At 63.4% G+C, this 57,034-nt stretch carries 51 protein-coding genes and 1 pseudogene (2 of these 52 only partly in view); 22 read left to right on the plus strand and 30 right to left on the minus strand.

The annotated features are described in order from the left end of the window. From BM374_RS20400 to BM374_RS20415, 4 genes are all read left to right on the plus strand, one after another. Positions 1-2,668 carry the 3' portion of a CheR family methyltransferase gene (locus BM374_RS20400; RefSeq protein ID WP_092295501.1) on the plus strand. It extends 500 nt beyond the left edge of the window, so only the last 2,668 of its 3,168 coding nucleotides appear in the window; its start codon lies beyond the left edge, outside the window; it ends in the stop codon at positions 2,666-2,668. Then, a complete protein-coding gene (locus BM374_RS20405; protein ID WP_092295504.1) occupies positions 2,668-3,474 on the plus strand; it encodes a Crp/Fnr family transcriptional regulator in 807 nt (268 codons plus the stop codon). Before BM374_RS20400 ends, BM374_RS20405 begins: the two co-directional genes overlap by 1 nt. Before the next feature lie 245 nt (positions 3,475-3,719). Beyond that, positions 3,720-3,875, plus strand: coding sequence for a hypothetical protein (locus BM374_RS20410; RefSeq protein WP_502689451.1), 156 nt, complete (start codon positions 3,720-3,722; stop codon positions 3,873-3,875). Beyond that, positions 3,875-4,087, plus strand: a complete 213-nt coding sequence (locus BM374_RS20415) for a hypothetical protein (protein ID WP_092295511.1) — start codon at positions 3,875-3,877, stop codon at positions 4,085-4,087. Before BM374_RS20410 ends, BM374_RS20415 begins: the two co-directional genes overlap by 1 nt. A gap of 210 nt (positions 4,088-4,297) precedes the next feature. Here the strand turns inward: BM374_RS20415 and BM374_RS20420 are convergent, their stop codons facing one another. The 7 genes from BM374_RS20420 to BM374_RS20450 all read right to left on the minus strand — a co-directional run bounded on the left by BM374_RS20420 (position 4,298) and on the right by BM374_RS20450 (position 12,827). Then, positions 4,298-4,978: an SDR family NAD(P)-dependent oxidoreductase gene (locus BM374_RS20420; RefSeq protein ID WP_092295514.1), complete on the minus strand. Its 681-nt coding sequence runs from the start codon at positions 4,976-4,978 to the stop codon at positions 4,298-4,300. A 3-nt stretch (positions 4,979-4,981) separates the two neighbouring features. After that, positions 4,982-6,187, minus strand: a complete 1,206-nt coding sequence (locus tag BM374_RS20425) for a sialidase family protein (RefSeq protein ID WP_092295517.1) — start codon at positions 6,185-6,187, stop codon at positions 4,982-4,984. Continuing rightward, the gene (locus BM374_RS20430; protein WP_092295520.1) at positions 6,184-7,611 is read right to left on the minus strand and encodes a sodium:solute symporter family protein; all 1,428 of its coding nucleotides are present in this window, start codon (positions 7,609-7,611) and stop codon (positions 6,184-6,186) included. Before BM374_RS20430 ends, BM374_RS20425 begins: the two co-directional genes overlap by 4 nt. Before the next feature lie 231 nt (positions 7,612-7,842). Next, a complete protein-coding gene (locus BM374_RS20435) occupies positions 7,843-8,991 on the minus strand; it encodes an amidohydrolase (RefSeq protein ID WP_177248426.1) in 1,149 nt (382 codons plus the stop codon). Between the two features lie 121 nt (positions 8,992-9,112). Further along, a complete protein-coding gene (locus BM374_RS20440; protein ID WP_092295525.1) occupies positions 9,113-10,201 on the minus strand; it encodes a mandelate racemase/muconate lactonizing enzyme family protein in 1,089 nt (362 codons plus the stop codon). Between the two features lie 88 nt (positions 10,202-10,289). Then, a complete protein-coding gene (locus BM374_RS20445) occupies positions 10,290-11,498 on the minus strand; it encodes a M20/M25/M40 family metallo-hydrolase (RefSeq protein ID WP_092295528.1) in 1,209 nt (402 codons plus the stop codon). An 87-nt stretch (positions 11,499-11,585) separates the two neighbouring features. Continuing rightward, the gene (locus BM374_RS20450; RefSeq protein ID WP_092295531.1) at positions 11,586-12,827 is read right to left on the minus strand and encodes an MFS transporter; all 1,242 of its coding nucleotides are present in this window, start codon (positions 12,825-12,827) and stop codon (positions 11,586-11,588) included. Positions 12,828-13,104: 277 nt separating this feature from the next. On the opposite strand from BM374_RS20450, the gene BM374_RS20460 reads away from it, so the two are divergent. Continuing rightward, positions 13,105-14,535 carry a TAXI family TRAP transporter solute-binding subunit gene (locus BM374_RS20460; protein ID WP_092295537.1) on the plus strand — a complete coding sequence of 477 codons (1,431 nt, stop codon included), beginning with the start codon at positions 13,105-13,107 and terminating at the stop codon, positions 14,533-14,535. A 136-nt stretch (positions 14,536-14,671) separates the two neighbouring features. Here the strand turns inward: BM374_RS20460 and BM374_RS20465 are convergent, their stop codons facing one another. Continuing rightward, complete coding sequence (locus BM374_RS20465; RefSeq protein ID WP_092295540.1) at positions 14,672-16,177, minus strand: CYTH and CHAD domain-containing protein; 1,506 nt, start codon at positions 16,175-16,177, stop codon at positions 14,672-14,674. A gap of 336 nt (positions 16,178-16,513) precedes the next feature. Here BM374_RS20465 and BM374_RS20470 point away from each other — a divergent pair, with 336 nt between their 5' ends. Further along, positions 16,514-17,107, plus strand: a complete 594-nt coding sequence (locus BM374_RS20470) for a GNAT family N-acetyltransferase (protein WP_092295543.1) — start codon at positions 16,514-16,516, stop codon at positions 17,105-17,107. Here the strand turns inward: BM374_RS20470 and BM374_RS39455 are convergent. Together BM374_RS39455 and BM374_RS20485 are read right to left on the minus strand one after the other, a co-directional pair. Further along, positions 17,089-17,193: pseudogene (locus BM374_RS39455) on the minus strand (HAD family hydrolase); the annotation flags it as partial. The gene BM374_RS20470 and the pseudogene BM374_RS39455 overlap by 19 nt on opposite strands. An 806-nt stretch (positions 17,194-17,999) precedes the next feature. Continuing rightward, positions 18,000-18,299, minus strand: coding sequence for a hypothetical protein (locus tag BM374_RS20485; RefSeq protein WP_092295552.1), 300 nt, complete (start codon positions 18,297-18,299; stop codon positions 18,000-18,002). Between the two features lie 569 nt (positions 18,300-18,868). Between BM374_RS20485 and BM374_RS20490 the strand changes: the two genes are divergently transcribed. Next, a complete protein-coding gene (locus BM374_RS20490; protein WP_092295555.1) occupies positions 18,869-19,054 on the plus strand; it encodes a hypothetical protein in 186 nt (61 codons plus the stop codon). Positions 19,055-19,107: 53 nt separating this feature from the next. Here the strand turns inward: BM374_RS20490 and BM374_RS20495 are convergent, their stop codons facing one another. Then, the gene (locus BM374_RS20495; RefSeq protein ID WP_092295558.1) at positions 19,108-19,323 is read right to left on the minus strand and encodes a hypothetical protein; all 216 of its coding nucleotides are present in this window, start codon (positions 19,321-19,323) and stop codon (positions 19,108-19,110) included. A gap of 1,353 nt (positions 19,324-20,676) precedes the next feature. Beyond that, complete coding sequence (locus tag BM374_RS20500; protein ID WP_092295561.1) at positions 20,677-21,345, minus strand: HAD family hydrolase; 669 nt, start codon at positions 21,343-21,345, stop codon at positions 20,677-20,679. A 354-nt stretch (positions 21,346-21,699) separates the two neighbouring features. Between BM374_RS20500 and BM374_RS20505 the strand changes: the two genes are divergently transcribed. Beyond that, a complete protein-coding gene (locus BM374_RS20505) occupies positions 21,700-22,437 on the plus strand; it encodes a metallophosphoesterase family protein (RefSeq protein WP_092295564.1) in 738 nt (245 codons plus the stop codon). A gap of 31 nt (positions 22,438-22,468) precedes the next feature. On the opposite strand, the gene BM374_RS20510 is transcribed toward BM374_RS20505, so the two are convergent. From BM374_RS20510 to BM374_RS20535, 6 genes are all read right to left on the minus strand, one after another. Next, positions 22,469-22,825 carry a response regulator gene (locus tag BM374_RS20510; protein ID WP_092295567.1) on the minus strand — a complete coding sequence of 119 codons (357 nt, stop codon included), beginning with the start codon at positions 22,823-22,825 and terminating at the stop codon, positions 22,469-22,471. Between the two features lie 8 nt (positions 22,826-22,833). Beyond that, the gene (locus BM374_RS39460) at positions 22,834-23,196 is read right to left on the minus strand and encodes an HGGxSTG domain-containing protein (protein ID WP_244552651.1); all 363 of its coding nucleotides are present in this window, start codon (positions 23,194-23,196) and stop codon (positions 22,834-22,836) included. Beyond that, positions 23,193-23,789: a hypothetical protein gene (locus BM374_RS20520; RefSeq protein ID WP_502689452.1), complete on the minus strand. Its 597-nt coding sequence runs from the start codon at positions 23,787-23,789 to the stop codon at positions 23,193-23,195. Before BM374_RS20520 ends, BM374_RS39460 begins: the two co-directional genes overlap by 4 nt. Positions 23,790-24,151: 362 nt before the next feature. Then, positions 24,152-25,105 carry a lytic transglycosylase domain-containing protein gene (locus tag BM374_RS20525; protein WP_092295569.1) on the minus strand — a complete coding sequence of 318 codons (954 nt, stop codon included), beginning with the start codon at positions 25,103-25,105 and terminating at the stop codon, positions 24,152-24,154. Positions 25,106-25,255: 150 nt separating this feature from the next. Continuing rightward, positions 25,256-26,113 (minus strand): VOC family protein, encoded by an 858-nt coding sequence (locus BM374_RS20530; RefSeq protein ID WP_092295572.1) that lies wholly within the window; start codon positions 26,111-26,113, stop codon positions 25,256-25,258. Positions 26,114-26,250: 137 nt separating this feature from the next. After that, entirely contained in the window at positions 26,251-27,444 is a 1,194-nt protein-coding gene (locus BM374_RS20535) for a urate hydroxylase PuuD (RefSeq protein ID WP_092295575.1), read from the minus strand. 180 nt (positions 27,445-27,624) lie between these two features. Here BM374_RS20535 and BM374_RS20540 point away from each other — a divergent pair, with 180 nt between their 5' ends. Next, a complete protein-coding gene (locus BM374_RS20540; protein ID WP_092295578.1) occupies positions 27,625-28,956 on the plus strand; it encodes a PQQ-dependent sugar dehydrogenase in 1,332 nt (443 codons plus the stop codon). Between the two features lie 43 nt (positions 28,957-28,999). Here the strand turns inward: BM374_RS20540 and BM374_RS20545 are convergent, their stop codons facing one another. Further along, positions 29,000-29,800 (minus strand): SDR family NAD(P)-dependent oxidoreductase, encoded by an 801-nt coding sequence (locus BM374_RS20545; RefSeq protein WP_092295581.1) that lies wholly within the window; start codon positions 29,798-29,800, stop codon positions 29,000-29,002. Positions 29,801-30,058: 258 nt separating this feature from the next. On the opposite strand from BM374_RS20545, the gene BM374_RS20550 reads away from it, so the two are divergent. The 6 genes from BM374_RS20550 to BM374_RS20575 all read left to right on the plus strand — a co-directional run bounded on the left by BM374_RS20550 (position 30,059) and on the right by BM374_RS20575 (position 35,259). After that, positions 30,059-30,892 (plus strand): cytochrome ubiquinol oxidase subunit II family protein, encoded by an 834-nt coding sequence (locus tag BM374_RS20550; protein ID WP_092295584.1) that lies wholly within the window; start codon positions 30,059-30,061, stop codon positions 30,890-30,892. Beyond that, complete coding sequence (gene cyoB / locus BM374_RS20555; RefSeq protein WP_092295587.1) at positions 30,882-32,885, plus strand: cytochrome o ubiquinol oxidase subunit I; 2,004 nt, start codon at positions 30,882-30,884, stop codon at positions 32,883-32,885. The genes BM374_RS20550 and cyoB overlap by 11 nt, the downstream gene beginning before the upstream one ends. Then, positions 32,885-33,526, plus strand: a complete 642-nt coding sequence (locus BM374_RS20560; RefSeq protein ID WP_092295590.1) for a cytochrome (ubi)quinol oxidase subunit III — start codon at positions 32,885-32,887, stop codon at positions 33,524-33,526. The genes cyoB and BM374_RS20560 overlap by 1 nt, the downstream gene beginning before the upstream one ends. Next, positions 33,523-33,912 carry a cytochrome o ubiquinol oxidase subunit IV gene (gene cyoD / locus BM374_RS20565; protein ID WP_092295593.1) on the plus strand — a complete coding sequence of 130 codons (390 nt, stop codon included), beginning with the start codon at positions 33,523-33,525 and terminating at the stop codon, positions 33,910-33,912. The genes BM374_RS20560 and cyoD overlap by 4 nt, the downstream gene beginning before the upstream one ends. Positions 33,913-34,060: 148 nt before the next feature. Further along, positions 34,061-34,651 carry a class I SAM-dependent methyltransferase gene (locus BM374_RS20570; protein ID WP_092295596.1) on the plus strand — a complete coding sequence of 197 codons (591 nt, stop codon included), beginning with the start codon at positions 34,061-34,063 and terminating at the stop codon, positions 34,649-34,651. Beyond that, positions 34,648-35,259, plus strand: a complete 612-nt coding sequence (locus BM374_RS20575; protein WP_092295599.1) for a DedA family protein — start codon at positions 34,648-34,650, stop codon at positions 35,257-35,259. Before BM374_RS20570 ends, BM374_RS20575 begins: the two co-directional genes overlap by 4 nt. A gap of 253 nt (positions 35,260-35,512) precedes the next feature. On the opposite strand, the gene BM374_RS20580 is transcribed toward BM374_RS20575, so the two are convergent. After that, positions 35,513-36,301, minus strand: a complete 789-nt coding sequence (locus BM374_RS20580) for a thermonuclease family protein (protein ID WP_092295602.1) — start codon at positions 36,299-36,301, stop codon at positions 35,513-35,515. A 200-nt stretch (positions 36,302-36,501) separates the two neighbouring features. Between BM374_RS20580 and BM374_RS20585 the strand changes: the two genes are divergently transcribed. The 4 genes from BM374_RS20585 (at position 36,502) to BM374_RS20600 (ending at position 41,457) form a co-directional block, all read left to right on the plus strand. Next, positions 36,502-38,100, plus strand: coding sequence for a GMC family oxidoreductase (locus BM374_RS20585; protein WP_092296910.1), 1,599 nt, complete (start codon positions 36,502-36,504; stop codon positions 38,098-38,100). A gap of 7 nt (positions 38,101-38,107) precedes the next feature. Then, positions 38,108-38,557: a hypothetical protein gene (locus BM374_RS20590; RefSeq protein ID WP_092295605.1), complete on the plus strand. Its 450-nt coding sequence runs from the start codon at positions 38,108-38,110 to the stop codon at positions 38,555-38,557. A gap of 91 nt (positions 38,558-38,648) precedes the next feature. Further along, positions 38,649-39,668: a S1C family serine protease gene (locus BM374_RS20595; RefSeq protein ID WP_092295608.1), complete on the plus strand. Its 1,020-nt coding sequence runs from the start codon at positions 38,649-38,651 to the stop codon at positions 39,666-39,668. 58 nt (positions 39,669-39,726) lie between these two features. Beyond that, on the plus strand, positions 39,727-41,457 hold the full coding sequence (locus BM374_RS20600; protein WP_092295611.1) for an FAD-dependent oxidoreductase: 1,731 nt from the start codon (positions 39,727-39,729) through the stop codon (positions 41,455-41,457). A 149-nt stretch (positions 41,458-41,606) separates the two neighbouring features. On the opposite strand, the gene BM374_RS20605 is transcribed toward BM374_RS20600, so the two are convergent. Then, complete coding sequence (locus BM374_RS20605) at positions 41,607-45,083, minus strand: indolepyruvate ferredoxin oxidoreductase family protein (RefSeq protein ID WP_092295613.1); 3,477 nt, start codon at positions 45,081-45,083, stop codon at positions 41,607-41,609. Between the two features lie 233 nt (positions 45,084-45,316). On the opposite strand from BM374_RS20605, the gene BM374_RS20610 reads away from it, so the two are divergent. From BM374_RS20610 to BM374_RS20620, 3 genes are all read left to right on the plus strand, one after another. Next, positions 45,317-46,192, plus strand: coding sequence for a hypothetical protein (locus BM374_RS20610; protein WP_244552652.1), 876 nt, complete (start codon positions 45,317-45,319; stop codon positions 46,190-46,192). A 324-nt stretch (positions 46,193-46,516) separates the two neighbouring features. Further along, on the plus strand, positions 46,517-47,215 hold the full coding sequence (locus BM374_RS20615; RefSeq protein WP_092295616.1) for a cysteine hydrolase family protein: 699 nt from the start codon (positions 46,517-46,519) through the stop codon (positions 47,213-47,215). 10 nt (positions 47,216-47,225) lie between these two features. Continuing rightward, on the plus strand, positions 47,226-48,893 hold the full coding sequence (locus BM374_RS20620; protein ID WP_092295619.1) for a regulator: 1,668 nt from the start codon (positions 47,226-47,228) through the stop codon (positions 48,891-48,893). Between the two features lie 61 nt (positions 48,894-48,954). On the opposite strand, the gene BM374_RS20625 is transcribed toward BM374_RS20620, so the two are convergent. From BM374_RS20625 to BM374_RS20665, 9 genes are all read right to left on the minus strand, one after another. Beyond that, the gene (locus BM374_RS20625; RefSeq protein ID WP_177248427.1) at positions 48,955-49,779 is read right to left on the minus strand and encodes a carbohydrate ABC transporter permease; all 825 of its coding nucleotides are present in this window, start codon (positions 49,777-49,779) and stop codon (positions 48,955-48,957) included. Further along, positions 49,776-50,714: a carbohydrate ABC transporter permease gene (locus BM374_RS20630; protein ID WP_092295625.1), complete on the minus strand. Its 939-nt coding sequence runs from the start codon at positions 50,712-50,714 to the stop codon at positions 49,776-49,778. The genes BM374_RS20625 and BM374_RS20630 overlap by 4 nt, the downstream gene beginning before the upstream one ends. Continuing rightward, positions 50,711-52,036: an ABC transporter substrate-binding protein gene (locus tag BM374_RS20635; protein WP_092295628.1), complete on the minus strand. Its 1,326-nt coding sequence runs from the start codon at positions 52,034-52,036 to the stop codon at positions 50,711-50,713. Before BM374_RS20635 ends, BM374_RS20630 begins: the two co-directional genes overlap by 4 nt. Before the next feature lie 75 nt (positions 52,037-52,111). Continuing rightward, complete coding sequence (gene soxA, locus BM374_RS20640) at positions 52,112-52,891, minus strand: sulfur oxidation c-type cytochrome SoxA (protein WP_177248428.1); 780 nt, start codon at positions 52,889-52,891, stop codon at positions 52,112-52,114. Continuing rightward, on the minus strand, positions 52,888-53,205 hold the full coding sequence (soxZ, locus tag BM374_RS20645) for a thiosulfate oxidation carrier complex protein SoxZ (RefSeq protein WP_092295634.1): 318 nt from the start codon (positions 53,203-53,205) through the stop codon (positions 52,888-52,890). Before soxZ ends, soxA begins: the two co-directional genes overlap by 4 nt. Then, on the minus strand, positions 53,205-53,663 hold the full coding sequence (locus tag BM374_RS20650) for a SoxY-related AACIE arm protein (RefSeq protein WP_092295637.1): 459 nt from the start codon (positions 53,661-53,663) through the stop codon (positions 53,205-53,207). The genes soxZ and BM374_RS20650 overlap by 1 nt, the downstream gene beginning before the upstream one ends. An 8-nt stretch (positions 53,664-53,671) precedes the next feature. Then, positions 53,672-54,088: a sulfur oxidation c-type cytochrome SoxX gene (gene soxX, locus BM374_RS20655; RefSeq protein WP_502689454.1), complete on the minus strand. Its 417-nt coding sequence runs from the start codon at positions 54,086-54,088 to the stop codon at positions 53,672-53,674. 25 nt (positions 54,089-54,113) lie between these two features. Next, positions 54,114-55,397, minus strand: a complete 1,284-nt coding sequence (locus BM374_RS20660; RefSeq protein WP_177248429.1) for an NAD(P)/FAD-dependent oxidoreductase — start codon at positions 55,395-55,397, stop codon at positions 54,114-54,116. A gap of 45 nt (positions 55,398-55,442) precedes the next feature. Beyond that, positions 55,443-57,034, minus strand: partial view of a xanthine dehydrogenase family protein molybdopterin-binding subunit gene (locus tag BM374_RS20665; RefSeq protein WP_092295643.1) — the 3' portion only. The gene runs 595 nt beyond the window's last position; the window shows 1,592 of its 2,187 coding nt (coding positions 596-2,187); the start codon falls outside the window, past its right edge; it ends in the stop codon at positions 55,443-55,445.

Raw genomic sequence — 57,034 nt, forward strand, 5'->3', positions numbered from 1 at the left:
CGAAGAGGATGCCGAGCATCTGATCGACAGCAGCAAGCCGGCCGCCATCGCCGACTACGTGCTGGCGCCCGAGGACATTCCCGAACATATCCAGGTCTATGCACGCCATCTGCGGCGTCTGGAGGAGAAACAGGGTTTTGACGAGGTGCTGGCGGCCGCCGCGACCTCGCTGTCGCGGATTGCCGACATCCTGCGCAACAAGACCGGCAACGATTTCCACGGCTACAAGCAGAATACTTTCCTGCGCCGCGTGCAGCGACGCATGCAGGTGGTGCAGATCGAGGAGATCACCTCCTATGTCGACTTCCTCAGGAACGACAAGGACGAGGCCCAGCATCTCTTCAACGATCTCCTGATCGGCGTCACCGAGTTCTTTCGCGACAAGCGCGAATTCGAGGTGCTCGAGAGCCAGATCATTCCGAAGATCTTCGAGAACAAGGCAATGGGGCAGCAGGTTCGAGTCTGGGTGCTCGGCTGCGCGACCGGCGAGGAAGCCTATTCGATCGGCATTCTGCTGCGGGAGCATATGGCGAGGATGGATTCCGCCCCGCAGGTTCAGATCTTCGCGACCGACATCGATGGAAGGGCGCTCGCGGCCGCGCGCGTCGGTCGCTACCGCACCAATATCGAGCAGGACATGACTGCCGAGCGCCTGGCGCGCTGGTTCGTCCGTGAAGGCGATACCTATTGCGTGGTCAAGGAGCTCAGGGAGATGTGTATTTTCTCCCAGCACAACGTGATCAAGGACGCGCCGTTCTCGAAACTCGATCTGGTCTCCTGCCGCAATCTGCTCATCTATCTGAACGCCGAGCTTCAGAACCGCGTCATCCCGCTGTTTCATTTTGCCCTGCTGCCGGAGCGCTATCTGTTCCTCGGCAATTCCGAGAACGTGACGCGGCATCCCAAGCTGTTCGCGCCGGTCGACCGCCGTGCGCGCATTTTCAAGAAGCTGGATACGGGCACGCGGCTGCCGCCGGAATTCCCGATCTCGACCTCGGCGGGCCGTGTTCCGGTCGAGCTGCCGCCGGTTCGTTCGTTCGGGCCCGACGTCGGGTTGGAGCGCCGCGCGCAGCGGATCGCCGAGCGTTATGCGCCGGCCTATGTGATCACGGACGACAATTTCCAGATCCTCCATTTCTCCGGCCGCACCGGACGCTATATCGAGCCGACGGCGGGGGCCGCTTCGCTCGACCTGCTTCAGCTCGTGCACCGCGACCTCCGTCTGGAATTACGTACGGCGCTCAGCCGCGCGGCCGAAACCAGCGAGCCCGCCCACGCCGACCAGATCCAGCTCGGCGTCAATGGTCATCGGGTGCTCGTCGACATCACCGTGGAGCCGATCCAGGAGGGTGCGAACGCCCATCGCAATTTTGTCGTCCTGTTCAAGGACAGTCCGGCGCGCGGGCCGGAAGCAAGCGACAGCAATCCAGGCAGCCTGGTGCGAACCGAGCATGTCGAGCGGCTCGAAAGCGATTTGCGCGCGACGCGCGAGCGGCTGCAGGCCACGATCGAGGAGCTCGAAAGCACCAACGAGGAGCTGAAATCCTCGAACGAGGAGTACCAGTCCCTCAACGAAGAGTTGCAATCGGCCAATGAAGAGCTGGAAACCTCGCGCGAGGAATTGCAGTCGGTCAACGAGGAGCTGACCACCGTGAACGGCGAGCTGGCGCATCGCGTCCAGGAGCTGACGCGCGCCACCAGCGACCTGAAGAATTTCCTCGAGAGCACGCAGATTGCAACCGTGTTCCTGGACAACGACCTGCGCGTGATGAACTTCACGCCGGCGATCACCCAGATCCTGCATCTGGTCGAGACCGATACCGGGCGCCCCATTGCGCACATCAAGGCGCGGATCCCGATCGAGGAGCTCTATGACGAAATCCGGCGCGTGCTGCGCACCCTCGCCAGCGCCGAGCGCGAGCTGACCGCGCCTGACAGCGGCACGCGCTACATCGTGCGCATCCTGCCGTATCGCAGCATCGACAATTTCATCGCCGGCGTGGTCATCACCTTCATCGACGTCACCGCGATCACGCGTGCGGAGGAACGGCAACGGCTGCTGCTTGCAGAGCTTCAGCACCGCGTGCGCAACACGCTCGGCGTCGTCAGGTCGATCGCCCGCCGTTCGGCCGAGACGAGCTCTACCGTCGAGGAATATTCGGCGCATCTGGACGGCCGCCTGAACGCCTTTGCGCGAACCCAGGCGCTGGTGACGCGCGATCCGGAAGGCGGCGTCGATCTCGAATACCTCGTCGTGGAGGAACTGCTCGCCTACAACGCCCGCGAGGGCGAGCAGATGCGCGTGTCCGGCCCCGTGGTGCGCTTCCAGCCCAAGGCGGCCGAGACCTTTGCGCTCGCGATCCATGAGCTGGCGACGAATTCGCTCAAATACGGCGCGCTCGGGCATCCCTCGGGCCGCCTCGAAATCTCCTGGCGCATCGATGAATCCGCCGATCCGCCGCAACTGCTGTTCGACTGGCGCGAGCGGGGCGGGCCGCCTGTCGCGGAGCCGACGCGGAAGGGCTTTGGCTCGGAGCTTCTGGAGCGGACTTTGGCGTTTGACCTCAAGGGTCACACGACGTTGTCCTTCAACCTCTCAGGGTTTCACTGCGAGATTGCAATTCCCTTGACCAAGCGAACCTTTCACACGCCTTCGATGGACGGCTGATGCGCGCCCAGAGCAAAGAGGGAGGTCTGGCACAGGCGGTCGTACGCCGCTTCAACCTGTTGCGGCCTTTGTCCGAGGAAGCCGTTGCGGCCCTCGAGCAAGCCATTCTCGAAGGCCTGTTCCGGGCCGGTCCCGGGGAAGATCTGGTTGTGGAAGGCGATTCGGTCGACGGCGTCCGAATCGTGCTCTCGGGTTGGCTGTTCCGTCACAAGACGCTCGAGGATGGCCGGCGACAGATCGTCAACTTCATCCTCCCCGGCGAGACCTGTGACGCATACGCTTATCTCCTGCCCACCATCGACCATTCGATCACGACGGCAACGCCGGTTGCCTACGCCGAGATCAAGCGCCCCCGCTTCGAAAAGCTCATGGCAAGCGATCGCACGCTCGCCGAAGCGTTCCTGTGCGAAACGGTGCTCAACAGTGCGATTCAGCGCGAATGGGCCATCAACCTGGGACGGCGCGCCGCCCTGGAGAAGGTCGCTCACCTGTTCTGCGAGATTTACGAGCGGCTTCGCCCGGTCGGTCTGGTCGATGGCGCCTCATGCAACTTTCCGGTGACCCAGATGGACCTGGCCGACGCGACCGGGCTTTCCGTCGTCCACCTCAACCGCACGATCCAGGAGCTGAGGGCAGCCGGGTTGATCACGCTGCGGGAACGGATGCTCACGATCCCCGATCTGGATGCACTCAAGAGTGCGGCGCTGTTCTCGCCGGGATATCTGCAACTCTACGGGGGGGGGGTGATCAAGAGTGCGCGCGCATCGAGTCGCGGCTTTGCTGCCGATGATCCTTGCCGGGGGTAGGGGAAGACAGCACGGAATCGCGATCATTTGATCATTTGCCCTCGCCAGTTAACCTATGAAAATGCCGGAACTCCCGTCGCGCCGGAAGCTACGAACGTTGCCGGCTCGCTTCATTCGTCCGGCAGAAAAAGGCCCCGGCACTAAATTCCCCGCCGGGCCAGCGGTTTCGACAGTCAGTTCGTAGGTATCTGATGACGGCCAAACGTAATCGAAGGAAACAGACGCAATCGCTCCAGGAGCGGCTGATGACATCAGCTGATTTCGCCAGGGAGCGCGCTCGCGGGATGCCGCCCGGCAAGGAGCGCGAAACTCTGCTGAGGCGCGCCAAGCAGAACGAGGTGGCCTCCAACCTGACCGATTTGCTGAGTGCGCCGGGCTACAGACGACACGGCGGGTCCTGATGCAATCCGTCAAGCACTACCGCGCCTTCCAGATCGATCCCGACGGCCATGTATTCGGCTGCATCAATCTCGTTTGCGGTGACGACGAGGACGCCAAGCGCCAGGCCGCCGCTCTCGTGCTGGTCCACCGCATCGAGCTATGGCGTCTGGACAAGCGGATCGCCCGGTTCGATCAGCCCGCAGAGCTAAGTCCGCCGCCAGCCCTCAGCTAAAGCACGGTGAGCTTCGGTTGAATCGATGCGAGCCAAGGGGACACCTCTCCCGCAGGGAGAGGTCGGATCGCATCGTAAGATGCGATCCGGGTGAGGGGTTACGACCTCACCGGATGCTGCGGCCCCTCACCCGGAATTTGCTCTCGCAAATTCCGACCTCTCCCCGCTGGGGAGAGGTTGGAGCAAGCTCACCTTCACAAAGGTCCAAGCTCAAAGCGAGCTGCCGCCGCAGATCACCAGTTGCTGTCCCGTGATGGCGGCGGCGTCCGGTGAGAGCAGGAAGGCCACCGCGGCGGCGACTTCCTCCGGCTGAATGAAGCGGCCGATCGGTGGCAGTTTTGGCGCGACAGCGGTGCGCGTCGGATCTTTCAGCATCGGCGTCTCGGTCGCGGCCGGTGCGACGACATTCACCGTGATACCGCGGGGCGCGAGCTCGCTCGCCCAGGACCGCGCCAGCGCGACCAGCGCCGCTTTGGTCGCGGCATATTGACCGCGCCCCGCGGCGCCCGATGCGGTGCGGCTGCCGATGAAGATGATGCGGCCGCCTTGCGCCAGGCGCGGCGCCAATGCGTCGGCGAGACGCGCGGCGACGTCGACATGCAGACGCCACATCGTGGCGCCGTCGTCATGGTCGAGCGATCCGAGCGGAGCGACTTTCAGCAGGCCGGCCGCATGGACCAGCGCAGTCGGGGCGAGATCGGCGACTGCGGTCGCAATCGCATCGACATTGGCCAGATCGAGCGGCAAATGCACGAACGCCGGGTGGTCGAAGGTCACAGGCCGGCGGCTGATGCCGGTGACGCGCCAGCCATCACGCAACAGCCGCTCGACGATCGCAGCGCCGATGCCCGAACTGGCGCCCGTGACGAGAGCGTGTGGCTGCTTGTCCATGCCTCAGCCTCGCGTCACCCACGGCTCGCTCACACGCACATATTTGATGGCGCGGCGGTGGAAGGTGAAGGCCATGTGGATCGCGCCGTCGGCGGTCTGCTTGACGGAGGGGTAGGACAGCTCGCGATTGGTCTGGTCGCGCGAATTGTTGGTCATGCAATAGCCGTCGCCGGTCTCGACGTCGCGCTTGGCCCATGTTCGTCCGCCGTTAGCCGAGATCGCCAGCGTCATCGGCGCTCGCGGCGCGCCCCAGAAGGCGGTTCGTCCGTCCGATTGTCCGTCGTCGCCGGCAAGCACGGGCGGAAGGTCGTCCTCGATCTCGTCATAGAGCGAAAGCCTGCGTCCGGTGGCATCCCTGGCGCTGGAATCGTTGAAGACCAGTGCGAGGTGGCCGTTGCCGAGCCGCGTCAGCTGGATCGAGGAGTTGTTGTTGGGTAGCGCGGTCGCCACGGGCGCCGACCACGTTCGGCCGTGATCGGTCGAGCGGCTCTGATAGATGTTGTCGGCCCAGCGGCTGCGATACACCGCAATCAGCGAGCCGTCGTCGAGGCGTTCGATGCACATGTGCACGCAGCCGCGGCTGCCGGGGACATCGACATCGCGCCAAGTGGCGCCCGCGTCGGACGAGATCTTGACCGCGCTGGTGTCCTCGTCGCCGTTCCATTTCTTGCCCGGCGTGCTGTGGCAATAGAACACCGGCAGCAGCCAGTCGCCATTGTCGAGCACGACGATCGGCTGACGGATGAAGGTGCCGCGGCCGCGCTGCTCGGGAAACAGCGTCTCGATCGGGCCCCAGCTCCTGCCGTCGTCGCGCGAGAGGCGGCGGCGGATCAGCGCCGTGTCCTGGTTGCCGGCGAGCTGTGCCGTCCACATCAGCCACAGCGTGCCGTCGGGGGCAGGGAACAGCACCGGGTTCTGCTCGGAGCGGGTGGAATCGTCGGACAGTTTTTCGGCCGCTGACCACTCAGTCGCACCGCGCGGAAGCCGCGAGAAATACACCGAGATATCGGACATGCCCTCCTGCGTGCCGCCGAACCAGACGCAGGCGAGATCCCCACCCGCGAGCGGCATCAGGTTGGCAGCGTGGTTCTGCACGCAAGGCGAGGGAATGAAGGCGTCGAACCTATCGGGATCGCCGGCTGCCGGGCGAACGGCGCCGTCGGCGGCGATCTCGATGTCGGTGGTCACGACCTCGGTACCGATGGTCATGTCGAAGTCCTTTCAACGAATGCATTGGGTTGCGCGGCCTGCGGCGCGGCGGGAGCAGGGCCCAGCACCAGGCGCTCGATCGCCATCACCACCAGCGGCGTCAGGGCGGCGACGTACATGTTGTCGATACCGAAGGGATTGCCGAGCAGGTACCAGACCGTGGTCGAGACGGCGGCGCCGATCAGGCCGGCGGTGGCGCCGCGGTTGCTGGCGAACAGCGGCAGATAGAAGCCGAGCATCGCCACCATCGTGATCGACAGGCGCAGCGCGCGGGTGAAGAACGACAGTTTCAGGATCTCCGGAATGAAGAACACGAAGACCAGCGGCACGATCGCGATCAGAACCGAGAACACGCGAGTCATCTTCAGCTCGCGCTCGGGCGTCGGCTTCCAATAGGGCACGTAGAAGTCGCGTACCACGAGCGAAGCGATCGCGAGCGCGACGGTGCAGACGCTGACGAAGATCGAGGCGACCAGCGAGGTCGTCACGAAGGCGGAGGCCAGCGGCGGCATCTTCTCCAGGAAAACCGGCAATGCGTAGAGGCTCTTCATATCGGGATAGAGGAACTTGGCGGCGACGCCGATCAAGGCGAGCAGGAAGCCGAGCGGGAGGCAGAACGCAGCGGCATAGAAGGTCGCCTTGCGGGCGTCATCGGCGCTCGGCGTCGAGGCGATGGCCTGGACGATGAACTGCGTCGAGAAGATGGCGCCGACGGTGCCGAAGGTCCAGGCGAAGATGGTCGCAAAGCCGATCTTGCCGTCCCAGCTGAAATAATAGGCCGGAAGCTTGGCCTGCATCGGCGCGATGCCGCCGGTCAGCGACATCGCGACCGCGAAGATGATGATGACGCCGACGACCTTGAAGGCGCTATGCAGGATCGTCACCCAGGCGACGCCCTTCAATCCGCCGAACACGTAATAGAAGGTCGAGACCACGGCGATGATGCACATCGCAACCGGCAGGCTGACATGCAGCGCGGTGGCGATGGCGGCGGCACCGCTGACATAGTTGCCGACATTCACCAGCAGCAGCGCATAGATCATGATCACCGACACGGTGAGCATGGTCGACTTGCCGTATCTCTGCGCGATCGCCGCCGAGATGGTGTATTCGCCGGAATTGTAGAGCTTCTTCACCATCAAGAGGCCGAACAGCAAAAAGCCGATCGAGGCGCCGAGCACGGCCCATCCGGCGGCCATGCCGGATTGAAACGCCTCCTGCGCCGTGCCGACGGTCGATTTGGCGCCGACGAATTCGCTCATCATGAGCACGCCGACCACGACGGCCGGCATCGCGCGGGAGGCGGTCATGAACTGATCGCTGGTGCGGCTGCGCAGCTTGTACGTGAGCCATGAGGTGAATGCGATATAGGCGACGATCATCGTGACGATGAGCGTGCTTTCGCCGTTGAGCAGGGCTTGCATCTCTGACGTTTCCTCTGGTGGCGCGGGGCGCGGTGTTGTGAGCCCGCTTTTTGCCCGACGGCATAATGTTCGGAATGCGAACAATTGTTGTTAATTACTATTAGACCTGCTCGGGCGCGATGCGTCAAGCGCACCTGCCGCGCGCCGGCATTGCTGCAGACCGTCCAGAGGGTTGCAGAGACGCATCGGGCCGGGCCGTCAGGCCCGGACCCCTCCGCGGTGTTGCGCCGGTCAGTTCGCCGACAGCGCCGTCTTGGCGACCTCGGCCATCCAGCCCGATGCGACCGGCAGGATGGCGTCGTTGAAATCGTAGCGCGGGCCGTGCAGCTCGGCGCCATCGCGCAGGGGCCCGTTGCCGATCCAGACGAACGCGCCGGGCCGATGCTGGAGATAGAAGGCGAAATCCTCGCCGGCCATGCTGGGTGCGAGATCGCGCCGCACGGGCGCGCGCAACCGGTCCGCGGCCATGCGCGCGAAGCCGGCTTCATCAGGCGAGTTGACGACGACGCCGACGCCCATGACGATGTCGGGGGTCACCTTGACGTCGAAGCTCGTGGCGATGCCGGCGCAGATCTCGCCGAGCCGCTTGAGGATGATGTCCTTCACCTCGTTGCGGTGATGCCGCAAGGTGCCGCGGATCACGACCTTGCCCGCGACTTGATTGGGCGCGGTGCCGCCCTCGATCGTGCAGAGCGAGAGCACGGCGGTATCGAGCGGATCGACGCTGCGCGACACGATTGCTTGCATCGCCACGATCAGATGACCGGCCGCCATCACGGGATCGCGCGTGAGGTGCGGCATGCCGGCATGCCCCGCATGGCCCTCGATGGTGATGGTGACGCGTCCGCCTGATGCCATCACCACGTCGTCATGGACCGCGATGGTACCGGCCTCCAGGCCCGGCCAGTTGTGGAAGCCGAACACCCGGTCCATCGGGAAGCGCTCGAACAGCCCGGCCGCGACCATCGCGCGCGAGCCGCCGAAACCTTCCTCGGCCGGCTGGAAGATGAAATCGACGGTGCCGCTCCAACTGGTGTCCGCGGCGAGCAGCGCGGCGGCACCGAGCAGCGCGGCGGTGTGCCCGTCATGCCCGCAGGCGTGCATCACGCCAGGCGTTTTCGAAGCGTAGCTGAGTCCGGTATCCTCGGTGATCGGCAGCGCGTCCATGTCGGCGCGCAGGCCGACGCGCGCTCGTGCCGATCCGCGCGTCAGCGTCGCGACTACGCCGTGACCGCCGATACCGGCTTCGAAGGGAATGCCGAGCTCGGTGAGCCGCTCCTGCACGAAGGCGGCGGTCGCCTTCTCCTGCAGCGACAGTTCGGGATGGGCATGCAGATGCTGCCGCCACGCGGTCAGTTTCTTGTGCAGCTCAGGGGTCAAGGCGCGACTCTCTCTGATGGTGATGGCTGCGGCTACCATAGCGGATTGTCCGCGGCGTGCATCCCGCCTCAGGGAATGCCTCGCGTGCAGCCGCATCGTCATGGCCGGGCTTGACGGAGCCCTAAGGCGAAAGCTTCGCCAGCCCCTTCCAGTCGAAGCTGATGCCGTGGCCCGGGCGGTCCGGCGCCAGCGCCTTGCCGTCTTCCAGCACCAGCGGATGCTCGATGTATGTGTCCAGCCCGAAGCCGTGCGCCTCCAGATAGGAGCGGTTCGGGCAGGCCGCGAGCAGGTGCACGGTGATGTCGTGGGCGCCGTGGCTGGTGACGGGCAGGTTGAAGGCTTCGGCCAGCCGGGCGATCTTCATGAAGGCGCTGACGCCGCCGCAATTGGTGACGTCAGGCTCGGGATAGGATACCGCACCCGATGCGATGTAGTTCTTGAACTCCCACAGCGAGCGCAAATTCTCGCCCGCCGCGATCGGCACACCGCCGGCTTGCATGATGCGGACGTGGCCGGCGACATCGTCGGGAATGATCGGCTCTTCCAGCCAGGTCAGATCGTAGGGCGCGAACGCGCGGGCGCCGCGGATGGCTTCCTCCACCGTCCATTTCATGTTGGCATCCGCCATCAGCGGAAAGCCGTCGCCGAGATGCTGTCGCATCGCCGCGACCCGTGCGACGTCGGATTTCAGATCGGGCCGGCCGACCTTCATCTTGATGGCGCGAAAACCTTTGGCGAGGTTGCCGTCGGTCTGCTTCACCAGCGCATCGACCGAGAGATCGAGGTCGATGCCGCCGGCATAGCACGGCACGTGCGCATCGAAGCCGCCGAGCAGCCGAAACAGCGGCAATTTGGCGCGCCGCGCCTTCAGGTCCCACAGCGCGATATCGAGCGCGGACAGCGCGAGCACCGAAGGGCCGCCGCGGCCGCCATAATGCAGGCCCCACCAGACATGGTGCCAGATCGCTTCGGTATCGTCGGCCTCGCGTCCCTCGACCAGCGGCGGAATCTCGCGCTTGAGGATGTCGGCGACGGCGCCGCCGTTGCGCCCGACCGTGTAGGTGTAGCCGACGCCTTCGGCGCCGTCGGCGTCGCGGATGCGGCAGGTGATCAACTCGAACGCCGACATGTCGCCATGGGTGGAGTCGGAGAGCGTGACGGGGAGGGGAATCCGGTACAGGGCGGATTCGATTGTTGCGATGTTTGGCATGGGACCTCCCTATGTTTTCTTTTTGGTGTTTCGTAGGGTGGGTTACGCCCTGCAGATGCACTTCGCGCATCTGCAGGGCTAACCCACTCTACGACCTCATCGTCGCGAGCTGTAGTGCAAGTGCACACGCCCGATCGTATTCGTCGAGATTGATCCACTCGTCGACCGTGTGCGCCTCGTTCTGGCCGGCACCGAACGTCACGGTCGGAATGCCGTGGCGGACCATCCAGTTGGCATCCAGGCCGCCATTGGCAGCGCGCACGTTCGGCGTGCCGCCGACGGCGGACACGGCCTCGATCGCGCGCTTCACGACGGGCAGGTTCTCCTTCATGCGGAACGGATAATAGTCGGTCTCGGCCTTGAACTTGACCTTGCCGGACTTGCCTTGCGCGTTCGTGACTTTCTTCGCCGCCTTCTCGAACGCGGCCTTGTAGGCTTTCGTGATCTCCTTGAAGAACTTTCCGTCATGGCTGCGACATTCGCCGCGCACATGCACGTAGTCGGTGACGACGTTGGTGGCATCGCCCGGGGGCCGGCCTTCGCCGCCGGTGACCGGGCCGACATTGCTGGTGCCCATCCGCGCGCTCGCGCCCTTGCCTTTCACCACCTTGCCGAACCAGCCGCCGGCCTTCACCTCGGCCAGCGCGAGCGCCATGATCATGGTCGCGGAGATGCCGCGTTCCGGCGCCACGCCGGCATGCGAGGCGCGGCCGAAAATCTCGACGGTCCAGCGGTCGGCGCCGACAGCGCCGATCACCACGTTGGAGGCCGAGCCGCCATCATAGTTGAAGGCCATCACGGGCGAGCCCAGCTCGTCCAGCTTGACGTGGCGCGCCCCATAGAGCCCGCTTTCCTCGCGCACGCAGAACAAGAGCGTGATCGGGGGATGATCGAGCTTCTGCTTTTCCAGCTCGGCCGCCAGCGTCACCAGCACGCCGCAGCCGCATCTGTTGTCGCCGCCGAGCGCGGTCTTGGCCTCGTTGACGATCTTGCGACCGGATTTCTTCGGCTTGGCGCCGGCGCAGAGCGGCACGGTGTCCATGTGGGTCATGAACATGATGCGCGGCTGGTTGTGCAGCGCGCCGCGGCCGGGCAGGTCGACGATGAGGTTGCCGGTTTCGGTCGGCACGGGGATGCGCGCGTTGGCATCGTCGAGCCGGATCGCCTTATCAGGCACGCCGACCTGCTTCAGCGCGGCAGCGAGCTCGCGCCCGATCGCCGCCTCCTGCCCGGTGACGCCCTCGACGGAGAGAAAGCGCATGAGACGGTCGGTGGCGGCCTTGGTGTCGACGGGCATGGGCATTCCTTTGATGCGCGGATTCGTAGGGTGGGTTACGCCCAACGAACTGCGCGTCGCGCAGTCGCAAGGCTAATCTAACCCACCCTACGAAGTCGACGAGGTGTAAGTCAAAAAGATCACCACCCCCGCAACCAGCGCCGCCGCCATGAACAGCAGCACGGCCGGCAATCCTGCGACCGCCGCGACCGCGCCGGTGAGCGACTGCATCAAGGCGGTGCCGAGGAAGAAGGCGAGGTTCACCGCCGCGAGCGCCTTGCCCGCGACTTGCGCGTCGACCAGCTGCCGGCACATGCCGAACAGCAGCGGCTGGGCCGAGGAGGCGAGCCCGATCAGCACGAACAGCGTCAGGTCATATTGCGGCGGCATGACCGGTACGCCGAACAGCCATGCGACCGCATAATGCGGCGCTCCCAACGCCATCAGCATCACCAGCAGCGCCGCCAGCGTGTGCGCGCCGGCCACGAGCTCCCTGCGGCGGCCGATCCTGCGATCGATCATGCCCATGCAAAGGGGGCCTGCGATCATCGCCAGCGTATAGGCGCCGAGCTGGTTGCCGGCCTCGACCCGCGTCAGTCCCTTGATCTGCATCAGCCACGGTCCGCCCCACAGCCCACGCAGCACCAGCGAGGTCGCGAGCGACACCAGCGCCAGCGCGATGAGCCCGCGCAAGGGGCGCGACAGCCCGAGCCTGAGCACCTCGATCATCTGCGATAGCGGCGAGGAGTCGTCCTTGTGCTCGGCCGGCTGGTTCGGCACCAGCGCGAACACCGCGAGCGCCACCACGACGCCGCCTGTTGCGGCGATCCAGAATCCGGCGCGCCAGCCGTACGTGTCGACCACGAAGGCTAGCGGGCTCGCGGACAGCAGCATGCCGATATTGCCGATCGACAGGATCGCGCCCGACCACAGACCGAAGCGCGCCGCCGACAATTGCTTGGCCGCCAGCGTCATCGGGCACATCAGCATGCCCGAGGTGGCAATTCCGAGCAGCAGCTGCCCGAAGGCAAAGCTCGAAGGCCCCGTCGCAAAGCCCGAGGCGATCGCGCCGATCACGGTGCCCGCGAGCAGGCTGAGCGACACCGGCCGCACGCCAAAGCGGTCCATCGCCGCGCCGACCGGGATTTGCGAGGCCGCAAAGGCGAAATGATAGACCGAGGTGAGGCTCGCCAGCGCCTGCGGGTCAATGCGGAAATCAGCTGCCATCAGGTCGAGGCTGAGCGCCGGGATGGTGCGCAGCAAGGTCGACAGCATGTGCCCGCAGGCGAGCGCGACCAGCGCGAAGATCAGCGTGCGGGTGCCATGTCCCGCCTCTTCACTGGCACTCATCAGCGTCCCATCCCCTGAGCTTTTTGCGTGCCGTACACGATCGGATGGCCCGTGCCAACCGCCGGAGGCAGGCGTTGGCGCAGGGCGGACCGGATCTGGGGACAGATCACGCCAGCAAAGGGTTTGGCAGCCGTTCCATGACGGCCGACCCCGGCGATCGAGCTCGGCCCGTTTCAGACGTCAGGCCGATGAACCGGCTCGACCGTCAAGACGTTGTCCTCGGGAAAACGTGGTATGATGGAGAGCAAGCGCTCCTGATCTGCGGTTGCCAGCGGTGATGTCTTTGTCCGAGAGTACAAGCCAGACGACCAGTGACTCGGCCCGCCGGCAGCGGAGAAGAAGCAATTCCTTGCTGTTGGCTCTCGCGGTCGGGTTTCTTGTTTTTGGCGCGGCGTCGGGTGCCCTCTATTACGCGTTGCGGCCGCACGTGCTCCGCATCGCCGTGGGACCGCCGGGCAGCGACGATGACAAGGTCATTCAGGCCATGGCTGATGCCTTCGCTGCCGAGAGCCGAACTGTCAGGCTGTCGCCGGTCAGGACCGAGGGGGCGGCGCAGTCCCTTGCCCTGCTTGGCGCCGGCAAGGCGGACCTGGCCGTCGGCCGCGGCGACCTGGACATGCCTGCCGAAGCGCAGCAAGTGGCGGTCGTGCGCAAGAACTTCGTTGTGCTGTGGGCGCCGTCCGGACTGGCAACCAAGCGCTCGAAGAAAAAGCCGACGCCGAAAATCAAGGAGGTTGCCGATCTCGCCGGCCATCATGTCGGCATCATCGGCAAGACTCCGGCGAATGCCGCGTTGCTGCGAGTGATCCTGGGCGCTGCCGGGGTGGACGCCGACAAGGTCGCGGTGACGCACTTCGGCACTGAGCATCTCGAGGAATTGGCGAGCGATCCCCATCTCGATGCCTTCATGGCGGTCGGGCCGCTCGACAGCAAGATCACATCGGACGCCATTGCTGCGACCGCGCGCCTGCGCGGCGAGCCGAAATTTCTCGCCGTCGAGACCTCGGAAGCGATCGCCTTGAAGCACCCCCGCTACGAATCCGAGGAGATTCCGCCCAGCGTCTTCAATGCCGAGCCAGCCTGGCCGGATGACAAGGTCGAGACGGTCAGTGTCAGCCATCTCATCGTGGCGAGAAAGGCCCTGTCCGAAACGACGGTCGCCGCTTTCTTTCGCGAGCTCTTTGCCGTTCGCCAGGCGATCGCCAGGCAGGTCCCCGGCGCTGCTCACATCACCAAGCCGGACCTCGAGAAGGACACGGAGCTGCCGGTCCATCGCGGAGCGGCAGCCGTGATCGACGGCAACGAACGCACCTTTCTCGACCGCTACGGCGATTACTTCTGGTTCGGGCTGCTGCTTCTGTCCGGCATCGGCTCGGCCGCCGCCTGGCTGCGCCGCTATCTGAACCGCGACGAAAGAGAGGAAAACACCAGCCATCGCAGGAGAATCCTCGCCATGGTGTCCAGCGCGCGGACCGCGGAGTCCAACCAGCAGCTTGTGACCCTGCAGCGCGAGGCCGACGAGATCATCCGCGAAACACTTGCGTGCTACGATGACGGCGCGATCGAGGATGAGGAGCTTGCGGCATTCGGGCTGGTGCTCGAGCTGCTGAGCAACGCCATCGCCGAGAGGCGGACCACGTTGCAAAGCGCCAATGTCGAGACCGTGCGAGGGCCAGTGACAATGGCGCGAGGATCAGGCGGCGCGTAAACCCTTCGTGAGGTCTCGGCCGGATCGACAAAGTCCGATAATTGCCTTCGCGGCCCTCGGCATCGCTGATGATGCGCAAGACGGAGCCGAACTGATTTCGCCAGGTGCCAATCCATGCCATGTCGGTTCTCCCTGGTCATTTGCGCGGCGCGACGCTGAGCCGGTGCAGCCGCTGCAGTTCCTTTTCGGCGTCCCTCATCAGGCCATGAGCCGCTTCGCGCTCATGGCCGACGATGAACCCCGACGCAAAAGCCTGGGCACGTCGGTTCGTCGGCGGCGCGGTCAACGCCGCCTCGGTCGCCAGCTCGCAATGCGCCATGAAGTCGTTGAGCGATCCCAGTGCGGATTGAATCTGCTTCAGTCGGCGGGAGAGGCTTGCGAGCTGCTTCTGGTCGCGATCGGCGTAGAGGCTCTCGAAGAAGTCAACGGCATAGCGGATCTTCTTGACCTTGATCCGCAGCTTGTGGCGCTGTCTCGGGTCGAGGTCGTCGAGGTGTTTCCCCTGCTTTTGCGCCTTCTTGATCCGTCGGTCGAGCACCTCGGCGGCGTAGGCGGCGATCGTGCGCCCGCCATCGGAGCGGGATCGCCCGGTTTCGATCCACTCGATCACGTCGATCAGCAATCGGCGGTAGCGGGGCGATGCAATCGCGTCGCGCGCGCGGGCGAAGGCCGTCGTTCGCTGCCTGGAAAACCTCTTCTGGATCGCGCGGACGCCTCGTCTCGGCAGGCCCTGGCCGGCCACGGGCGCGATGCTCTCGTTGAGAAACACGTCGATCTCGCGCGCCGGCGCCAGCTCGCTCGTGAGCCATTTCAGCTCGCTCTTGATCCGCGCGGTGCTCGCGCGCGGCAGCATCTCCTTGAAGAGGGAGATCGCGGCCCGCAGCCGCCGCAAGCCGACACGCATCTGATGGACGCCTTCGGAGTCCATCGCGCGCACCGGATCGGCATTCGCCGTAATCTGCCGCAGCGTCGAATGCGCGATGACGGAAAACGCCTCGCGCGCAGACAGCGCCGGTTTCAGCGCGATCGGTTCGGCATGCTGCGCGCCGCCGCCGCCTCCCGCGATCAGCTTGAAGCCCCGCTCGGATTTCGAACGCAGGTCGAGCTCGGCCCCCGTGGTGCGTTCGAGACGCCGCGCCAGGTGGAACAGATCTGCGATGCGCCCGGACTTCAACTCCAGCTCGAGCTCGGAAACGGGTCGCGAGCGGCGTCCGGCACTGATCCGGCCGCGATCGAGCGCGAGTTCGATCTCGCTATTCCCGACCCGTTTCGCCTGTGCGGTGCGATGAATGTCGGTCTGGAACACCGGCTTGAGCTTGCGGGCAAGCTTTTTGGAGGCGAAGTCATCGAGCGGGGAATTCTTCGCCTTGGCGAGATCGGGCTTCGCGCCGGCAATTTCGCTTTCCCATTCGCCGCGCGTCACGCCACCGGAGCCGCCCGCCTTCACGGTCTGCACAAAGCGGCCGTCCATCTTGCGTACCCGCAGCGTCGCGCCGTGGCGCCTGAGCTTGTGCTTGTTCGTATCGAAGTAGGTCGATAGGAGCGTCTGCTCGGACCGGTCGCGGCGCCGCCCGTGATTGCTCAAGACCGACGATATCCGCCGCGGCGCGATCCGGAATTTCAGTTCCGTCTCTGCGTTCATGGCAAGCTCTTCCGTTGCCCAACCAAAGTGGCGCAGGCGCGGGAAGTTCCCCGCTTGCGAGCATTTTGGTTCGAGCAACGCGTGCGAGCTGCACGTCATCGAACGTCAGGGAACTCGCTGCGCGCGTGGTGATCGGAGCAGCGACACCGCACGATTGAATCAATGGGGCGTTCTTGTTGAAGCCAACGAGGCCATTGTCGAGATGAACAAAGGCAGGCGGCTCGCATGTGGAAAGAAGCGGAAGTGACGGCGCCACGAGATCAGTGATACTGTCGCCACAATCTGTGTGATTCAGGATTAGGAGCGTCCCGTTATATTTCAGTCAAAGCAAGCCCAATGCAGCTCTTGACGCCGCGGCTCATCCTTAGGCCATGGACGGATTCAGACAGGCTGCCTTTTGCAAAAATGTCTGAAGATCCTGACTTGATGGAATTCCTCCGTCCGCTGGCGACGCGGGCGGCAGCGGACGCTTGGATCGACTTCCAGAAGAGCCACCAGTCGTCTCACGGCTTTTGTATGTGGGCCGTCGAGTCGAGCGCATCTGGCATATTCATGGGAGCGGTCGGACTCTTGCGGATTGGCTTTGCCGCACGATTCACGCCTGCGGTCGAAGTCGGGTGGCGGCTGGCCCGGCCGTTCTGGGGGCAGGGATTTGCCATCGAAGCTGCGCGAGCATCGTTCGGCTTTGGTTTTGAGCAGCTTCATCTCGCGGAGATTGTTGCGCATGCAAGCATTCGAAATACGCGGTCCAGACGCCTGATGGCGAAGCTTGAGATGTCTCACGACCCTGCAGAGAACTTCGATCATCCCCGCATCCCGGAAGGTGATCCATTGCGGCCACAAGTTCTCTACCGGCTCACACGAGATGCATGGGTGTCGCCGATGAAGACGGCCTGCTCAGCTCTCGCACCTGTCGCGTCAAGCGCCTGAAGCAGCATCCCAGGATGCGGCTTGGAGGGCGCCATGGCAGCGGCCTGGACGGTCCTGAAGTATTGTCGCCAACCCAGCGCTTCCAAGGCCGGAACGACGGCAGGTAAGCGCTTGTTTCCACGGCGCTATCTACATTAAATATAGCTATTAAATCTAGATAAATAAATTAAATAGAATATACTAGATTTAATTGATAGAATGGAACCCGATGGCGTTCGAGTGGGTAGCACGCTCGGGGCGCCGCAGGAGCCGGGGGCCGGCTCAAAGCAAGTGGAGGAGCCCTTCATCATGGACCGGCGGCAATTGAATGGCATGTCCATTGATCGGTTGTGGGCCCTTCACACAAACCTCGATGAAGTCCTCACCGTGAGGCTAATTGCACTTAAAAGTGAACTTGAATTGCGCCTCGGAAAGCTTCGTCAGGACTATGATTGTGCGACCGTTCTGCACGAACGCGTTCGGGTGCTCGTTTGCCAGCTTGCTGAGCTCCAGAACCTCCAAGAGAGGGTGCAGAAAGCCCAGGAGAGGACCGTCTGCACCCACACGTATAAGGAAGCCGTCCGGATCGGGAGGCCGAGCTGCCGGCGCTGATCTCTTTTGGCGTGCGTTGGTACAAGCCTTGAATTCGCTGCGTCGGAGCGGTCTCACCACAGTAGCATCGCCCAATGGTCGGCGCCTGAAAAGAGATCGGTGGCGCGCAGGAAGCCTTGCGCTCCGTGGAATCGAAAAGTTGATCACTTGCGGCGCCACGCTTCCTCGACGCCATGCCACGCTTTCGACGCCACACGCCAACGCATGCCGACGGCCGGCCGCACCCGCCTTCATTAACTTTTGGCTGAAGCAACATATGTTGAGGTCGGAACAACGCCGCGGGATTTTAATCTCGATTGCATCATTTTCCCGATTGGTCCAATGGCGGGCCATGATCCAAGTTTTCTTCGAAGCTTGGTTTGGGGGCTTCCACGACATGCGAGAACATCATCGTCAAGCGGTTGATGCCGCTGTGCTGCTGCGTGAGCACCTGGAACAGCTCACGTCTCAACTGTGCGAACTGGAAAGTCTTCGCGTCCGCGTGCTTGAGGCGGAGCGGAGTGCTTCGGTCATCGCCGCAACCGCTCCGCCGGCTCCGCGACTTGCGAAGTGTTAAAGCGAGGACGAGATCCCAAGCCACTCGCACGATCTGCGCAGTCATCGCGCGAAATGGCTTTGCGTTGCCTTGGCATGGCTGGACCTTGCTCGTACTGAGACCTTTCAGCACAAGGTCGAACCTCAGGCTGCGCGCTGGCAGCCCCCGCAAGCTTCATCGAGACCGCACCTACGTAGCGGGTACTTGTGACCGAGACGCAGGTCTCAGACGTGGAAGCAGTGGGGTCGCGTTCTCCAACGAACTCGGCTAGCCTTCCTGATTGATCCTCGCCTTCTTGGAAGTGCAGGGCCTAGTCTTCTTTGCTCGGCCTTCCGCACGCGGGATCGAAGGTCTTCCAGTTCTGATAGCTCAGAAGCGAGTGCATCAAGATCCTGGCGGAGGATAGCGGCCCAATCACGCTTACTCATGGAATGCCCCAGCCGACATTAAAAAGCGCGGGAAAAATATGCAACGCAGTACAACCTCTGCGCTGACGCTCGTCAAGTATGCAATCGAGAGGAAGTGCAAGTCGCAGGGTCAGTTACATTTCGTGATTGAACCTTTTTAACATAATTTAATTCATTTAATTTGGACTATATTAAACTACCCCAAGTTGAAGGTCAGGGAGAAATGTGATGCCCTCCGAAGACGAAGACCGGCGTGAGTTTCTCAAGACTTGCGGAAAATTCGCAGCAGTCACGCCGCCAGCCATGACCATGCTGCTGTCCACCTCCCTCACGTCAAACGCAATTGCGCACTCCGGAGGTGCGGGCGTCCGGCACGAGCACCACGACCACGACCACGACCACGACCGGGACTAGGGCCGGTAATCTTTCCAAAGGAACGATGAGGCCGCCTTGCAGGGCGGCCTCAATCAATTGGGGCCGAGTTCTCTCGCGGCCGTCTTTGCGATCTCGTCCGGGTCATGAGTGCCCGCGGCGTCGATCTCGATCACCTTCCGCGCGACGATCTCGCAGATCGGATCGTTGCGATCGACCAGATGTAGTGATTTCAGCGCGGCAACGAACGCCTGACGGAGTCGTTTAGCGTCTGCCGAGCTGGCATTTCCCAAGAGCCCATTGATCGGCATTGCTTCTAGCCCCGTTACGCCACCCTCTTTTAGGGAGGCTTGCCCACAGGAATGCTAGCAAGCATTTCAGGTCACTTACAGATTCAAATTGCAGAGTTCAGCCAGGAGCAACGGCTGCTGCGGCGGAAAACATGGAAGAGAGGGAACGCTTTGCGGATTGCCGAGTTTTCCCGATGCCCTTCCCCAAGGGCGACCCCGATAGGCCCCAGCTCGCCCCCTGCCTACGGAGCTGGGGCCATTTCTTCGCACCAGTTTCTGCGTGTAGGGCGAGCTTAGTTCTTCGTTAGCGGCTTTTTTGGCCCCTCAGCGGCCGCGTCAATATCAGCCGCGGGTAATTCGCTCGTGCGGTCCTTCAAGTCGGCCGCCCGCTGGATCAGTCCCGACGCAACCCGCGGGTCCTTTGTGGTTTTTGCCATTCGCAGCAACGTTGCTGCCGCCTCTCGGGCGAAAGAGGTATAACGCGGCACGTCTTTTTATCCCATCGAAGTCCCCATGGGATGAGTCACAAACCCGGATTGCGTTCCGGGCTTTGTACAAAAATGTACACAGGCGACAAAAAGGCCTCAGCTCCGCGGCTGACGCCGAGCTGAGGCCGTGGTCGGCATCACGTTGTCGAGGCGTGAGCCGGGACTGTCAACCTAGCTCCGGCCTTTTGGTTCCCGCTGTTTGCAAGCAAGCGTTCGTTCTTGAGAATGCCTTCGCGCGCAGGACAGAGCGGCTGGCTGATGCCGGTTCGGAGTCATCGTCGCCAATGGCTTTGCAAAATGAAAGAGGCCGCCAACTGAAGCGGCCCTAGTATAGCTCCCAATTCCTTCGGCGCTCCTTTGTGAAGCGCCGGGTATTAATCTTCTAGTCGGGCACCGCTAATCGCAGCGGCGGATCCTGCGGACCGAACCGTCGTCGCGCTCGATCGTGACGGTGCGGCATCCGCCGCGATATCCGCGATCATATCCGTAAGCGCGATAAGCAGGTCGATCGTACTCTCGGTAGTAGCGTCGCTCCGGGCCCACTCTCACGCCGCCGAGTGGCGTATCAACCTCAACCTGAGCTGACGCGGGTGCAATGGAGATCGGCGTAGCGATAGCGAAGCCAGCGACCGCCAGTACACCTGCCAATAACAGAGTTCTCATACGAGTTCCTCCTAAGTCATTGCAATTGCACTCCAACATCCGAGGCAGGGGCAAGGTTCCTGCACGAACTTCATCCGAAAAACGGCGAACGGCCAGAATGTCTGTTGAGGGTCAAAATGCGAAGAACTCAGGTTGAGCAGATCTGGTCTCCGTCAGAGGCAGCGCAACTTCGCACAACGGCGGAAGGCGCCGATCATCACTGCTCGGCGTGCGAACAAGTTCCTTAGTGGACACAAAGCAGGCTCCTGAGTTCTTCGACCGAGCGCGCAATGCGGTGTGCACCAGCTGCGAATAAGCGATCGGCCGAATGGTATCCCCAGGTCACCCCAATGCCTTCAAGCTTCGCCGCCCGCGCCATCTCCATGTCGAAGGAGGTGTCGCCGATGAAGACGGCCTGCTCAGCTCTCGCACCTGTCGCGTCAAGCGCCTGAAGCAGCATCCCAGGATGCGGCTTGGAGGGCGCCATGTCTGCGGCCTGGACGGTCCTGAAGTATTGTCGCCAACCCAGCGCTTCCAAGGCCGGAATGACGGCAGCAGAGGTGTGACCAGTTGCGATGCCGAGCGTGACGGGAGGCGCATTGTTCAAATCGCGAAGCAGTGTCGCGATCCCATCGAATGGCCTTTCCGCAAAGTCCGGCTCGGACCTGAGCTGACGTAAGATGCGTCCATAGGCTCTGACCATGTCTTGGACCGGAGCTCGTGGTCCAGCAAGTTGCGCAAGAACGCGTTCGAGAGACATACCGATCAGCGCGAGGCTGTCCTGAGGCGACGGGACCGGCAGGCCGAATTCCGTGAAAGCCAAGCGATGGCATTGCAATATGAGTGCCCGGCTATCGACGAGCGTTCCATCAAAATCGAATATAACCAACTTCAAAGGAAACGCTTTCGGCACCGAAAGAAATGCAAGTCAAGCTCGAAGTAACAATAAGCAGGCAATTGCGCAAGCACGACCCATCCAGTCCCCAATGTACGGACACCGGGACGTGGTTCGTTGATCCACGCGAGCGCGGCAAGGCAGGCGCCCCGATGCATGCGGCACTGTGCCGCGCCGCGCCGTGCCGCGATCAACGGCGAAGCCGTCAAAACCGTAGCTTGCTCGCGTCATCAAGGCAGTGCTACGTTTCCACCCGGCGCCGATTTGACACTCAGCTTGCGGGCGCTTCTCAAAATGCAGCTAAAGCGAATGGCCAGTTCTGCATCGTCCCGCAACAGGAGCATCGTCGGTCGTCCCGCAGGGGAGGACAAGATGAAATTTGCTGCGATCGCCGACGTCCATGGCAATTGCCCGGCGCTCGAAGCCGTACTCGGCGATATCGCCGAGCTCGGCATCAGGGAGATCGTCAACCTCGGTGATCACGTCAGCGGCCCGCTCGAGGCTGTCAGGACGGCGGACCTGCTGATGGAGCGGGGCTTTCCATCGGTGCAGGGCGACCAGGATCGCATTCTCGTCGAGCTCTGGCGGGGAGGGAAATCGACAAGGAGCGATTTTTCGCAGCTGGAGCGCAGGCACTTCGAATGGATGGCGGGCATGCCGCCGACGCTCGCCTATCGCGAGAACGTGTTTCTTTGCCATGCGTCCCCGAAGGACGACGCGGCCTTCTGGCTCGATCACGTCACTGCCGACGGCAGCGTCCGCGCAAGTCCGATCGATACGATCGAGACCGGCGCCGGAGGTATCGACGCAGAACTCATTCTGTGCGGCCACACGCATATCCCGCGCGTAGTCCGCCTGAGGGATGGGCGAATGGTCGTCAATCCCGGCAGCGTCGGGCTGCCAGGTTACGATGGACGGACGCCTGTTCCCTATGTGGTCGAGGTCGGCACGCCCCACGCCTGCTACGCCATTCTGGAGCGGACCCGCGCCGGCTGGTCCGCGACGCTCCGCTACGTGCCCTACGACAGCACGGCCATGGCTGCACTTGCGCGCGACAAGGGCATGCCGAGCTGGGCCAGCGCGATTGCCAGCGGCTGGGTTGAACGATGAGCTCGCGAGGACGCGCGGCAGCAAACTGCCGCTATTGCGCAGTCTCTGCGAGCAGCGCCGTCGGAAAGACCGGCTTGGTGATGAACCTTGCCCCCGGCGGCAGAGGCCCAGGCAGCGGACGACCCGAGATCACGACGATCCGCATGCCGGCGTTCTGCTGTTGGGCAAAGTGAGCGAGATCGACGCCGTTCATCTTCCCGACCAAGCTGATGTCGGTGACGATCAGGGATGGATGTCGTGCCTTCACCGCTAGAGCGGCCGTCTCGGCGTCCTCGCACTGGAGCACGTCGAAATTGTTATCCTCGAGCAGCATCGTCAGCATCTCGCGCTGGATATCGTCATCCTCGACGACGATCGCGATCGGCCGGATCGGCTTTGATTGGCCCATGTTGCACCTCACTTCCCAGCTTTTGTTAAGTGCGGACGAGGGGAATCCGTTCCCGCCGCGCTGTGTGGGGTTCCGCTCACGTCGGGGTTGCCGTTTGACAGAGATCCCGCGGGAAGCTTGCGCAGAAAAGTTTCCGCTTCGATCAGCACCGTCCGTACAAATTTCCGCTCCTCGATCGCTTCGCTGGTGAAATAGCCGTGCTTGACGGCATTGCCGTTTCCAAACGGCGCTCCCGATCCCCATGCTCCGCCATGCATGCGGCAGCGCAGCTTGCCGCGCAGCGCCGGTGCGCGGCAGGTTTCACCGTTGCGTGTCCGCGCGCCACAGCGCGGGCTTGCCTGCATCGGATCGGTGTTGCGGCTGTGGCTCACGCCGTGACCGCATCCGCGAGGCCCGGCTGCGCCGCGATCACGTTCGCGTGCTGCGTGAAATGGCCCACGACGGCCTTACCGCCGTCCTGCACCGACAGATTCTGAACCGTGATCGCACAGGCACCACTGCTGCGATGACGGTTCAGCGCCTCCATCTGGGCCGCATAGGTGCGCGCCAGCCGGGTCAGGGTGCGCGTGAGGCTTTCCTGCTGCGGCACGTCGTCGGTGCAGGCGAGGCGGCAGGCGCAGCGCATCGAGGCGATGTGAATGCTCACCATCTGCGTCGCCAGCATGGCCTCGAGCGAGTCCTTCGGCGTCATGCTCTTCAGCATCGAGACCATGAAGGACAGATTGCCCTGGTCGGGCTTGCGCGCAACCGCGCTGGCTTTGACCAGCTGGCTGAGCAAGCCATGCAGCGCGTCGCGGTCGACGGCACCGAGTGCATCGGCGAGCAGCTTTTCCCCGGCACGCGTATCGGGATGCTCGATCACGAGGCGGCTGCGGCGGAGCTTGACTTTCGGGGTTGCGATGATCGCGGCGGGAGTGCCTGCAGCGACGGGCATCATCTCGGTATGTGTCGGGGAAGTCATCATGCGATGGATCCTTTGCCGCCGCAAAGCGCGAAGGCTCGCCGCGCGGCGAGCCGATCGCGCGCTTGCTCTGCGGCGGTTGCGATTTTTCAGAGGTCGATGGGCGGGTTTACGAGCAACCGGAGGCGGGGTGCCTAATGATCGAGGGGCAGGGAGACGCCGGCCGATACTCGCGATGATGCCATTGTGCACCTGTTTTGCCCGACGAGTCAAACCGAGATTCTGAAAATCAGCAGTTGCCTCGCGACGCCCCCCGTTCCGGCAGGCGAGGGCTACGGTGCATGGGGTTGTTTTCGCGTTTTGCTGGATGGCGGCGCCCGCCTGCCGCGATCGCGAAGATGACCGAGACGAGAAGCCGGCCTGACCTAGCCCGCGGAGCGCTCGCGTGCCGCGACACGGATGGCGTGGGCTTTCGCGCCCTTCGCACGGGCCGCAATCATGCTGCGCCCCCTGCCATGCGCCGCACCGTTTTTGTGGAGCAGGGCAACGAGACGCTTGCGGGCGCGGTTTGCCGAAAGCCGTGCCGCCATTTGCTCGGCCTTGCGAATGATGGTGACGGTCGAAGGCGCAAGGTTCGCGGGTACCCAGGCGACGTCCTTGCTCTTGGACAGGCTGCCAACGCCTTCGCACGGCGCTTCGCGCGGCAGGTCGATCCGGATCGCCAGGGCTCCCGAACGCTCGATCCAGTCCTCGGCCTTGGTGCCGGTGATGATGCGGACATAGTCGCGCGTCTCGCGCGGCAAGTCGCTCTCCTTGGCGAGCCATTTCTGGATGCGGCCGGGGCCGGCATTGTAGGCGGCCGCGGCGAGACCGAGATTGCCGAAATCATCGCGGAGCTTGCGCAGGAATTTTGCCGATGCGGGCAGCGCCTTGATGGGATCGAAGGGATCATCGAGCCCGACCTCTGCGGCGGTCTCCGGCATGAATTGCGCAACGCCTTGCGCGCCGGCCTGGCTGACCTCGTTGGACTTGAACCGGCTCTCCTGCCAGAGCAGGCGGGCGAAGAACGGCACGGGAATGCCGCTCTCCTCGGCCGCTTCCTTGAGGGCGCGGCAGAATTGGTCAGTCGGCGAAACCGGAGCCAGTTCGGCCGTTTCGACCACGGGCGGCGGTTCGATCGTCTCTTCGTAGGAGGCGCGCGCATTGGCGAGCTCGATGGCCTGCACGCTTGCGAGGAAGAGCTCGGCCAAGGGGACCAGCGAGGGGGCGCGATCGGACTTTGGCGTCGCATTGTCGAAGTGAGAGCTTTGGGTCGGCGGAGAGCTGACGTCGCACATCAGAATCAGGAACGCAGCGCAAGCCGCGACGAGAAATCGCATCTCGGTAAGAGTCCTCGAACTGTGGGGAACGACCAGCGGCGCGCCGGTGACAAGGACTTCTTAACCGCAATTGCGGCGAAGCTGCGATGGCTGAGGACTTCCGGTGTTAGTACGGTGTTCCCGTCGCGGGAACGTGGTGCCGGTTCGATTTCAGCCGGCAATGAAGGCGAGCAGGGTGCCGTTGGCCTTGGCGGGCGGCACGACGATGGCCGTCCCACTGCGGACGCCTGCCGAGCCGAGCGCCTTCTCGGTTGCCGCGAGGTCGCCGCTGACGAGCACCAGCGCCGCGCCGCCGCGTTCGGAGAGGCCAGTGAGCGGCACGCCGGGATAGCGCTTGCCGAGCTGGTCGAGCGTCAGATACACGAAGTCGGCGCGGTCGCCGCCTGAGGTCACAGTTACCGCACCGTTGTTCTCCGCTTTCGATTCGCGATCGATCAGCCGCGCCAGATGCGCCGCTTCCTTCGCGGGCTCAGGCGTTGCGATCAGCACCTCGCTGATCCGCTTGGCCGCATTGGCGTGGGTCATCAGCTCGGGGATCCACACCGTCTCGCGGGTCTTGTGCTGGCAGGCGAAGATGCGCACGCCGCCCGGCGCTTCCGCTGTCGGCCACATGAAGGTGCGGAATTTGGCGGCCGCGACCGTGCCATCGGGCAGCGTCACCGGCCGCTCGAAATCGGTCGGACCGATCGGGGTAAGGCCACGTGCGCGGATCTCCTCGGCGCCTGCAGCGGAATCGATGGCGGTGAAGGCAATGCGCTCGATGCCTTCGCCGTGCCGATCGACAAAGGCCCGCGCCGGCGCGTTGTGCTCGGTCGGGACAAGCACGCCAAGCAGCTCCATGTAGTCAGGGTCGAACATGATGGTGTAGTTGCCGGTGCCCATATGCGCGCTGTGGGTGCCGCGCGGCGAGAGGGTGAAGCCGAGCCGCCGGTAGTTTTCGGCGGCGCTGTCGAGGTCTTTCACCATGACCACGGCGTGGTCGATACCGATGATGTTCTTGAGGGCCACTGTGATTTCCCCGGTGATTTTGGACGGCTTGAGCTGCCGCTGTCCCTGTCTACGCCGGATGGGCGATCAAGTCATTTTCAATTCAGTGGGAGGTCAGAAATTTCATTCCGCGAATGCGGCATCGACACGTTACGGTGTCAGCGATCCTGCTTGCCGATATAGGCGGCGAGGGTGGCGCGCTCCTCGCCGGTCATTTCGGTGATGTTGCCCGGCGGCATCGCGTTGGACCATGCGGCGACGCGCCCGATCAGGCGGATGTTGCGGTGGATGTTTTCCGGCGCATCGAGCAGAATGCCCTTCGGCGCGGTCACGATGCCGGCCCAGACCGGCTCGGCGGCGTGGCACATGCTGCAGCGGGACATCACGATGTCCTCGACATTGGCGAGCGTCGGCTGTGCCGACAGCGCGCTCGTCTTGACCTCGCGCGGGCCGGCTGCGGACAGCAAGAGGATCGCGATCGCACCCGCTGCTGCGACACCCCACACCCACCATGGCGATTTGCGTCCGGCATGGCCTTCGTTGAAGAAATGGCGGATCACCGGCCCCAGCGCCAGCACGATCGCAACGATGATCCAGTTGAAGCGCGTGGCATAGAGCAGCGGATAATGGTTGCTGATCATCAGCACGACGACCGGCAGCGTCAGATAATTGTTGTGGACCGAGCGTTCCTTGCTGGTCTTGCCGAGCTTCGGGTCGGGCGCCTCTCCCGCGATCAGGCTGGCGACGATCTTCTTCTGGTTCGGGATGATCACGGCAAAGACGTTGGCCACCATGATGGTCCCGATGATCGCGCCGATCTGGTTGAAGGCGCCGCGGCCGCTCAGCACATGGGTGAAGGCGTAGGTGAGGACGACCAGGAACAGGTAGCCGCCGATGGCGAAGGGCAGCTCGCGCTGCGCGAGGCCAGTGCGACAGGCGGCCTCGTAAAGAAGCCAGGCCAGCGCGAGGCTGCAGAAGCTGAACAAGCCGGCCTGGGCCGGTGTCAAATCGAGGACCGACTTGTCGATCAGGAACAAATCGGCGTCGAGATAATACACCACCACCATCAGCGCGAAACCGGACAGCCAGGTGGTATAGGCCTCCCATTTGAACCACGTCAGCTCATCCGGCATGTGGCTTGGTGCCACCAGATATTTCATGATCCGGTAGAAGCCGCCGCCATGAACCTGCCAGGCCTCGCCCTGCACACCGTCAGGCAGATCACTTCCGGGTTTGAGGCTGAGGTCGAGGGCGATGAAATAGAACGAGCTGCCGATCCAGGCGATCGCGGCCACCACGTGCAGCCAGCGCAGCAGCAGGCTTGCCCATTCCGTTACGATTGATCCCCACATGATCACCCCACCACCGCGACGCCGATGCCGCAGCTTTGATGACCGCAACCGGCGGTCGTGTCCCTACAATGTGTTGCACCGATCCGCGCCGTTTTCCAGTACGATGGGTCACGCCAAATGCACATCGTGCGGGCATGAGCTGACGTGGGATGCAGCAGCTAAAGTCGGGAGGAAGGTGACGTGATATCTCGTGTCTCGCACATTGCGCTAGCCGCATGGCTGGGAGTTGGCTGCATTGGCGCGCAAGCGGATCCCGTGCTGCAAGGCAAGAACGCTTTTGGCGACTGGCAGGCCGACAGGCCCGGCACCGTCAGGCTGATCCGCCCGCAGGACCTGCCGGCGCCCGGCGCCTCGCGCTCGGTCTCCAATCCTACGCGTGTGATGGCGCGTGGTGGTGCTACGCCGCTCGTGCCGGAGGGATTCAAGATCGAACTGTTGGCCGACGGCCTGTCCGATGCGCGCGTGCTGCGCGTCGCGCCGAACGGCGACATTTTCGTTGCCGAGACCGGACCCGGACGCATTCGCGTGCTGCGCCTCGGGGAGGGCGGCAAAGTCGCGACCAACGAGATCTTTGCCAGCGGGCTGGACCGCCCGTTCGGAATCGCCTTCTTCCCGAACGGCGACAATCCGCAATGGATCTATGTCGCCAATGCCGGCAACCTCGTCCGCTTTCCCTATCACGTCGGGGATCTGAAGGCCTCGGGCAAGCCCGAAATCATGGTGGCGAACCTGGCGCACGGATCGGGGCATTCCACCCGCGATATCGTGTTCACGCCCGACGGAAAGCGCATGCTGGTGTCGGTCGGGTCCGCCAGCAATGTCGCCGAAGGCATGGGGAGCCCGCCCGGCGGGCTCGAGGCCTGGTCGCACACGCAAGCCCTCGGCGCCTCCTGGGGTTATGAAGCGGAGCGTGCCGCTGTGCTCAGCTTCAATCCCGAAGGCAAGGACCGCAAGCTCTACGCCACCGGCATTCGCAACTGCGTCGGCCTCGCGATCCAGGTGCAGACCGGGCTGCCCTGGTGCTCGACCAATGAACGCGACGGTCTCGGCGACGATCTCGTGCCCGACTACGTCACCAGCGTGAAGGAAGGCGCCTTCTACGGCTGGCCGTGGTTCTACATCGGCAACAACGAAGATCCGCGCCACGCCGGTGCGCGGCCGGATCTGAAAGACAAGGTGACGGTGCCGGACGTGCTGGTGCAGGCGCATTCGGCCTCGCTCGGCATGACTTTCTATAAGGGCACGCAGTTTCCATCCGAATATCAGGGCGACGCCTTCGCCGCCGAGCACGGCTCCTGGAATCGCTCGAAGCGCACCGGCTACAAGGTAATCCGTATCAAGATGAAGGATGGCAAGCCAACCGGTGAGTACGAGGATTTTGTCACCGGCTTTGTCGTGAACGACGCCCAGGTCTGGGGACGGCCGGCCGGAATCGCGGTGGCCAAGGATGGATCGCTGCTGATTTCGGAAGACACCGGGGGCACAGTCTGGCGGGTGACGTATTCGCACTGAGCGAGCTTTTTTCGCCTCTGGCAGCAAGCGGGGGGAACGAGACCTACCCGCGTCTCACGCTCGCCCCGCCATCGACCGGCAGCGTCACACCCGTGATGAAGTTCGCCTCGTCGGATGCGAGAAACAGCGCGGCATTCGCGACGTCCCAAGCCGTGCCCATCTTCTTGCGCAGCGGCACCTTGCTATCGCGTTCGGCCTCGACCTCGGCGCGAGTCTTGTGCCACTCACGAGCGCGGGTGTCGACCGCCATCGGCGTGTTCATCAGGCCGGGCAGGATGACGTTGGCGCGGATGCCGTATTCGGCGTTCTGGTAGGCGAGCTGTTCGGTGAAGGCGATCATCGCCGCCTTCGTCGCCTTGTAGGCGACGTAAGGGTAGGTGGTGATCGCGGCCATCGAGGAGATGTTGATGATGGCGCCGCTCTTCTGCGCCCGCATGATCGGGATCACCTCTTTCGCGGCGAGAATGCAGCTTTTCAGATTGATGGCGACGACGCGGTCGAACGCTTCCTCGGTGATCTCTAGCAGTTCGGCATCGCCGCCGGACAGGCTGACGCCGACATTGTTGTGCAGCACGTCAATGCGGCCCCAGCGCGATTTTGCGTCGGCGACCATCGCCTTGATGTCGGCAGACTTGGTCACGTCGGCCCCGAAGGCCGCGGCGGTGCCTTGTCTGGCGGCGATCAGATTCACGGTCTCCTGCGCTGATTCCAGATGATGGTCGACGCACAGCACCTTCGCGCCCTCGCGCGCAAAGGTCAGTGCGGTGGCGCGGCCGTTGCCTATGCCCTCGCCGGGGCTCTGGCCGGCGCCCACGACGATCGCAACCTTGTCCTGCAGGCGCATGTCAGTTCACTCCCGGCATCGGTACCGCTCGAGTACCTCGTTCCATCCCGTTGTTTTTTTCGACGATAGCAACGGACTGCGAGCGTGAGAAGGCCGGGCGTCCCTCTCTCATGTCATTGACATCGCATGAATTTGCATGCCGCCCCTAACATTGCCCCGGCGGCTGTAGGAACCGAGTTCACGCGATCGCGTTTGTTGCGGAGCCTTTCCCCACGCTAGGCTCTTTCCCGGGGCTCCCAAACCGCCAGTGGCTTGCCGATGAATCTGCTCGATCCACAAGGCCCTGTGGCTGCGGCCAACAGCACCATTTTGGTTGATTCCGTCTTCATCATGCTTGCGATCGTGGTGCCGACCATCGTCGCGATCTTGGCTTTTGCGTTCTGGTTTCGCGCATCCAACCCCAGAGCGAACTTCCAGCCAGACTTCGTCTATTCCGGACGCGTCGAGATGGTGGTGTGGGCGATTCCCGCGCTGACAGTCATCCTTCTCGGCGGCGTCGCCTGGATCGGCTCGCATCAGCTTGATCCCGCAGCACCCGTGCCGGGCACCGGCAGCCCGGTGCGCATCCAGGCCGTGTCGCTCGATTGGAAGTGGCTGTTCATCTATCCGGACCAACGCATTGCCACCGTCAATACGCTGACGGTGCCGGCGGGAGCCGAGCTGAACATCCAGCTGACATCATCGAGCGTGATGAACGTGTTCTTCATTCCTCAGCTCGGCAGCATGATCTACACCATGAACGGCATGGTGACGAAGCTGAACCTGCGCGCCGACAATGAGGGAAAGCTTAAGGGCCTGTCGGCGCACTTCTCCGGCGACGGCTTTCCCGACATGATGTTCGACGTCAACGTGATCTCGCCGTTGTCATTTCCGGATTGGGTGGCGACCACCGCGAAGACCGACGCGGTGCTGAACGAGGAGAGCTACAAGAAGCTGATGCAGCAGGGCATCGAGAAGGGCAGGCCGACCTATCGGCTCGAAGACCCGCGCCTGTTCGACCTGATCGCGACCCAGCACATTCCCCCAGGCCCAGGGCCGCAGCTCGCATCCGAAGCCGGCCGATCGCAGAGTGGAGGCCAGGATGCTCGGTAAGCTCGACTGGTCGGCCATCCCGTTCGATCAGCCCATTCCGCTCATTGCAGGTGGCGTTGTGCTGGCAGGCATCCTCGCGGTGCTGATCTGGGTCGTAGTGAAGGGGCATCTGCCCTATCTCTGGCACGAATGGATCACCAGCGTCGATCACAAGCGTATCGGCGTCATGTACATCCTGCTGGCCTCGGTGATGCTGCTGCGCGGCGGCAGTGATGCCATCATGATGCGGATCCAGCAGGCGATCGCTTACCAGTCGCAGGGGTACCTGCCGCCGGAGCACTACAACCAGATCTTTTCGGCGCACGGCACCATCATGATCTTCTTCGTGGCGATGCCGTTCGTGATCGGGTTGATGAACCTCGTCGTGCCGCTTCAGCTCGGAGTGCGTGACGTGGCTTTCCCAACGCTCAATTCCGTCGGCTTCTGGTTGACTGCGACCGGCGCGCTGCTGGTCAATCTGTCGCTGGTGATCGGCGAGTTCGCCCGTACCGGCTGGCTCGCCTTTCCGCCGCTGTCGGAATTATCCTATTCGCCCGGCGTCGGGGTTGATTATTATGCCTGGTCACTGCAGATCTCCGGCGTCGGCACGCTGGTGGCCGGCATCAATCTCGTGACGACGGTGCTCAAGCTGCGCACCAAGGGCATGAATTATCTGCGTATGCCGATGTTCTGCTGGACCACGCTGGCCTCGAACCTGCTGATCGTCGCGGCGTTTCCGATCCTCACTGCTACGCTCGCGATGCTGCTGCTCGACCGTTACCTCGGCTTCCACTTCTTCACCAACGAAGCCGGTGGCAACGTGATGATGTTCATGAACCTGATCTGGGCCTGGGGACATCCGGAAGTCTACATCCTGGTGCTGCCGGCCTTCGGCATCTACTCCGAGGTGGTGTCGACCTTCTCCAGCAAGCCGCTGTTCGGCTATCGCTCCATGGTGCTCGCGACCATGGCGATCTGCATCATCTCCTTCATGGTCTGGCTGCATCACTTCTTCACGATGGGGGCCGGGCCCGATGTCAACGCCATCTTCGGCATCGCCAGCATGATCATCGCGGTGCCGACCGGGGTGAAGATCTACAACTGGCTGTTCACGATGTATGGCGGCCGGATCCGCTTCGCGACGCCGATGCTGTGGTCGGTCGGCTTCATGGTGACGTTCATCATCGGCGGTTTGACCGGCGTTCTCGTCGCGGTGCCTCCGGCGGACTTCATGCTTCACAACAGCATGTTCCTGGTTGCTCACTTTCATAACGTCATCATCGGCGGCGTGTTATTCGCCGCTTTTGCGGGCTTCGAGTACTGGTTCCCCAAGGCGTTCGGCTTCCGTCTCGACGAGCGCTGGGGCAAGGTGGGGTTCTGGTTCACCTTCATCGGCTTCTGGGTGACCTTCATGCCGCTCTATGTCGTGGGCATGTTGGGCATGACCCGGCGCATGCAGCATTACGACGTCGCGGAGTGGCGACCTTGGATGTTGGTGGCCGCGTTCGGCATGCTCTTGCTGACGATCGGCGTGCTCGCGCAGATCACGCAAGTCGTGGTCAGCGTCAGGAACCGCGAAGCTCTGCGCGACCGCACCGGAGATCCCTGGGACGGCCGTTCGCTGGAATGGGCGACCTCGTCTCCCCCACCCGTCTTCAACTTCGCCTTCTATCCCGATGTCCGTGGCGAGGATGCCTATTGGGCGCTGAAGCAGCACGCCCAGGAGCAGCAGCTCGGGGACCACTCGGGGCCGGAATATCAGGACATCGAGATGCCCAGGAATTCGCCGACCGGGTTCGTGTGTGCGTTCTTTGCCACGGTCATGGGCTTTGCGCTGATCTGGCACATTTGGTGGATGGTTATCCTTGGCGGCGTCGGCGCGTTCGCGACCTTCGTCGTGTTCGCGTGGCGCGATCACGACGAATACGTCATACCCGCAGCCGAGGTCGAACGGATCGATCGCATCAACGTCGAGGAGCGTCGTAACCTCGTCAGCCTAGCGGGGACGCTCTGATGACAATGACTGCGACTCTCGGGCACGCTCACGCTGATCCCCACCACATCGGCCGAGCCGCCGAACACCCCGGGCCGGCGCCGAAGCGGATCGTCACCGCATACGGCTTCTGGGTCTTCCTGCTCTCCGACATCGTGATGTTTTCCTGCTTCTTCGCGGCCTATGCGGTACTGTCCGGCCAGACCGCCGGTGGACCCAAGGGATCGGAGATATTCGATCAACGCAATGTCGCAATCGAGACGGTCTGCCTGTTGCTCTCGAGCTTCACTTGCGGCATGGCGAGCGTCGCGGCCGATGTCCGCAACCGGTTCTGGTTCTATCTCGGCATGGCAGTGACCTGCGTGCTCGGGCTGATCTTCCTGGCCATCGAGTTCAAGGAGTTCGCCGACCTGGTTGGCCGCGGCTACGGCCCCTCGCGCAGCGCTTTCCTGACCGCGTTCTTCTCGCTGGTCGGCTGCCACGGCCTGCACGTCTCGGCCGGCGTGCTTTGGCTTCTCACCATGATGGCTCAGGTCTTCGCCAAGGGCTTTCGCGCCGACGTGCTGCGCCGGATGATGTGCTTTGCGCTGTTCTGGCATGCGCTCGATATCATCTGGGTCGGTGTGTTTTCCGTCGTCTACCTGCTTGGAGGTGGCGCATGAGCGATCAGACGCACATGCATGTCGAACACGACCTCGCCCCGGGCGAAGAAGAGCAACACAGCGTCGGCGAGCGCATTCTCGGCTATGTGGTGGGTCTCGGCCTTGCGCTGCTGCTCACCGCGACCTCGTTCTTCATCGCGGGCACCGATCTGGTCTGGCAGCCTTCGATCCCCGTTGCGCTGATCGTGCTCGCGATCGCGCAGATGGGTGTGCATCTCGTCTTCTTCCTGCACATCACGACGGGGCCTGATAACACCAACAACGTACTGGCGCTGGCTTTCGGCCTGCTGATCGTCTTCCTGGTGGTCGGAGGAACCGTCTGGATCATGGCGCATCTCAATCAGAACATGCCGCCGATGGATCAGTTCATTCAGATGCACAGCTGAAAAGGCGCCGCCACGATCGGGGAATGGCATCTACCTTGCCGCGAGTAGCGGCGGAGGTCTGGTTGATGCGCAATGTTCTCGCAATCCACCGACCGTATTGCTCATGGGCTCAGGCTGCCGAATCAATCGGCGGTTCGAATGGTGTTCCATGTCTGATACGCTTCTCTTCTTCAGGACCCTCGTGTCCAATCCTTTGATGGTCGGTGCCATCGCTCCCTCAGGACCCGCACTTGCAAGTCTCATCACGAGCGGGATCGATCCGTCGGATGGACCCGTTCTTGAGCTGGGCCCCGGCACCGGGATCTTTACCGAGGCCCTGCTTGCGCGCGGAGTCCGTCAGACGGACTTGACGCTCGTCGAGTCCGTTTCGGACTTTGCCAGCGTTCTACGTCTACGTTTCCCCGAAGCCCGCGTGCTCCGGATGGATGCGGCGCGGCTCGGCGTCTGTCGTCTCTTTGGCAATACACCTCTAGGAAGTGCGATCAGCGGGCTGCCCTTGCTGAACATGTCCCCCAGAAAGGTCAGCGCCGTCCTGACCGGCGTGTTTTCGCTTCTGCGCAAGGGTGGCGCACTTTACCAATTCACCTACGGCGTTCGCTGCCCGGTGTCTCGGCGGTTGCTCGACCGCCTCGGCCTCAAGGCGAGCCTTCATGGTCGGGTCCTGCGGAATTTTCCGCCCGCCCGAGTCTACAAGCTTGTCCGGCGCAAGCCACTGACGTTGCACGAGGTCGGAAGATGATTGACCTGTCCGATTTGTCGGTCCTGGTTTCCGGCTTAGCTGGTTGGGGACTATTCGGCTTCACGATGTGCGCCGTAGCAGAAAAGCTCCTCCCGATCGTACCTTCCTACGGCATGCTGATCGCGCTGGGCATGTTCGTCATCCCGAATTTCGCCGCCTTGCCTTGGGCCGTCGCGGCGACCACAGCCGGGTCAACTCTTGGCTCGCTGATTTGGTACGCGGTCGGGCGGTGGTTCGGCCCGCAACGTGCCGAGGCACTGGTGCAAAGCGCAGGATGCTATCTGAACCTCAGGGTCGAAAGATATCGCCGTCTGACCAGCTCATATCACTGCAACCAGTTCTGGATTTCCGTTGCTGCCCAAGTCATTCCCCTTGTCCGCGTCTACATGGCTCTTCCTGCCGGGGCAGCGGCCATTCCACTGATGCGCTTTGCTACGGCGACGTTCGTCGGAGCCCTCGCCTGGAACGCCTCTTTCCTGTTGCTGGGCTACGGTTTGCGCGAAAGTCATGTCGATCCGGCGACCGCGGCCTCTACTGCGGTTATTGGCATCATCGTTGTCGAGGTCGGATTCGCTCTGACGTTCCGACTCATCCGCGGTCGGGCTTGAGTTGCGGCGTTCAAGCGCAGGGCCGATCCAGTGCGTCTCTTCACAAAAGAAGAGCCGCTTGTTTGTGACAAGCGGCCCAAGTCTAGGGAGGAAACGCCCGAGCAAAGCAATCGGACCGAAGCCGGATTGCCGCCAAGGAAACGCTCGCGCGAAGCGCTTGCGTACACATGTAAGTGCAGCAACTCCCGTTTCGGTTCAATTCCGGATCAATACGGTCTCGGACTACCACTCACGGATGAGTGAAGCCGTTGTTTCACTTTGGCCGGCGGCAATTATAGGCCTTGCGGAAGCCAGCCGCCTGGGCGTCGTCCTCCGAGCAGAACCAGCGGTCCGGCTTGGTGGTGGCCGCATAGCTCGGGCAGCCCCGCAGATGATAGATGCCGATATTGCCGGTGACGCGCGCACGCGCCGCAAGCTTGCCTTTGATGGCGCAGCTCGGCGGCGCCGTCAGATCCTCAGGAAACAGCACCGCGCGAATCTCCTTGTCGCGATCGGCGCGGCAGGCGGCGCCGAGCAATGCGCCGTCTTTCCTGCCGGTACGGAATTCTTGCGGTGCAACAAAGCAGCCCTTCCAGATGCCTGCCGATGCTGTTTTGGCCTCGGCGGCCGCCGGCTTCACATTGGCCTTGAGAGGTTCGCGCGCGATGGCAAAGCCGAGTCTGACCAGTTGCTCGTTCAACGAAACCTTGTCGCCCTCAACCGTGCAGATCGCGCGATGGCGCTTGCCAAAGTTCTTCTCGGGACCGACGTCGTCGCAACGCACCGGCTTTCCGCCGATCAGCTTGGTGAGCTGGTCACGGGCCTCGATGCCGCAGGTCCAGGGATCGGCATGATCGTCGATGCAGACCTGGTCCAGCTCGGGCGCGTCGACGCCGTCGAGCCGGTACGTGACGTCGCCGAGCTGGATCGAATTGGCGTCCCGGACTGTCGCCGTCCCGGTCAAAGCAGCGGCAGGGCTGGAAGTCGCCAGAAATCCGGACAGCGCGAGAAATATAATAAGCGCGAAGGCGCGTGCGACGGCCAATGAATTCTCGAAGGACATAATTTCTCGCTATCGATTGCTCTTGCCCCTCGTTCCTAGCATCCGGCAGACGCAAGACCAATGGTCTGCGCTGTGCGAAGTGCGACATTCGCCGGCCAGCCTTTACTCGCCGGCCGGTCTGCCCCTATCGTTCTCAGGCTTTGCAAGCCGTGATGGCCGAATCGCCCGGAAAGCGGCGAGGGCGGGAGGAAGAAGGTTTGATGAAAGACCCCGTGGACGTCCTGATCATCGGCGCCGGCGCTTCGGGCGCGGCGGTGGCATGGTCGCTGGCCGAGACCAAGATGCACATCGTCTGCCTGGAGCAGGGCGGCTGGATGAACCCCGCCGAATATCCCAGCACGGGCCGCGACTGGGAAGCCAAGTTCTTCGGCGAGTGGTCGTCGAGCCCCAACGTTCGCGGCCGTCCCGAGGACTATCCGATCAACGATGACAATTCCCCGATCAAGGTCGTGAACTATAACGCCGTTGGCGGTTCGACCGTGATGTACACCGCTCACTGGCCGCGGCTGCATCCCTCCGATTTCAAGGTGAAGACGCTCGATGGCGTCGCCGACGATTGGCCGATCGACTACGACGCGCTGACGCCGTTCTACGAAGAGAACGACCGCATGATGGGGACATCGGGCCTGTCAGGCGATCCGCTCTCGCCGCTGACCCATCCGCCGATGCCGCAGCAGCCGCTCGGCCTGTCGGGCGCCATCATCGGCAAGGCCATGAACAAGCTCGGCTGGCACTGGTGGCCGTCGGATACGACGGTCGCCACCATGGACTATGAGGGCCGTGCCCGCTGCATCAATCTCGGCCATTGTACGCCGGCCTGCGCGCAAGGTGCAAAGTCCTCGACCGACATCACCTATTGGCCGCATGCGATCCGCGCCGGGGTCGAGCTGCGCACGCATTGCCGGGTGCGCGAGATCGCCACCGACGAGAACGGTATGGCCTCTGGCGTGGTCTATTACGACAAGAATGGCGTCGAACAATTCCAGCCGGCGCATGTCGTGATCGTCGCCTGCAACGGCGTCGGCACGCCGCGGCTGCTGCTCAATTCGAAATCCGACCGTTTTCCAAATGGTCTTGCCAATTCGTCGGGGCTCGTCGGCAAGAACCTGATGTTCCACCCCTATGCGCAGATCTACGGTTATGTGAAGGAACCCACCGACTCTAATCGGGCGCCGCCGACCTGTCTGTGGAGCAAGCAGTGGTACGATACAGATCTGTCGCGCGGCTTCGTGCGCGGCTACGGAGTGCAGTTCGTGCGCGGCGCCGGGCCGGTATTCGAGGCCGTCGTCAGCGAGCAGAAGGGCATTTTGCCGTGGGGCGAAGATCATCACCGCGTCTTCCGCAAGCTCAATGGCCATCGGCTCGGGTTCTCCGCGATCTGTGAGGATCTGCCGGAGGAGCACAACCAGGTCACGCTCGATCCCGTGCTGAAGGACAGCCACGGCATCCCCGCGCCGAAGATCGACTACACGATCTCCGAGAACAGCCGGAAGATGATGGAGCATGCGCTCGCGCGCGGCCGCGAGGTGCTGGAGATGGCGGGCGCGACCGACATCTGCATCAATTCTCCGATCCCGTGGGGCGGGTGGCATCTGCTCGGCACCGCGCGGATGGGCACCGATCCCAAGAAATCCGTCGTCAACGAATGGGGCCGCGCACACGATGTCAAGAACCTCTTCATCGTTGACGGCAGCATCTTTGTCACCTCGGGCGGCGTGAATCCGACCTCCACCATCCAGGCCCTTGCGCTCTACATCGCCGACCAGATGAAGCAGCGCCTCGCCAATTTGTTCGACTGAGGCTGCCATGTCCGAAAGTCTTCAACTCACGCGCACGCAGCGCGACGACCTCCGCACCGTCGCCGGGATGATCGTGCCGCCCAGCGACGAGTACAAGGTGCCCGGCGCCGACGATCCTGCGATCCAGGCCGATATGTTGGCGACGCTCGGCCGCGACATCAAACTGGTGTCCGCGGCGCTGGACCATCTGGCCCGACTGGCAGGGCAGCCGCTGGCGGAGCTCGATGCCGCCCGGCGCGATGCAGTGGCGCAGGAGTTTCGCAAGAGTGGTGGTGCAGCCGCGGCAACGCTCATCCGCGTGGTCCTGCAATGCTACTACCGCGATGACCGCGTGCTGACTTCGCTCGGGCTCGAGCTGCGCGCGCCATTCCCCAGGGGTCATGTACTCCCGGATGGCGACTGGTCGCTGCTCGACCCGGTCAAGGCAAGGGGCGGCACGCTGCGGCGCGTGCCCTAGCCACTTGGGCAGTCCAGCCCTGAACCCGGGCCGCGGCACTTGCGGGAGGGGGAACAGGCCACCATCTGTGTGAGCCTCAAGGACTCCGACCATGCTGGATTTTACCTCGGATATCGCCGATGACGCCGCGTCATCGCGAACGACAGCTGCTGTCCCGGTCGATGACCGGGCCCTGCTGGACGCCTATTCCAATGCCGTGATCGCCGTGACCGACCGCGTCGGTCCCGCCGTCGTGCGCGTCGAGACCGGGCCAAAGACGCCGAATGGCCGTGAGCGCGGTGGGCTCGGCTCGGGCATCGTGATCTCGCCTGATGGGCTCGTGCTCACCAACAGCCATGTGGTCGGCGCCTCCAAGGAGATCCGGCTGCGAGATGTCGAGGGCCATGTCGGGGATGCCCGCGTGCTTGGCGTCGATCCCGACACGGATCTAGCGCTGCTGCGCGCCAACGGCGTGCGCGATCTGCCCTATGCCGCGCTCGGCAATTCCAAGAGTTTGCGGCGTGGTCAGCTCGTGATCGCGATCGGCAATCCGCTCGGCTTCGAATCGACTGTGACCGCCGGCGTGGTCTCGGCGCTCGGTCGCTCGATCCGGTCGGTCAGCGGGCGCACCATCGAGGACGTGATCCAGACCGATGCCGCGCTCAATCCCGGCAATTCCGGTGGACCGCTGGTGTCGTCGAATGCGGAGGTGATCGGCATCAACACGGCCATCATCAACGGTGCGCAAGGCATCTGCTTCGCGGTTGCCAGCAACACCGCGCAATTCGTGCTGTCGGAGATCATCCGCCACGGCTACGTCCGCCGCGCCTTCATCGGTGTTGCCGGGCAGACCGCGCCGGTTCCGCGGCGGCATGCGGTGCTGGCCGGCGTCGAGAACAAGATGGGCGCGCTGATGATGCAGATCGAGCCTGACGGACCGGCGGCGAAGGCGGGCCTGTTGCCCGGCGACGTCGTGATCAGGCTCGACGGCGTCGAGATCAACGGCGTCGACGATCTGATCCGGGTGCTCGACCGCGACCGGATCGGCCGGCGGCTCGCCATGGACGTGTTGCGGCTCGGCCGCCTGCGGTCGATTGATATCGATCCGGTCGAGCGGAGGCCGCAGCGCTAGCTGTGAGCCTGGGGGCAGGATATGACGGTGTCATGCTCCACCTTCGGACCTTTGCCGCATGATGCCGGCCCAGGAGACTTACGACGTCATTGTCATCGGCGCCGGTGCCGGTGGCATGACGGCGGCCGCTGTTGCTGCCGCTGAAGGCCTGCGCGTGCTGGTGATCGAGAAGATCGCGTTGATCGGTGGCACGACTGCGTGGTCCGGCGGCATGGTCTGGATTCCCGCCAATCCCAAAATGAGGGAAGCGGGGCTCGCCGACAGCATCACCGATGCCGTCCAGTATCTGTCGAGCACGGTGCCTGAGACTGTCAATGCGGGCTTGCGCGCGGCCTTCCTTGCGCGCGGGCCGGAGGCGATCGCTTATCTCGAAGCCAAGACAGACGTGCGCCTTCAGCCGGTGAAAGCCTGTCCGGACTATTATCCGGAGCGGCTGGGAGCGACATCAGGCGGACGCGTGCTGGAGCCGGTTGCATTCGATGGCACGCGGCTGGGTGTCCATTTCGCGCGGCTGCGCGCGCCGCTGCCGGAATTCACGCTGTTCGGCGGAATGATGGTCAACCGGCTCGACATCCCGCATCTGCGGCGGACCGGAAAGTCACTGCGTTCGACCATGCGCGCGGCGCGGCTCGTCTCCGAATACGCATTGCAGCGGCTGCGCAGTCCGCGCGGGACGATGCTGCATCTCGGCAACGCGCTCGCGGCCCGGCTCTATGCCTCGCTCCTGGCGCGGCAGGTCGAAATCCTCTTCAGTGCCGACGTCGTGGATTTGTCCATGCAAGGCGATCGCGTCGGTGGCGTGGTCATTCGCCATGGCTCACGCGACCGTTCCATTGCAGCGCGTCGTGGCGTGGTGCTGGCGACCGGCGGCTTCTCGCACGATGCGGTCTTGCGCAAGCGCTTCTTTCCAACTGCGGCTGGATTAGTCTCGGCGACCAACGCCGCTGCTACGGGCGATGGGCTCCGCCTTGCGACCGCTATCGGCGCGGCGCTCAACACGGACGCAACGAGCCCGGCCTATTGGGTGCCTGCCTCGTTATTCCGCCGTGCCGATGGCAGCCGCGGTGTGTTTCCGCATACGGTGACGGACCGCGCCAAGCCCGGTGTGATCGCCGTCAATGCTGCGGGCCGGCGCTTCGTCAACGAGGCGCTGTCGTATCATGAGTTCGTGCTCGCCATGCTGCGCGATGGCCACGGTGAGCCGAACAGGCCGTTCTATCTAATCTGTGATCGTCAATTCCTCTGGCGCTACGGCCTCGGCCGCATCAAGCCGTTCACGCACAATGTCCGGCGCTTTGTGGTGGCCGGCGAGCTGATCGAGGCGCCCGACATCGCAGGGCTTGCCGCCAGGATCAGCATCAAGCCGGCTGTGCTCACAGCGACGGTTGCGAGTTACAATTCCGGTGCGAATGAGGGCCGCGATCCCGAATTCGGACGCGGCAGCACCATCTATCAACGCCATCTCGGCGATGCCGCACACAAGCCAAATCCGTGCGTCGCGCCGATCGTCGGGCCGCCGTTCTTCGCGATGCGCATCTATCCGGCGGATCTTGGCACGGCGATCGGCATGAAGGTCGATGCGCAGGCGCGCGTGCTGCGCGAGGACGGCTCGCCGATCGCGGGGCTTTACGCTTGTGGCAACGACATGGGCTCGATCATGAACGGGAATTGTCCGGGGCCGGGAATCATGCTCGGACCGGCCCTGACGTTCGGGTATATCGCGGGGCGGCATCTGGCGGAGGGGGCGGCGGCGTGTAAGACGACTGCCGGCGTGCCAGCCTCAGTCTAGCGACTTCCACCCCTGTCATGCCACGGCTCGACCCGGGCAATCCAGTACGCCGTGGCGTCTCGATTCTATCTCGACTGTCTCTGGAATACTGGATCGCCCGATCAAGGCCGGGCGATGACAGTGAGTAAGTGGCGAGCGCGTTCCACAATCTACTCAGCCGCAGCGGCAAAACGGCTGTTCTCCAGCTCCGCTTCCAGCCGCGCCGTCTCGGCCGCCGCCAGCTTGACGTTGGCTTCCTTGACGTGACCGAAGCCGCGGATACTCTGCGGCACACGGGCCAGGCGCACCAGCAGCGGGATCTGCTCCGCCTGCAGCCCGACGACGCGCTGATCAATCATTGCCAGATAATCTGCGATCAGCTTCCGCTCCGTCCGCCGTTCCTCGGTGCGACCGAAAGGATCGAATGCGCCGCCGCGGAGGAATTTCAGTCTGGCCAGCACGCGGAAGGCATGGATCATCCAGCCGCCGAACTCCTGTTTCTGCAGCCGTCCCGTCGCCTTGTCGCGCTTTGCGAAGATCGGCGGGGCGAGGTGGTACTTCAGCGTGAAGTCGCCGTCGAATTTCTCCGAGACCTTCTTCGCAAAACTGCCGTCGGTGTAGAGCCGCGCGACCTCGTACTCGTCCTTGTAGGACATCAGCTTGAACAGGTTCTTCGCGATTGCCTCCGTCAGCTCCGTGGACGCCGGCGAGGCGGCCGCCTCCGCCTTGCGCACTTTGGCGACGGCCGCGAGATAGCGGTCGGCATAGGCCTTATCCTGGTAGCGCGTCAGGAACTCGGCGCGCGTCGCGATGATGTCGTCGAGCGATTTGCTCGGCGCCGAGGTCCGGCTTTTGAACTGCAGCACGCTGCGCACCCGCGACATGTCGTGGGCGGCGAGGCGGCCCCAGGTGAAGGCGAGCTTGTTCATCTCGACCGCGGCGCCGTTGATCTCGATGGCGCGGAGCAGCGCCTCCAGTGTCAGCGGAATCGCGCCCTTCTGGAAGGCGAAGCCGAGCATGAAGGGATTGGTGGCGATGCTGTCGCCCATCAGCGCGGAGGCGATGCCTGTCGCGTCGATGATGTCGAGGTTCTTGTCGCCAACCGCATCACGCAGCACGGTCTGCATCGCGCCCATCTCGAAATCGAGATCGGGATTCTGCACGAAGCTCGCCGTCGGCTGCAGATCGGCGTTGATATAGGCCTTGGTCACGCCGCGCTCGGCGCGGCTGAGCGCGCCCGGGCCGGCCGAGACGATCATGTCGCAGCCGAGGATGACGTCGGCGCCGCCCGTGGTGATGCGGACCGCGGAGATGTCTTCCGGCTTCCGGGCGATGCGCACATGGCTCATCACCGCGCCGTTCTTCTGCGACAGGCCGGTGAAGTCCAGCGCCGAGCAGCCACGGCCGTCGACATGCGCGGCCATGCCGAGCAGGGCACCGATGGTGATAACGCCGGTGCCGCCGATACCGGTGACGAGGATGTTGTAGGATCCATCCAGCTCACGCATGGGCGGCAGCGGCAAATCGGCAAAGAGCTGGCCGGAATCGACTGCCGAGGTCTTCATCCGCTTCAGCGAGCCGCCATGCACGGTCACGAAGCTCGGACAGAAACCTTCGATGCAGGAAAAGTCCTTGTTGCAGTTCGACTGGTCAATCTGGCGCTTGCGGCCGAACTCGGTCTCCAGCGGCTGCACGGAGACGCAGTTGGAAGCCTGCGAGCAATCGCCGCAGCCTTCGCAGACGAGCTCGTTGATGAAAGCGCGCTTGGCGGGATCTGGATAGAGCCCGCGCTTGCGGCGACGGCGCTTTTCCGCGGCGCAGGTCTGGTCGTAGATCACGACGGTGAGGCCGTTGATGTCGCGCAACTCGCGCTGCACGGCATCGAGTTCGCGGCGGTGATGGATGGTCGCGCCCTGCGGAAAGTAGTTGCCGTCAGGATATTTGTCCGGATCGTCCGAGACGATTGCGAGCCGTTTGACGCCCTCGGCCCAGACCTGATGCGCGATCTGCGCGACATTGAAGGCACCTTCGGCCGGTTGGCCGCCGGTCATCGCGACGGCATCGTTGTAGAGGATCTTGTAGGTGATGTTGATGCCGGCGGCAGAAGCGGCGCGGAGCGCAAGCAGGCCGGAATGGGTGTAGGTCCCGTCGCCGAGATTCTGGAAGACGTGCTTCTCGCTCGTGAAGGGCGACTGACCGATCCAGTTCACGCCCTCGGCGCCCATATGCGAGATCAGATCGGTGCGACGGGTCGGCATGCTCAGGGCCATGCCGTGGCAGCCGATACCGGCCATGGCGCGGCTGCCCTCGGGCACGCGGGTCGAGGTGTTGTGCGGACAGCCTGAGCAGAAGTACGGCGTGCGCGCGAGCTTGATCGGCGCACTTGAGGTGACGGGATGGTCGAAGGCCTCGAGCCGGGCGAGGCGCTGCTCCAGCACCGGGCTGTGGTGCCCGAGCTTGCGCAAGCGTGCCAGCAGCGCGCCAGCAACGATGGTCGGCGTCAGTTCGCCCTCGCTCGGCAGCAGTGGCGCGCCGCGCTCATCGCGTTTTCCGGTGACGGTCGGACGCTTCGATGCATCGATGTTGTAGAGGATGCGCATCAGCTGGTCTTCGATGAAGCCGCGCTTCTCCTCGACCACCAGCACGTCCTGAAGGCCTTCGGCGAAACGCCTCGCGCCGCTTTCCTCCAGCGGCCAGGTCAGAGCCACCTTGTAGATGCGAAGGCCCAGGTCCTGCGCGTCCTTGTCGGTAATGCCTAAGTCGGCGAGCGCCTGGCGCAGATCGAGGTAGGCCTTGCCCGTAGCGACGATGCCGAGCCGGGCTGGCTTTGAATCCAGCACGATGCGGTCGAGCCGGTTGGCGCGCGCGAAGGCCTGCACCGCTTCCATCTTCGGGCCGAACAGGCGCTTCTCGGCTTCCAGCGGCGGATCGGGCCAGCGGATGTTGAGACCGCCGGGCGGCATCTCGAAATCATCGGGCAGCTTGATCCGTATGCGCTCGGGATCGCTGTCGATGGAGGCGGAACTCTCCACGGTTTCGCTGATCGCCTTGAAGCCGACCCAGCAGCCGGAGAAGCGCGATAGCGTAAAACCGTAGAGGCCGAGGTCGAGATAGTCCTGCAGCGTTGCCGGATTGATCACGGGGATCAGCGCCGCGGCGAACACCTGCTCGCTCTGATGCGCGAGTGTCGAGGACTGGCAGCCATGGTCGTCGCCGGCGAGCGCCAGCACGCCGCCGTTGCGCGACGTGCCGGCCGCATTGGCATGCTTGAGCGCGTCGACCGAGCGATCGACGCCGGGGCCCTTGCCGTACCAGATGCCGAACACACCGTCGACCTTGGCGCCAGGAAACAGGCCGACCTGCTGGCTCCCCCAGACCGCGGTTGCAGCCAGGTCCTCGTTCAGGCCCGGCACAAAGGCGATGTCGTGCTGCTGAAGGTGCGACTTCGCGCGCCACAGCGCGTGGTCGTACATGCCGAGCGGGGAGCCGCGATATCCCGAGATGAAGCCACCGGTGTTGATCCCCTGAAGCCGGTCGCGTTCGCGCTGCAACATGGGCAGGCGGACCAGGGCCTGCGTGCCGGACAGGTAGATCCGCTTCGATTCGAGCCGGTATTTATCGTCCAGCTCGACCTGCAACAGCGTCATTTCAGGAGTCCTCGTCGTCGTGTCCGGTGGGAATTTTGCGCCGCGGAAAGAAGGGCGATCTGCGAAGCGGATGTTGGCAGTCAAAAGCATGGAGCCCCGAAGTCAATATCGCTGGCCGCATCCGTGGCGGGCCTGCTAGTCATGGCTGCCTGTGGAAGACTGCAATCGCGTTCGATACTGAGATCACCGAGACTGGGGGCGCTCTGATCGGACCGTGGCGCCGGCCGCGGCAGATGCTGCAAGCCCAGACCTACGACGCGCACGCCTCGATCCACGACGATACCACCGCGCAGAAGCTCGGCTTCAAGGGCGGTACCATCGAGGGACCAACGCATTTCAGCCAGTTCGCCCCGCTCGGCGCGCGTCTGTGGGGACATGCGTGGTTCGAGAGCGGCTGTCTCTCCGCGCATTATCGCAGTGTCTGCTATGAGGGCGAGGATGTGCAGGCGATGCTGTCAAAACCGTTGCCCGGAGCGCGCCAGTCCCAGATCCAGATGGTGAAACGCGACGGCACCGAGGTGCTCCGCGGCACGGCCTCGGTCGGCGATTCCGGCGCTGCCACAGCACTGGAGACGCGCCTCTCCGAGCTCAAGCCGCTTGCCGATCCCGTGATCCTGCGTGACGTGCAGGTGGCTCACACCAGCAAGCGGCAGACAGTGCGGATGGCGTTCGACCAGAACATGGGTGACCTCTATCCATTCTCGCTGCGGCAGAAGCTCGCCGTCATCACCGAGAACTCGCCCTATTATTCTGACGCAGACAATCCGTGGGGCAGAGCCATCATCCCGATGGAGATGTTGAGCGTGCTGTTCCAGTACCGCTCCAAGGATGATCCACTGCCCGCGAAGGGGCCGGCGGTCGGCCTGTTCGCCGACCAGGAGATCAGGCTGGTGAGGGGACCGCTCTTCGTTGACGAGGAGTACGAGGCCGAGCGCGAGGTGGTTGCGCTGTCCGGCAGTCGCCGGACCGAGAGCGCCTGGGTCAAGACGCGCGTGTTCGACAAGGCGGGCGCGATGGTGGCAACGATGTTGCTCAACATGGCGACGCTGAAGGATTCCTATGCATCGTATGAAGAGGAGCATCGGCGGCTGTATGGGGCGGCCCGATAGCACTATCCTCCTCATTCCGGGGCGCGCAGCGCGAACTACGATGCGCAATTGCGCATCTGAGAATCCATTTCGCCGCGGATATCGTCGCCGATGGATTCCGGGCTCGACGCTTCGCGTCGCCCCGGAATGACGACAGAGGCCGCTCATCGCTTAAGCAAATGCACGTCGCAAAGCGGTCGCACAGCGAATAAGCAGACGCGCTCCCTTTCAGTAACGTTTTGATAGTGCAGTTAATTTCTCAACGCTGCGCTTCCAACCGTAGTTGTACACAATGGCACGGCGCTTGCAGAACTCCTGGCCAAGAGAGTTCTCGCGAGGGGCGTGATGTTGAACTCAGCTAAGCCGACACTGGGCGTCATCAATGCCGAGCCCGAGCCGATCAAGCTCGACTGGGTCGCCACCGCGCTTCTCGTCATCGATATGCAGCGCGACTTCATGGAACCCGGCGGCTTCGGCGAGACGCTCGGCAATGACGTCAGCCAGCTTGCGCGCGCGGTGAAGCCGATCGCCGCGATGCTGAAGGCGGTGCGCGACGCCGGCATGCTTGTCGTCCACACGCGCGAGGGGCATCTTCCTGATCTTTCCGATGCGCCGCCTGCAAAAGTCGAGCGCGGCGCGCCGTCGTTGCGCATCGGCGATCCCGGCCCGATGGGGCGCATTCTCATCCGCGGCGAAGCCGGCCACGACATCATCCCCGAACTCTATCCGCTCGACAACGAGGTCGTGATCGACAAGCCCGGCAAGGGCGCGTTCTACGCCACCGAGCTCTCGGATGTGCTCGAGAATCACGGCATCGAAAATCTGCTGGTGTGCGGCGTCACCACCGAAGTGTGCGTGAACACCACCGTGCGCGAGGCCAATGATCGCGGCTATCGCTGCATCGTCCTCTCCGACGGCTGCGCATCCTATTTCCCCGAGTTTCACGAGATGGGCCTGAAAATGATCAAGGCCCAGGGCGGCATCTTCGGCTGGGTCGCGGACTCAGCCGCAGTTCTGGAGGCGATGAAGACTTCGACCACATAGGGGTATTATCATGAGCACATTGACGGGGACGGCCGGCAAATCTGAGATGAACAAATCCGGGTTCAAGCCGGCGCTATGGACATCGGGCGATTGGAACGCGTTTTTCGGCTTCGGCACCAACATCCTCGTCAACATGCTGGTGCTCACGGGTCTCTTGCGCTTCGTCTTGAAGATGCCTGACAGTCTCGTGTTCGGCCGCATCCTGCCCGCACTCGGGCTGATGATGTGCCTCTCGACCTTTTACTATGCCTTCCTCGCCTATCGCCTCGCGCAGAAGACCGGCCGCAACGATGTCTGCGCGCTGCCGTCAGGCGTCAGCGTGCCGCACATGTTCATCGTCACCTTCGTGATCATGCTGCCGATCACGATCAAGACCGGCGATCCCCTGAAAGGCTGGTCGGCCGGCCTCGTCTGGGTCTTCTTCCAGAGCTTCATTCTGATGATCGGCGGCTTCATCGCGCCGTTCATTCGCAAGATCACGCCGCGCGCGGCGCTGCTCGGCACGCTTGCCGGCGTCTCGGTCACCTTCATCTCGATGCGGCCGGCGCTTGAGATGTACATGACGCCGCAGATCGGTCTGGTCTGCTTCGCCATCATCCTGGTGAGCTGGTTCGGCGGCGTGAAATATTGGCGCGGCATTCCCGCAGGTCTCGTTGCCATCGCAGTGGGCATGGTCATCGCCTGGGGCTCAAACCTGTTCGGGCTTGGTCTCGGCGGGTTGAGCGTCGCGGGTGTCGGCGCAGCCTTCGCCAATTTCGGCTTCTCAGTGCCGCTTCCCGCCGTGGGTTACGTCTTCTCGGGCTTCGAATTCCTGGGCATCATCCTGGTGACCGCCATTCCGTTCGGTATCTATGATCTCGTCGAGGCCATGGACAATGTCGAGAGCGCGGAGGCGGCCGGCGACGAATATCCGACCACGCGCGTGCTCACCGCCGACGGCATCGTCAGCCTGATCGGCTGCCTGATGGGCAATCCCTTTATCAACGCCGTCTATATCGGCCATCCCGGCTGGAAGGCGATGGGAGGACGCATCGGCTATTCGGCCGCGACAGGCATCATGGTGGTGGTGCTGGCCTGGTTCGGCATCATCTCGGTGCTGCTGGCGCTCGTGCCCGTGGTCGCGATCTCGCCGATCCTGCTCTACATCGGCATGCTGATCGGCGCGCAGGCGTTCCAGACCACGCCGGTCAAGCACGCCCCCGCAATCGTGCTGGCGCTGACGCCGCATCTCGCCGCCTGGGCCAAGCTCCAGATCGACACCATGCTCGGCTCGACCATGATGGCCGCGACCAGCGTCGGCGGCCTCGCCGCCGACAAGGCCGACGCCGTCAAGGCTGCTGCGATCGCCGCGCTGCCGCAGCAGGGCGTGTTCTATCACGGCCTCGAAGTGATGGGCGGCGGCTCCATCCTCGGCGGCCTCATCCTGGGTGCGATCGGTGTCTTCATCATCGAGCGCGACTTCGAGAAAGCCTCGGTCTTCGCACTGGTCGGTGCCGTGCTGACCTATTTCGGCTTCATGCATGGTGAAGCCGTCGGCATCGGCGGTGGTTTTGGTGTGACGCCGGCCGTGGCGTTCGCCTATGCCGTGATGGCCGCCGGCCTGTTCGCGGCGAGCAAGCTCGGCGCCACCGAGCACTACGCCGCGCATCCGGAGATGCACGCCGCGCCGGCGGAGTAGGCCAATATCAGCAAATGGCCGGGCGGCATTGTGTGGCCCGGCCATTTCATTTGCAGCGTGACTACCCGCCCTTGACGGCCCCTGCCGTGAGCCCCGCCACGATCTGCCGCTGCGCGAACACCGTCAGCAGCAGCACCGGGAGCGTGACGATCAGTGCGGCCGCGGCCAGAGGGCCCCAGCTGAGCTGGTCGAACGAGATCATATTGTAGACGGCGACGGGCAGGGTGCGGGTCTCGCGTCCCGCCAGTACGATACCAAACACAAAGTTGTTCCAGGAAAAGATCACTGCAAGAATGAAGGCGACTGCGATGCCAGGCTTGGCGATTGGCAGCGCGACGTGCCTGAACACCTGCCAGCGGCCCGCACCGTCGATGAGGGCGGCTTCCTCCAGCTCCATCGGTGTCGTCTCGAAATAGCCGATCATGATCCAGATCACGATCGGCACCGTCACCACGAGATGGATGATGATCTGCGGCACCAGCGTGCCGAGCAGGCCGAGCCACTGGAACAGCAGGAACAGCGGGATCAGATAGGACAGGCCGGGCGTAATGCGAGCGATCAGGATCACGATCGCGGATTTGTGCGCGGCCATGCGTGCGATGCCGTAGCCGGCGGGAACGCCAACCATCAGCGCAAGCGCAGTCGCGCCGCCGGTGACGATCAGGCTGTTGAAGAAATAGGTTACGAAGCGGTTGGAGGCGAGCACGTCGGCATAGTTCTTCCAGGCAAAATGTTCGGGAATGAAGACCGGCGGGTATGCGGCGTTGTCGACCTCGAATTTGAGAGACAACGACAGCATCCAGAGGAAGAACAGGATGGCCGGCGACACGATGACGAGCACCGCGAACCACAGGCCGATCTTGCCGATGATTTGACGTGGCGTCATGCGTCGCTCGCGATTTCGGTCCACAGCATGCGCTGGCGTGCGTAGAGCATCACCGCCGCAAGTAGCACAATCAGAAGGAAAAATACGACCGCGATCGCCGAGCCGTAGCCGAGGTCGTAATAAACGAACGCGACGCTGTAGAGGTAGAGGTTAATGGTCTCCGACGCTGATCCAGGTCCGCCCTGCGTGATCGCGAAGATGACGTCAAAGCTCTTCACGGCGTCGATCATGCGGATCATGCCGGCGATGAACAGGAATGGCATGATCAGCGGTAGGGTGATGAAGCGGAACACCTGCCACAAATTAGCGCCATCGATCTGCGCGCTTTCATAGGGCTCGGTCGGAATCGCAGCCAGGCCGCCGAGCACGATCAGCATCACCAGCGGGGTCCATTGCCACGTCTCGACCAGCACCAGCGAGGGGATCACGGTGGCCGGATGAAACACCCAGAGCTGAGCTGGGATTCCGACCAGCGACAGCAAATAGTTCAGCACGCCAAGCTGCGGGTGGAACATCATGGTCCAGACGAGCGCGATTGCGACGGGGGTAGCCATCATCGGCATGATGAAGATTCCGCGCAGAAAACCGCGACCGGCGAATTTCTGGTGAAATACCACGGCCGCGAATGTGCCAAACACCAGCGGCAGCACCACGGACAGCACGGTGTAGACCAGCGTGTGTCCGACTGCCTCGATGAAGCGGGGATCGCCAGTCAGGCGCAAATAGTTGGAGAATCCGACGAACGTGGTCGGCGAGCCGACCTTCCACTCGTTCAGGCTCATCCAGATGGTGAAGACCCACGGGAAGATGATGATCGCGAGCACGACGATCAGCGCCGGCACCACGAACGGCCAATAGGACGGCGGCCGCAGCTCCTTCTCCGGCGCGGCATCGGACTGTGCCGCGGCCGGAGTCGATTGTGTCAACGCACTCACGCCTTTTCGCTACGCTCCAGGATCGGCCGGAACTGGTCGTGAGCCTTCTTCAGCTCTGCCGCGGGATCGGAGCCAGCCAGGGTCGCGGTGACAGCGGCGCCGACGAGATCGCGGAATTCGGCGACCGGAATGATCACCGGCAGGCCGAGCTTGCTGATCTTGGCGGAATCGATCACCGATTGCAGCCACTCCTTGGGCATCTTCACGCCCTTCTGGACCTCGGCATCATTCAGGATCGAGTTGCGGAACGGCACGCCGCCGCCGGCTTGTAACAGCCGCGCGCCTTGCGCCTTCGAGACTGCCCACTGACAGAGCAGATAGGCCGCCTCCTTGTTCTTGCTCGCGGCGGCAATGCCGAGCCCGTCGCCGTAGGTGGCCGAGTATTGCCCCTTCGGACCGGCCGGGACGACGGTGTAGCCGACCTTGCCGACAACGCGCGAGGCGGCCGGATCCTCCAGCGGCGGCGCCCAGCCAACACCGTCGATCCACATCGCCGATTTGCCTTGCGTGAAGGAGGCCATGGACTCCATCCAGTTGAAGCCGGCGACGCCGGGCGGAGCCATCTTCGTCAGCAGAGTTTGGTAGAGCTTGGTCGCAGCGACGGCCTCCGGACCGTCGGTCAGGATGTTGCCCTTGGCGTCGAGGAATTCGCCACCATAATCGAGGAAGAAGTTGGTCCACAACGTCATGTTGGCGTTGCGCAGGCCTCGCCCGACGAAGCCATAGGTGCCGTCCTTGGCATCAGTGAGCTTCTCGGCGGCTGCAACCATCTCGTCCAGCGTCTTGGGCACCGCGACACCCTTCTTCTGGAACAGCTCCTTGTTGTAGTAGAGGATGAAATAATCGACCGACCACGGCAGGGACAGCATCTGGCCCTTGTCGTTCTTGCAGTATTGCAAGCCGGCGGCCGAGAAATCGCTCTCGACGAGATCGGGCGCGGTCAGCGTCGGATCCTTCATGAAGGGCGTCATGTCGGCGAGCCAGCCGGCCTTCTCGAATTGCCGCTTCTGCACGTGATAGCTGAGATGGACGACGTCGAAGCTCGGCCGTCCCGAGGTCAGCTCGATCACGCATTTCTGCCGCTGCTGCTGCTCGGGAATCTGCTCGGATTCGACCTGGATGCCGGTGAGCTCGGTGAATTCCTTGACGTACTTTTGCAGATTGTCGCCGCGCGGTCCCTTGGCGAGGATCACCTCCAGCTTGGTCCCGGCATACTTCTTCCAGTTCACCTCGGCGCGTGCCGGCAATCCCGTCAAGCTGAGCGCGCCAGCCGCGGCAGTGCCCGTCAAAAGCGTGCGGCGCGAGATTTTATGGTCAGCCACGTCAGTCCCTCCCTGTGACTCATTTTGGGGGGATACTAGCGACCGTTCCGCGTCTGCCTAGTCCTAATTTGGGCGTTACGGTCGCACCGCAGGCGTTTCCATCGGCATTCCGTGGGCCCGCGACATCAGATAGAGCTCGAGCGCAACCAGTTCGGGTGCCCCATAGTCATAGGCTTGGGCGCGAACACCGGTCATGCAGCTTCGCAAGCGCCGCTCCAGCGATCCCAGCGTCTGCCATTCCAGCCGGTAGAGCGGATAGCCGGTCGGTTGTCCTTGCGTGATCGGCGAGCCCGCGAGGCGCTTGTCAAAGTTGTCGTCGTGGCAATTGGTGCAGGCAAGGTTGAGCTGACCTTCGCGCTGCATGAAAAGATGGCGGCCCTGTTCGACAAAAGGCTTCAGCTGCGGGTCGTCCCCTGCCGTAATCGCGGCGCCGCGGGACTGGTGGGCGACGAATGCGGACAGCGCGAGGATATCGTGGCTCTCAAAGGGCAGCGGCGGGGCGTCCTGATGATTGGCGCGACAGAGATTGATGCGCTGGTCGAGCGTGACGGGGCGCCTCAGTGCCTTGTCGAAGGCGGGGTAACGCGCAGCGACACCTTTCATGCTGCTCTTGGCGTCGCCGTGGCAGTCCGCGCAGGCCTTGTCCCCGCTGCCTTCCTTCTTCATCCATAGTGCTTCGCCGTCGAGCACGAACAGCATGCCCGGGTTGGACGTGTCGTCATCCTGCATGGCGCGGGTGTCAGGGCCCATGAAGGAATAGCCGGAGCGACGCGCATCGAGCGGGATTTCTCCTGCGAGCAGGGCAGGGGTTGTGGCAAGAAGTGTCGCCACAGCTATGGCGCGCCAAGAAATCATTCGACCGCGATCGATGCCGATGCTGTGGACGAATAGCCGTTGTCGCCGATCCATTCGAACTCGAACTTGCCGCTCTCCTTGGCGACCGTAAAGAACGACAAGTAAGGATTGGCCGCGATGGCCGGAAACAGATCGGCGCGAAAGATCTCGGTGCCGTTGAAGCGGCACGTGAAGCTCGTGATGATGTCACGCGGTACCAGCGCGCCGTCCATGGTGTGCCGGAAACCGGTTTCCATGATGTGCGAGGTCAGCGTGCGGATCTCGATGACGTCGCCCCGCTTGGCTTTTGCCGGAACATTGATGAGCGCAGCCATCAGTTCATCTCCTCGGTACAGGCGGCCAGCGTGACGACGACGTCGACGGCAACCTGCCAAAATGTATCGTCGGCGAGGCGCGCAATCGCGACCACTCTCTGGGTGTCGGCGAGCCGGATCCGGGTCGAGACCTGGGCGCGGCCGGAGGCGGCAGTGAAATAGAAATTACCGATGTTCGGCTGCGGGTTCTTCTCGTTGAAGACGTGGATGCTCTTGACGTACTCGGTCGCCGTCATGGGGCTTGCGACGCTCACCGTCATCGGCACCGTGTTGCCGTTCTCGACCAGTGGCGGAATGTCGAGCTTGACCTTGCCTGTGCGAATGGGCGCTTCGCCGACGACGTTGCGGATCGCGCTGTTGAGCATCGCCGGCGTTGCTGCGACCGGCCGAAGCGTCACGATCGGAATGACGGTGACGCCGCCCGCCAGGCTCAGGAATTGTCGTCGGGTCGTCGGCATGAGCAGTCCTAGTCCCGGAGCGTTGCGAGAAAGGCCACGATGTCCTCGATCTCCGCTGCCGACAATATCGGCTTGCCGGCGAAATTGCGTCCAACCCGCACAAGCCCATCGTCTCGATAATAAGATGGCATGATGGTCTGCGGGTTGAACCGCGCGGCGTCAACCAGCCGAAGTCGCAACTGGCTCACGGTCCAGCGGTTCCCGGCGCCGGCGAGATCAGGCGCGAGGTCGCCCTGGAACCGCGTTTCCGGGAAGGGTCCGGAATGGCAGAGGATGCAGGTCGTGGTGCGTGTCAGCACCAGCGCGCGTCCACGCGCGGCGTCGCCGGGCTCGCCCGTGAGCGATTCCGCAATGCCGTCGCCGGTGATTTTGAAAGGCACGAGTCCTTCCGCGTGCGCATCGGAGATGAACGCGAGACCGACCAGCAGCACAGCGATGTAATTGTCAGATCTAGCCAAAGGTGTCCGCCGTGATCGTTTCAAACCAGCGCTCGGCTTCAGTTGCCTCGCGGGCGCGAAGCTCGCGCGGCGCATCGACCGGGCTCGTCGCGCCGCCTTCGACTTCCGCGAAGATGTTTCCCCGGGGTTGGTAGTTGCCAGCGAGCGAGAAGCCGTAGCCGGGCGCCACGGTGTTGTAGCAGATGCCGGTGAGCCGCGGTGTTTCCGGCGCCCGGCTGCCGAGCAGAGCGACGATCGCGGCGGCGCAAGCCTTGCCCTGCGCGCTCGCCGCCGATGCCGACTTTGGAATGCCGCCGCCGAGGCAGGCGTCGCCGATGACATGGACGTTCTTGACGAGCTTTGACTCGAAGGTCACAGGATCGATCGGACACCAGCCGGTGGCATCAGTCGCGCCGGCGGCTTCCGCAATGCGACCGGCACGCTGGGGCGGGATGACGTTGGCGACGTCAGGGGTGTAATTGCCGAACTCGGTGATAATGGTCTTGGTCGAGGGATCCACGGATGTCGCGCGGCCACCTTGTGACAGGCCGACGCGCTCGATCATGTCGCCGTAGAGCTCTTTCCACGCCTTCTCGAACAGGCGCTGCTGCGGGAAATTGTCCTTGGCATCGAGGAGCAGGACCTTGGAGCGCGGCTTCCTGGTCTTCAAATAATGCGCGATCAGGCTGGCGCGCTCGTAGGGCGCGGGCGGACAGCGCGAGGGATTGGCGGGGATCGCGATGGCGACCGTGCCGCCATCGTCCATCGCCTCCAACTGCCTGCGCAGCAGCAGCGTCTGCGCTCCCGCCTTCCAGGCGTGCGGCATCTTTTCCGATGCGGCGTCGTCATAGCCGGGTAACGCCTCGAAGCGGAAGTCGATGCCGGGCGAGAGCACGAGCCGATCATAGGGCATCACGACGCCGTCGGCGGTCATGACGCTGCGCAGCCGCGGCTCAATGGTGGTCACCGCTTGGTCGATCATGGTGACGCCGTTGGCCGCGAGCTTGTCATGGCTAAACTGTTGCGCTTCGATGTCACGCAGGCCGGCAATCACCTCGTTGCTGAAGGGGCAGGAGGTGAAGACGGCATTGGGCTCGATCAGGATGACCTGCAGGTCAGCTTGTGCGCGCTTGAGAGCACGGGCACAGGCTGCTCCGCCAAACCCGCCACCCACCACGACGACACGGGCCGTTGATTGCGCGCGCGAGAGCCGCGGCCACGCCAATGCTGCGGCTGCGGCGGTAATACCGAGCACGGCACTTCGCCGCGTCACCGGTCGCGTAGTCATCAGGATCATCCAGGCAAAAGACCGCGGCGGCCATGATGGCCGCCGCGGCGTTTCTCAGGCAAAGGTGATGTTCTGGTCGCGCAGCGGCACCGATCGGATACGCTTGCCGGTCGCCGCGAAATAGGCGTTCAGCACCGCCGGTGCGGCAACGCCGATGGTCGGTTCGCCGACGCCGCCCCAGAATCCGCCGCTTGGCACCATCACCGCCTCGACCTTCGGCATCTCGCTGATCCGCATCGAGTTGTAGCTGTCGAAGTTGGTCTGCTCGATGCGACCATCTTTGACAGTGCAGCCGCCATAGAACAGCGCCGAGAGACCAAAGACGAAAGAGCCCGCGATCTGCCGCTCCACCTGTGCCGGATTGACGACGTAACCGGGATCGGTGGAGGCGACGATGCGATGCACCTTGATCTTGTTGCCGTCGGTCACCGAGATTTCGGCAGCGCCGGCGACATAGCTGGCATAGCCCATCACCTGCGCAATGCCGCGATAGACGCCTTGCGGGGCCGGCTTATCCCAGCCGATTTTCTCGGCCACGGCATTGAGAACCGCCAGATGCTTGGGGTGATTGCCCATCAGCTTGCGGCGGAACTCGAGCGGATCCTGGCCCGCTTCATGGGCGAGCTCGTCCATGAAGCATTCCATGTAGATCGCGTTGTGATTGACGTTCACGCCGCGCCAGAAGCCGGGTGGCACGTGCGGGTTACGCATCGAATGCTCAATCAGCAGGTTCGGCACCGAGTAGCCGAAGGCCGCTTCGCCGGATTGTGCCACGCCCTGGAAGGCCGCCGGGTCCATGCCGTTCTGCAGCGCTTCGGGGCGCACCGAGAACAGGATGGACTGCCCGGATAGTCGGTAGTGCAGCGCGATCAGATTGTTGTTGGCATCGAACGCGCCCGTCATCTTGCACTGGGTGACCGGGTGATACTTTCCGTGCGTCATGTCCTCTTCGCGTGACCACAACAGCTTGATCGGCGTGCCCGGGATCTGCTTGGCGATCGCGACGGCCTGGCGGACATAGTCCGTCATGCCCCGCCGGCCGAAGCCGCCGCCGAGCATCAGCTTGTGCACGTCGCACTTCTCCGCCGGCAAGCCCGAGGCCTCCAGCACCGCCGCGAAGGCCGCCTCGCCATTCTGGGTGCCGCACCAGACTTCACATTTGTCTGCCGTGTAGAGCGCGGTGGCGTTCATCGGCTCCATGGTGGCATGGTTCTGGTAAGGATAATTGTAGACGGCCTCGATCTTCTTTGCCGCGCCGGCAATCGCCGCTTTGGCATCACCGTTCTTGTTGCCGACATAGGCCGGTTGAGCATCGTCAAGGCCCTCGGCCAGCCATTTCGCAATCGTCTCGCTCGAGACCTTGGCGTTATCACCTTCGTCCCAGACGATCGGCAGGGCTTCCAGGGCGGTCTTGGCGTGCCACCAGGTGTCGGCGACGACTGCGACCGCGGAATCGCCGATCTTGACGACCTTCTTGACGCCTTTCATGCTGGCGACCTTGCTGTCGTCGAAGCTCTTCACCTTGCCGCCGAATACCGGGCAATCCTTGATCGCGGCGTTCAGCATGCCGGGCAGCTTGAAGTCGATCCCGTAGACCATCGCGCCAGTGGTCTTGTCGGTGGTATCGAGCCGCAGCAGGCCCTTGC

This window comes from Bradyrhizobium sp. Ghvi (assembly GCF_900115265.1).
Taxonomy (GTDB): Bacteria; Pseudomonadota; Alphaproteobacteria; order Rhizobiales; family Xanthobacteraceae; genus Bradyrhizobium.

What these genes read in the sequence shown, in the direction of transcription:
- BM374_RS20405 (WP_092295504.1), top strand. Translation starts at nt 2,668, where the DNA reads ATGCGCGCCCAGAGCAAAGAGGGAGGTCTGGCACAGGCGGTCGTACGC.
- BM374_RS20410 (WP_502689451.1), top strand. Translation starts at nt 3,720, where the DNA reads ATGACATCAGCTGATTTCGCCAGGGAGCGCGCTCGCGGGATGCCGCCC.
- BM374_RS20415 (WP_092295511.1), top strand. Translation starts at nt 3,875, where the DNA reads ATGCAATCCGTCAAGCACTACCGCGCCTTCCAGATCGATCCCGACGGC.
- BM374_RS20420 (WP_092295514.1), bottom strand. Translation starts at nt 4,978, where the DNA reads ATGGACAAGCAGCCACACGCTCTCGTCACGGGCGCCAGTTCGGGCATC.
- BM374_RS20425 (WP_092295517.1), bottom strand. Translation starts at nt 6,187, where the DNA reads ATGACCATCGGTACCGAGGTCGTGACCACCGACATCGAGATCGCCGCC.
- BM374_RS20430 (WP_092295520.1), bottom strand. Translation starts at nt 7,611, where the DNA reads ATGCAAGCCCTGCTCAACGGCGAAAGCACGCTCATCGTCACGATGATC.
- BM374_RS20440 (WP_092295525.1), bottom strand. Translation starts at nt 10,201, where the DNA reads ATGCCAAACATCGCAACAATCGAATCCGCCCTGTACCGGATTCCCCTC.
- BM374_RS20445 (WP_092295528.1), bottom strand. Translation starts at nt 11,498, where the DNA reads ATGCCCGTCGACACCAAGGCCGCCACCGACCGTCTCATGCGCTTTCTC.
- BM374_RS20450 (WP_092295531.1), bottom strand. Translation starts at nt 12,827, where the DNA reads ATGAGTGCCAGTGAAGAGGCGGGACATGGCACCCGCACGCTGATCTTC.
- BM374_RS20460 (WP_092295537.1), top strand. Translation starts at nt 13,105, where the DNA reads ATGTCTTTGTCCGAGAGTACAAGCCAGACGACCAGTGACTCGGCCCGC.
- BM374_RS20465 (WP_092295540.1), bottom strand. Translation starts at nt 16,177, where the DNA reads ATGAACGCAGAGACGGAACTGAAATTCCGGATCGCGCCGCGGCGGATA.
- BM374_RS20470 (WP_092295543.1), top strand. Translation starts at nt 16,514, where the DNA reads ATGCAGCTCTTGACGCCGCGGCTCATCCTTAGGCCATGGACGGATTCA.
- BM374_RS20485 (WP_092295552.1), bottom strand. Translation starts at nt 18,299, where the DNA reads ATGACTGCGCAGATCGTGCGAGTGGCTTGGGATCTCGTCCTCGCTTTA.
- BM374_RS20490 (WP_092295555.1), top strand. Translation starts at nt 18,869, where the DNA reads ATGCCCTCCGAAGACGAAGACCGGCGTGAGTTTCTCAAGACTTGCGGA.
- BM374_RS20495 (WP_092295558.1), bottom strand. Translation starts at nt 19,323, where the DNA reads ATGCCGATCAATGGGCTCTTGGGAAATGCCAGCTCGGCAGACGCTAAA.
- BM374_RS20505 (WP_092295564.1), top strand. Translation starts at nt 21,700, where the DNA reads ATGAAATTTGCTGCGATCGCCGACGTCCATGGCAATTGCCCGGCGCTC.
- BM374_RS20510 (WP_092295567.1), bottom strand. Translation starts at nt 22,825, where the DNA reads ATGGGCCAATCAAAGCCGATCCGGCCGATCGCGATCGTCGTCGAGGAT.
- BM374_RS20520 (WP_502689452.1), bottom strand. Translation starts at nt 23,789, where the DNA reads ATGATGACTTCCCCGACACATACCGAGATGATGCCCGTCGCTGCAGGC.
- BM374_RS20525 (WP_092295569.1), bottom strand. Translation starts at nt 25,105, where the DNA reads ATGCGATTTCTCGTCGCGGCTTGCGCTGCGTTCCTGATTCTGATGTGC.
- BM374_RS20535 (WP_092295575.1), bottom strand. Translation starts at nt 27,444, where the DNA reads ATGTGGGGATCAATCGTAACGGAATGGGCAAGCCTGCTGCTGCGCTGG.
- BM374_RS20545 (WP_092295581.1), bottom strand. Translation starts at nt 29,800, where the DNA reads ATGCGCCTGCAGGACAAGGTTGCGATCGTCGTGGGCGCCGGCCAGAGC.
- BM374_RS20550 (WP_092295584.1), top strand. Translation starts at nt 30,059, where the DNA reads ATGAATCTGCTCGATCCACAAGGCCCTGTGGCTGCGGCCAACAGCACC.
- cyoB (WP_092295587.1), top strand. Translation starts at nt 30,882, where the DNA reads ATGCTCGGTAAGCTCGACTGGTCGGCCATCCCGTTCGATCAGCCCATT.
- BM374_RS20560 (WP_092295590.1), top strand. Translation starts at nt 32,885, where the DNA reads ATGACAATGACTGCGACTCTCGGGCACGCTCACGCTGATCCCCACCAC.
- cyoD (WP_092295593.1), top strand. Translation starts at nt 33,523, where the DNA reads ATGAGCGATCAGACGCACATGCATGTCGAACACGACCTCGCCCCGGGC.
- BM374_RS20570 (WP_092295596.1), top strand. Translation starts at nt 34,061, where the DNA reads ATGTCTGATACGCTTCTCTTCTTCAGGACCCTCGTGTCCAATCCTTTG.
- BM374_RS20575 (WP_092295599.1), top strand. Translation starts at nt 34,648, where the DNA reads ATGATTGACCTGTCCGATTTGTCGGTCCTGGTTTCCGGCTTAGCTGGT.
- BM374_RS20580 (WP_092295602.1), bottom strand. Translation starts at nt 36,301, where the DNA reads ATGTCCTTCGAGAATTCATTGGCCGTCGCACGCGCCTTCGCGCTTATT.
- BM374_RS20585 (WP_092296910.1), top strand. Translation starts at nt 36,502, where the DNA reads ATGAAAGACCCCGTGGACGTCCTGATCATCGGCGCCGGCGCTTCGGGC.
- BM374_RS20590 (WP_092295605.1), top strand. Translation starts at nt 38,108, where the DNA reads ATGTCCGAAAGTCTTCAACTCACGCGCACGCAGCGCGACGACCTCCGC.
- BM374_RS20595 (WP_092295608.1), top strand. Translation starts at nt 38,649, where the DNA reads ATGCTGGATTTTACCTCGGATATCGCCGATGACGCCGCGTCATCGCGA.
- BM374_RS20600 (WP_092295611.1), top strand. Translation starts at nt 39,727, where the DNA reads ATGATGCCGGCCCAGGAGACTTACGACGTCATTGTCATCGGCGCCGGT.
- BM374_RS20605 (WP_092295613.1), bottom strand. Translation starts at nt 45,083, where the DNA reads ATGACGCTGTTGCAGGTCGAGCTGGACGATAAATACCGGCTCGAATCG.
- BM374_RS20610 (WP_244552652.1), top strand. Translation starts at nt 45,317, where the DNA reads ATGCTGCAAGCCCAGACCTACGACGCGCACGCCTCGATCCACGACGAT.
- BM374_RS20615 (WP_092295616.1), top strand. Translation starts at nt 46,517, where the DNA reads ATGTTGAACTCAGCTAAGCCGACACTGGGCGTCATCAATGCCGAGCCC.
- BM374_RS20620 (WP_092295619.1), top strand. Translation starts at nt 47,226, where the DNA reads ATGAGCACATTGACGGGGACGGCCGGCAAATCTGAGATGAACAAATCC.
- BM374_RS20625 (WP_177248427.1), bottom strand. Translation starts at nt 49,779, where the DNA reads ATGACGCCACGTCAAATCATCGGCAAGATCGGCCTGTGGTTCGCGGTG.
- soxA (WP_177248428.1), bottom strand. Translation starts at nt 52,891, where the DNA reads ATGATTTCTTGGCGCGCCATAGCTGTGGCGACACTTCTTGCCACAACC.
- soxZ (WP_092295634.1), bottom strand. Translation starts at nt 53,205, where the DNA reads ATGGCTGCGCTCATCAATGTTCCGGCAAAAGCCAAGCGGGGCGACGTC.
- BM374_RS20650 (WP_092295637.1), bottom strand. Translation starts at nt 53,663, where the DNA reads ATGCCGACGACCCGACGACAATTCCTGAGCCTGGCGGGCGGCGTCACC.
- BM374_RS20660 (WP_177248429.1), bottom strand. Translation starts at nt 55,397, where the DNA reads ATGATCCTGATGACTACGCGACCGGTGACGCGGCGAAGTGCCGTGCTC.